This is a genomic window from Paenibacillus sp. PastM-3, assembly GCF_029893965.1.
In the GTDB taxonomy this organism is placed as follows: domain Bacteria; phylum Bacillota; class Bacilli; order Paenibacillales; family Paenibacillaceae; genus Paenibacillus_AQ.
This window is the reverse complement of the sequence record NZ_JARXXP010000027.1, coordinates 1-55,695: the sequence shown is the minus strand read 5'-3', so window position 1 is coordinate 55,695 and position 55,695 is coordinate 1. Positions and strand designations below refer to the sequence as shown.

69 protein-coding genes, 1 rRNA gene and 1 other annotated feature (1 of these 71 only partly in view) are annotated in these 55,695 nt (G+C 49.5%); of the genes, 3 read left to right on the top strand and 67 right to left on the bottom strand.

Features of this window, described 5'->3' with window-relative positions; genetic code table 11:
* The 33 genes from rplQ to M2108_RS26000 form a co-directional block, all read right to left on the bottom strand.
* On the bottom strand, positions 1–84 hold the start of the coding sequence (rplQ, locus tag M2108_RS26160; protein WP_019908254.1) for a 50S ribosomal protein L17. Its footprint begins 282 nt before the window's first position; the window shows 84 of its 366 coding nt (coding positions 1–84); the start codon lies at positions 82–84; its stop codon lies off the left edge, out of view.
* Positions 85–126: 42 nt separating this feature from the next.
* Complete coding sequence (locus tag M2108_RS26155) at positions 127–1,071, bottom strand: DNA-directed RNA polymerase subunit alpha (protein ID WP_068727647.1); 945 nt, start codon at positions 1,069–1,071, stop codon at positions 127–129.
* A 131-nt stretch (positions 1,072–1,202) separates the two neighbouring features.
* Positions 1,203–1,598, bottom strand: coding sequence for a 30S ribosomal protein S11 (gene rpsK, locus M2108_RS26150; RefSeq protein ID WP_062520357.1), 396 nt, complete (start codon positions 1,596–1,598; stop codon positions 1,203–1,205).
* A 19-nt stretch (positions 1,599–1,617) separates the two neighbouring features.
* Positions 1,618–1,986: a 30S ribosomal protein S13 gene (rpsM, locus tag M2108_RS26145; RefSeq protein WP_042181056.1), complete on the bottom strand. Its 369-nt coding sequence runs from the start codon at positions 1,984–1,986 to the stop codon at positions 1,618–1,620.
* A gap of 19 nt (positions 1,987–2,005) precedes the next feature.
* Positions 2,006–2,119: a 50S ribosomal protein L36 gene (gene rpmJ / locus M2108_RS26140; protein ID WP_003322638.1), complete on the bottom strand. Its 114-nt coding sequence runs from the start codon at positions 2,117–2,119 to the stop codon at positions 2,006–2,008.
* 53 nt (positions 2,120–2,172) lie between these two features.
* Positions 2,173–2,388 carry a translation initiation factor IF-1 gene (gene infA, locus M2108_RS26135; RefSeq protein WP_018753971.1) on the bottom strand — a complete coding sequence of 72 codons (216 nt, stop codon included), beginning with the start codon at positions 2,386–2,388 and terminating at the stop codon, positions 2,173–2,175.
* Between the two features lie 2 nt (positions 2,389–2,390).
* A complete protein-coding gene (locus M2108_RS26130; RefSeq protein WP_277472295.1) occupies positions 2,391–2,699 on the bottom strand; it encodes a KOW domain-containing RNA-binding protein in 309 nt (102 codons plus the stop codon).
* 11 nt (positions 2,700–2,710) lie between these two features.
* The gene (gene map / locus M2108_RS26125; RefSeq protein ID WP_277472294.1) at positions 2,711–3,463 is read right to left on the bottom strand and encodes a type I methionyl aminopeptidase; all 753 of its coding nucleotides are present in this window, start codon (positions 3,461–3,463) and stop codon (positions 2,711–2,713) included.
* Between the two features lie 4 nt (positions 3,464–3,467).
* A complete protein-coding gene (locus tag M2108_RS26120) occupies positions 3,468–4,112 on the bottom strand; it encodes an adenylate kinase (RefSeq protein ID WP_277472293.1) in 645 nt (214 codons plus the stop codon).
* 97 nt (positions 4,113–4,209) lie between these two features.
* The gene (secY, locus tag M2108_RS26115) at positions 4,210–5,508 is read right to left on the bottom strand and encodes a preprotein translocase subunit SecY (protein WP_068727653.1); all 1,299 of its coding nucleotides are present in this window, start codon (positions 5,506–5,508) and stop codon (positions 4,210–4,212) included.
* Complete coding sequence (rplO, locus tag M2108_RS26110) at positions 5,508–5,948, bottom strand: 50S ribosomal protein L15 (protein ID WP_020427058.1); 441 nt, start codon at positions 5,946–5,948, stop codon at positions 5,508–5,510. Before rplO ends, secY begins: the two co-directional genes overlap by 1 nt.
* 41 nt (positions 5,949–5,989) lie before the next feature.
* Positions 5,990–6,175, bottom strand: a complete 186-nt coding sequence (gene rpmD / locus M2108_RS26105) for a 50S ribosomal protein L30 (protein WP_068727655.1) — start codon at positions 6,173–6,175, stop codon at positions 5,990–5,992.
* A gap of 14 nt (positions 6,176–6,189) precedes the next feature.
* Positions 6,190–6,687, bottom strand: coding sequence for a 30S ribosomal protein S5 (gene rpsE / locus M2108_RS26100; RefSeq protein WP_019908242.1), 498 nt, complete (start codon positions 6,685–6,687; stop codon positions 6,190–6,192).
* A gap of 26 nt (positions 6,688–6,713) precedes the next feature.
* Complete coding sequence (gene rplR, locus M2108_RS26095) at positions 6,714–7,082, bottom strand: 50S ribosomal protein L18 (protein WP_082708088.1); 369 nt, start codon at positions 7,080–7,082, stop codon at positions 6,714–6,716.
* Between the two features lie 88 nt (positions 7,083–7,170).
* Complete coding sequence (rplF, locus tag M2108_RS26090) at positions 7,171–7,713, bottom strand: 50S ribosomal protein L6 (RefSeq protein WP_019908240.1); 543 nt, start codon at positions 7,711–7,713, stop codon at positions 7,171–7,173.
* 30 nt (positions 7,714–7,743) lie between these two features.
* Positions 7,744–8,142 carry a 30S ribosomal protein S8 gene (gene rpsH / locus M2108_RS26085; protein ID WP_039877390.1) on the bottom strand — a complete coding sequence of 133 codons (399 nt, stop codon included), beginning with the start codon at positions 8,140–8,142 and terminating at the stop codon, positions 7,744–7,746.
* A 32-nt stretch (positions 8,143–8,174) separates the two neighbouring features.
* Entirely contained in the window at positions 8,175–8,360 is a 186-nt protein-coding gene (locus M2108_RS26080; protein ID WP_036589425.1) for a type Z 30S ribosomal protein S14, read from the bottom strand.
* A gap of 44 nt (positions 8,361–8,404) precedes the next feature.
* Positions 8,405–8,947: a 50S ribosomal protein L5 gene (rplE, locus tag M2108_RS26075; RefSeq protein ID WP_277472290.1), complete on the bottom strand. Its 543-nt coding sequence runs from the start codon at positions 8,945–8,947 to the stop codon at positions 8,405–8,407.
* A 29-nt stretch (positions 8,948–8,976) separates the two neighbouring features.
* Positions 8,977–9,330 carry a 50S ribosomal protein L24 gene (rplX, locus tag M2108_RS26070; protein ID WP_019908235.1) on the bottom strand — a complete coding sequence of 118 codons (354 nt, stop codon included), beginning with the start codon at positions 9,328–9,330 and terminating at the stop codon, positions 8,977–8,979.
* Positions 9,331–9,388: 58 nt separating this feature from the next.
* Positions 9,389–9,757, bottom strand: coding sequence for a 50S ribosomal protein L14 (rplN, locus tag M2108_RS26065; RefSeq protein WP_066367616.1), 369 nt, complete (start codon positions 9,755–9,757; stop codon positions 9,389–9,391).
* A 38-nt stretch (positions 9,758–9,795) separates the two neighbouring features.
* Positions 9,796–10,062 (bottom strand): 30S ribosomal protein S17, encoded by a 267-nt coding sequence (gene rpsQ / locus M2108_RS26060; RefSeq protein ID WP_068727659.1) that lies wholly within the window; start codon positions 10,060–10,062, stop codon positions 9,796–9,798.
* Between the two features lie 44 nt (positions 10,063–10,106).
* Positions 10,107–10,304: a 50S ribosomal protein L29 gene (gene rpmC, locus M2108_RS26055; protein WP_019908232.1), complete on the bottom strand. Its 198-nt coding sequence runs from the start codon at positions 10,302–10,304 to the stop codon at positions 10,107–10,109.
* Positions 10,294–10,728, bottom strand: a complete 435-nt coding sequence (gene rplP / locus M2108_RS26050) for a 50S ribosomal protein L16 (RefSeq protein WP_039877394.1) — start codon at positions 10,726–10,728, stop codon at positions 10,294–10,296. Before rplP ends, rpmC begins: the two co-directional genes overlap by 11 nt.
* Before the next feature lie 2 nt (positions 10,729–10,730).
* On the bottom strand, positions 10,731–11,396 hold the full coding sequence (gene rpsC / locus M2108_RS26045) for a 30S ribosomal protein S3 (RefSeq protein WP_074086529.1): 666 nt from the start codon (positions 11,394–11,396) through the stop codon (positions 10,731–10,733).
* Positions 11,397–11,409: 13 nt separating this feature from the next.
* Positions 11,410–11,742 carry a 50S ribosomal protein L22 gene (gene rplV / locus M2108_RS26040; RefSeq protein ID WP_019908228.1) on the bottom strand — a complete coding sequence of 111 codons (333 nt, stop codon included), beginning with the start codon at positions 11,740–11,742 and terminating at the stop codon, positions 11,410–11,412.
* Between the two features lie 33 nt (positions 11,743–11,775).
* The gene (gene rpsS, locus M2108_RS26035) at positions 11,776–12,054 is read right to left on the bottom strand and encodes a 30S ribosomal protein S19 (RefSeq protein ID WP_019908227.1); all 279 of its coding nucleotides are present in this window, start codon (positions 12,052–12,054) and stop codon (positions 11,776–11,778) included.
* Positions 12,055–12,132: 78 nt separating this feature from the next.
* A complete protein-coding gene (rplB, locus tag M2108_RS26030) occupies positions 12,133–12,963 on the bottom strand; it encodes a 50S ribosomal protein L2 (protein WP_068727662.1) in 831 nt (276 codons plus the stop codon).
* A gap of 27 nt (positions 12,964–12,990) precedes the next feature.
* Positions 12,991–13,284, bottom strand: coding sequence for a 50S ribosomal protein L23 (gene rplW / locus M2108_RS26025; protein ID WP_019908225.1), 294 nt, complete (start codon positions 13,282–13,284; stop codon positions 12,991–12,993).
* On the bottom strand, positions 13,284–13,907 hold the full coding sequence (gene rplD / locus M2108_RS26020; RefSeq protein WP_277472288.1) for a 50S ribosomal protein L4: 624 nt from the start codon (positions 13,905–13,907) through the stop codon (positions 13,284–13,286). Before rplD ends, rplW begins: the two co-directional genes overlap by 1 nt.
* 25 nt (positions 13,908–13,932) lie before the next feature.
* On the bottom strand, positions 13,933–14,556 hold the full coding sequence (gene rplC, locus M2108_RS26015; RefSeq protein ID WP_277472287.1) for a 50S ribosomal protein L3: 624 nt from the start codon (positions 14,554–14,556) through the stop codon (positions 13,933–13,935).
* Between the two features lie 41 nt (positions 14,557–14,597).
* Entirely contained in the window at positions 14,598–14,906 is a 309-nt protein-coding gene (gene rpsJ / locus M2108_RS26010) for a 30S ribosomal protein S10 (RefSeq protein WP_017692074.1), read from the bottom strand.
* A 234-nt stretch (positions 14,907–15,140) separates the two neighbouring features.
* On the bottom strand, positions 15,141–16,490 hold the full coding sequence (locus M2108_RS26005; protein WP_280777240.1) for a protoglobin domain-containing protein: 1,350 nt from the start codon (positions 16,488–16,490) through the stop codon (positions 15,141–15,143).
* Between the two features lie 222 nt (positions 16,491–16,712).
* Positions 16,713–17,420, bottom strand: coding sequence for a Crp/Fnr family transcriptional regulator (locus M2108_RS26000; RefSeq protein ID WP_280769009.1), 708 nt, complete (start codon positions 17,418–17,420; stop codon positions 16,713–16,715).
* A 166-nt stretch (positions 17,421–17,586) separates the two neighbouring features.
* Here M2108_RS26000 and M2108_RS25995 point away from each other — a divergent pair, with 166 nt between their 5' ends.
* Positions 17,587–18,036: a V4R domain-containing protein gene (locus M2108_RS25995; protein ID WP_277472284.1), complete on the top strand. Its 450-nt coding sequence runs from the start codon at positions 17,587–17,589 to the stop codon at positions 18,034–18,036.
* Between the two features lie 34 nt (positions 18,037–18,070).
* Positions 18,071–18,415, top strand: coding sequence for a cupin domain-containing protein (locus tag M2108_RS25990; protein WP_277472283.1), 345 nt, complete (start codon positions 18,071–18,073; stop codon positions 18,413–18,415).
* A gap of 136 nt (positions 18,416–18,551) precedes the next feature.
* Here M2108_RS25990 and tuf read toward each other — a convergent pair whose 3' ends face one another.
* The 25 genes from tuf to M2108_RS25865 all read right to left on the bottom strand — a co-directional run bounded on the left by tuf (position 18,552) and on the right by M2108_RS25865 (position 44,742).
* Positions 18,552–19,742, bottom strand: coding sequence for an elongation factor Tu (tuf, locus tag M2108_RS25985; protein WP_221800079.1), 1,191 nt, complete (start codon positions 19,740–19,742; stop codon positions 18,552–18,554).
* A 106-nt stretch (positions 19,743–19,848) separates the two neighbouring features.
* A complete protein-coding gene (gene fusA, locus M2108_RS25980) occupies positions 19,849–21,927 on the bottom strand; it encodes an elongation factor G (protein ID WP_277472280.1) in 2,079 nt (692 codons plus the stop codon).
* Between the two features lie 47 nt (positions 21,928–21,974).
* Positions 21,975–22,445, bottom strand: a complete 471-nt coding sequence (gene rpsG / locus M2108_RS25975) for a 30S ribosomal protein S7 (protein WP_019908219.1) — start codon at positions 22,443–22,445, stop codon at positions 21,975–21,977.
* Positions 22,446–22,491: 46 nt separating this feature from the next.
* Positions 22,492–22,911, bottom strand: coding sequence for a 30S ribosomal protein S12 (gene rpsL, locus M2108_RS25970; RefSeq protein WP_277472279.1), 420 nt, complete (start codon positions 22,909–22,911; stop codon positions 22,492–22,494).
* Positions 22,912–23,046: 135 nt separating this feature from the next.
* The gene (locus M2108_RS25965; protein WP_042131229.1) at positions 23,047–23,298 is read right to left on the bottom strand and encodes a ribosomal L7Ae/L30e/S12e/Gadd45 family protein; all 252 of its coding nucleotides are present in this window, start codon (positions 23,296–23,298) and stop codon (positions 23,047–23,049) included.
* A gap of 172 nt (positions 23,299–23,470) precedes the next feature.
* Positions 23,471–27,082, bottom strand: a complete 3,612-nt coding sequence (gene rpoC, locus M2108_RS25960) for a DNA-directed RNA polymerase subunit beta' (RefSeq protein WP_277472278.1) — start codon at positions 27,080–27,082, stop codon at positions 23,471–23,473.
* A 111-nt stretch (positions 27,083–27,193) separates the two neighbouring features.
* Positions 27,194–30,739: a DNA-directed RNA polymerase subunit beta gene (gene rpoB / locus M2108_RS25955; RefSeq protein WP_277472277.1), complete on the bottom strand. Its 3,546-nt coding sequence runs from the start codon at positions 30,737–30,739 to the stop codon at positions 27,194–27,196.
* A gap of 411 nt (positions 30,740–31,150) precedes the next feature.
* Positions 31,151–31,756 (bottom strand): class I SAM-dependent methyltransferase, encoded by a 606-nt coding sequence (locus M2108_RS25950; protein WP_277472276.1) that lies wholly within the window; start codon positions 31,754–31,756, stop codon positions 31,151–31,153.
* A gap of 127 nt (positions 31,757–31,883) precedes the next feature.
* A complete protein-coding gene (gene rplL / locus M2108_RS25945; RefSeq protein WP_277472275.1) occupies positions 31,884–32,246 on the bottom strand; it encodes a 50S ribosomal protein L7/L12 in 363 nt (120 codons plus the stop codon).
* A gap of 64 nt (positions 32,247–32,310) precedes the next feature.
* Complete coding sequence (gene rplJ, locus M2108_RS25940) at positions 32,311–32,814, bottom strand: 50S ribosomal protein L10 (protein ID WP_042202325.1); 504 nt, start codon at positions 32,812–32,814, stop codon at positions 32,311–32,313.
* A gap of 65 nt (positions 32,815–32,879) precedes the next feature.
* Positions 32,880–33,033 (bottom strand) — a sequence feature (ribosomal protein L10 leader region).
* A gap of 65 nt (positions 33,034–33,098) precedes the next feature.
* On the bottom strand, positions 33,099–33,791 hold the full coding sequence (gene rplA / locus M2108_RS25935; protein ID WP_068727692.1) for a 50S ribosomal protein L1: 693 nt from the start codon (positions 33,789–33,791) through the stop codon (positions 33,099–33,101).
* A gap of 81 nt (positions 33,792–33,872) precedes the next feature.
* Positions 33,873–34,298, bottom strand: coding sequence for a 50S ribosomal protein L11 (gene rplK / locus M2108_RS25930; protein WP_019908208.1), 426 nt, complete (start codon positions 34,296–34,298; stop codon positions 33,873–33,875).
* Between the two features lie 77 nt (positions 34,299–34,375).
* On the bottom strand, positions 34,376–34,909 hold the full coding sequence (gene nusG, locus M2108_RS25925; RefSeq protein WP_020427084.1) for a transcription termination/antitermination protein NusG: 534 nt from the start codon (positions 34,907–34,909) through the stop codon (positions 34,376–34,378).
* A gap of 21 nt (positions 34,910–34,930) precedes the next feature.
* The gene (gene secE, locus M2108_RS25920) at positions 34,931–35,122 is read right to left on the bottom strand and encodes a preprotein translocase subunit SecE (RefSeq protein ID WP_277472272.1); all 192 of its coding nucleotides are present in this window, start codon (positions 35,120–35,122) and stop codon (positions 34,931–34,933) included.
* Positions 35,123–35,142: 20 nt separating this feature from the next.
* Positions 35,143–35,292, bottom strand: coding sequence for a 50S ribosomal protein L33 (rpmG, locus tag M2108_RS25915; protein WP_074086515.1), 150 nt, complete (start codon positions 35,290–35,292; stop codon positions 35,143–35,145).
* Positions 35,293–35,653: 361 nt separating this feature from the next.
* Positions 35,654–36,298, bottom strand: coding sequence for an RNA polymerase sporulation sigma factor SigH (sigH, locus tag M2108_RS25910; RefSeq protein ID WP_068727698.1), 645 nt, complete (start codon positions 36,296–36,298; stop codon positions 35,654–35,656).
* Between the two features lie 160 nt (positions 36,299–36,458).
* Positions 36,459–36,980 (bottom strand): NYN domain-containing protein, encoded by a 522-nt coding sequence (locus M2108_RS25905; protein ID WP_277472271.1) that lies wholly within the window; start codon positions 36,978–36,980, stop codon positions 36,459–36,461.
* 2 nt (positions 36,981–36,982) lie between these two features.
* Complete coding sequence (gene rlmB / locus M2108_RS25900; RefSeq protein ID WP_277472270.1) at positions 36,983–37,744, bottom strand: 23S rRNA (guanosine(2251)-2'-O)-methyltransferase RlmB; 762 nt, start codon at positions 37,742–37,744, stop codon at positions 36,983–36,985.
* Positions 37,745–37,777: 33 nt separating this feature from the next.
* Positions 37,778–38,215, bottom strand: a complete 438-nt coding sequence (locus M2108_RS25895; RefSeq protein ID WP_277472269.1) for a Mini-ribonuclease 3 — start codon at positions 38,213–38,215, stop codon at positions 37,778–37,780.
* A complete protein-coding gene (gene cysS / locus M2108_RS25890) occupies positions 38,212–39,618 on the bottom strand; it encodes a cysteine--tRNA ligase (protein ID WP_277472268.1) in 1,407 nt (468 codons plus the stop codon). Before cysS ends, M2108_RS25895 begins: the two co-directional genes overlap by 4 nt.
* Before the next feature lie 54 nt (positions 39,619–39,672).
* Positions 39,673–40,365, bottom strand: coding sequence for a serine O-acetyltransferase (gene cysE, locus M2108_RS25885; protein ID WP_277472267.1), 693 nt, complete (start codon positions 40,363–40,365; stop codon positions 39,673–39,675).
* A gap of 491 nt (positions 40,366–40,856) precedes the next feature.
* Positions 40,857–42,320 carry a glutamate--tRNA ligase gene (gltX, locus tag M2108_RS25880; RefSeq protein ID WP_277472266.1) on the bottom strand — a complete coding sequence of 488 codons (1,464 nt, stop codon included), beginning with the start codon at positions 42,318–42,320 and terminating at the stop codon, positions 40,857–40,859.
* Positions 42,321–42,371: 51 nt separating this feature from the next.
* A complete protein-coding gene (gene ispF, locus M2108_RS25875) occupies positions 42,372–42,860 on the bottom strand; it encodes a 2-C-methyl-D-erythritol 2,4-cyclodiphosphate synthase (protein ID WP_068727711.1) in 489 nt (162 codons plus the stop codon).
* A 3-nt stretch (positions 42,861–42,863) separates the two neighbouring features.
* Positions 42,864–43,556: a 2-C-methyl-D-erythritol 4-phosphate cytidylyltransferase gene (gene ispD / locus M2108_RS25870; RefSeq protein WP_277472265.1), complete on the bottom strand. Its 693-nt coding sequence runs from the start codon at positions 43,554–43,556 to the stop codon at positions 42,864–42,866.
* A gap of 97 nt (positions 43,557–43,653) precedes the next feature.
* Positions 43,654–44,742, bottom strand: a complete 1,089-nt coding sequence (locus M2108_RS25865) for a PIN/TRAM domain-containing protein (protein WP_277472264.1) — start codon at positions 44,740–44,742, stop codon at positions 43,654–43,656.
* Between the two features lie 211 nt (positions 44,743–44,953).
* On the opposite strand from M2108_RS25865, the gene M2108_RS25860 reads away from it, so the two are divergent.
* Positions 44,954–45,349: a nucleoside triphosphate pyrophosphohydrolase family protein gene (locus M2108_RS25860; RefSeq protein ID WP_277472263.1), complete on the top strand. Its 396-nt coding sequence runs from the start codon at positions 44,954–44,956 to the stop codon at positions 45,347–45,349.
* 62 nt (positions 45,350–45,411) lie between these two features.
* Here the strand turns inward: M2108_RS25860 and pssA are convergent, their stop codons facing one another.
* The 9 genes from pssA to rrf form a co-directional block, all read right to left on the bottom strand.
* Positions 45,412–46,149 (bottom strand): CDP-diacylglycerol--serine O-phosphatidyltransferase, encoded by a 738-nt coding sequence (gene pssA, locus M2108_RS25855; protein WP_090719478.1) that lies wholly within the window; start codon positions 46,147–46,149, stop codon positions 45,412–45,414.
* Between the two features lie 65 nt (positions 46,150–46,214).
* Positions 46,215–47,291: a DNA integrity scanning diadenylate cyclase DisA gene (gene disA / locus M2108_RS25850; protein WP_068727717.1), complete on the bottom strand. Its 1,077-nt coding sequence runs from the start codon at positions 47,289–47,291 to the stop codon at positions 46,215–46,217.
* Between the two features lie 15 nt (positions 47,292–47,306).
* The gene (radA, locus tag M2108_RS25845; protein WP_277472262.1) at positions 47,307–48,674 is read right to left on the bottom strand and encodes a DNA repair protein RadA; all 1,368 of its coding nucleotides are present in this window, start codon (positions 48,672–48,674) and stop codon (positions 47,307–47,309) included.
* Positions 48,675–48,912: 238 nt separating this feature from the next.
* Positions 48,913–51,384 (bottom strand): ATP-dependent protease ATP-binding subunit ClpC, encoded by a 2,472-nt coding sequence (gene clpC, locus M2108_RS25840; RefSeq protein ID WP_039877432.1) that lies wholly within the window; start codon positions 51,382–51,384, stop codon positions 48,913–48,915.
* Between the two features lie 36 nt (positions 51,385–51,420).
* Positions 51,421–52,485 carry a protein-arginine kinase McsB gene (gene mcsB, locus M2108_RS25835; RefSeq protein WP_277472261.1) on the bottom strand — a complete coding sequence of 355 codons (1,065 nt, stop codon included), beginning with the start codon at positions 52,483–52,485 and terminating at the stop codon, positions 51,421–51,423.
* A 28-nt stretch (positions 52,486–52,513) separates the two neighbouring features.
* Entirely contained in the window at positions 52,514–53,038 is a 525-nt protein-coding gene (gene mcsA, locus M2108_RS25830) for a protein-arginine kinase activator protein McsA (RefSeq protein WP_090719484.1), read from the bottom strand.
* Between the two features lie 27 nt (positions 53,039–53,065).
* The gene (locus M2108_RS25825; protein WP_068727723.1) at positions 53,066–53,527 is read right to left on the bottom strand and encodes a CtsR family transcriptional regulator; all 462 of its coding nucleotides are present in this window, start codon (positions 53,525–53,527) and stop codon (positions 53,066–53,068) included.
* Between the two features lie 407 nt (positions 53,528–53,934).
* Positions 53,935–55,107 carry a GNAT family N-acetyltransferase gene (locus tag M2108_RS25820; RefSeq protein ID WP_277472260.1) on the bottom strand — a complete coding sequence of 391 codons (1,173 nt, stop codon included), beginning with the start codon at positions 55,105–55,107 and terminating at the stop codon, positions 53,935–53,937.
* Between the two features lie 432 nt (positions 55,108–55,539).
* Positions 55,540–55,656 (bottom strand): 5S ribosomal RNA (gene rrf / locus M2108_RS25815).
* Positions 55,657–55,695 lie beyond the last annotated feature (39 nt).

Genomic DNA, 55,695 nt, shown 5'->3' with positions numbered 1-55,695 from the left:
CTCGTATAGGAACAGATCCGTTACCATGTCACGGAACAACGCTTTGCGCGCACTGGAATCACGGCCCAATTTTTGGTATGCCATTTGTTTTCCCTCCTTCACTCAAGTACTCAAGCAATCTGTGAACTATTCTTCTGTGCGAAGACCCAAACCAAGCTCTTCAAGCTTCTCTTGAACTTCTTCCAAAGATTTGCGGCCCAGGTTACGGACCTTCATCATATCTTCTTCAGTTTTCGTAGTCAGCTCTTGTACGGTATTGATACCGGCACGTTTGAGGCAGTTGTAGGAACGGACAGAAAGATCAAGCTCTTCGATTGTCATCTCAAGCACTTTTTCTTTTTTGTCTTCTTCTTTTTCCACCATAATTTCGGCGTCTTTCGCTTCATCCGTAAGACCTACGAATAAGACGAGGTGCTCGTTCAAAATTTTGGCTCCGAGGCTTACAGCCTCTTCCGGTCTGATACTGCCATCAGTCCAAACTTCCAGCGTCAGCTTGTCATAGTTAGTCACTTGTCCGACACGAGTGTTATCAATGACATAGTTTACGCGGGAAATCGGCGTGTAGATGGAGTCAACCGGAATTACACCGATTGGCTGATCGTCGCGTTTGTTCCGGTCTGCTTGGACATAGCCGCGACCACGGCCTGCAAAAATACGCATGTGAAGTCTCGCGCCAGGTCCCAGCGTTGCAATATGAAGATCCGGATTGAGGATTTCAACATCGCTGTCCGCACGGATATCACCTGCGGTAACGATGCCTTCACCCTCAGCATCAATCTCGAACACCTTCTCTTCGTCTGAATGGATCTTCAGCGAAAGAGCTTTGAGGTTCAGAATGATTTCCGTCACATCTTCCATTACGCCAGGAACGGTCGAGAACTCATGCAGAACGCCGTCAATTTGGACCGAAGTCACAGCGGCTCCCGGCAGGGAGGACAGCAGAATCCGGCGAAGCGAGTTCCCCAGAGTCGTGCCATATCCACGTTCCAGCGGTTCAACTACGAATTTCCCATAGGTTCCTTCATCATTGGCTTCTACGGTCTCAATTTTCGGCTTTTCGATTTCTATCACGAGTGTACCCCTCCTTCAAACGTCGCTCCTATATGAAACTGTCACCCCATCAGGTGCATCATGTAGTATGCCTAAACACCTATTATTAGCAGATGCGTCAGAATTATACCACAATCACAATTCTGATTTCACTATACGCGGCGACGTTTCGGCGGACGGCATCCATTGTGAGGAACCGGAGTTACGTCTTTAATGAGGTTTACTTCAAGACCAGCGGCCTGAAGGGAACGGATGGCAGCTTCGCGGCCCGCACCCGGTCCTTTAACCATAACTTCAACGGACTTCATGCCGTGTTCCATAGCTGCCTTAGCAGCAGTTTCGGCTGCCATTTGCGCTGCAAATGGAGTCGATTTACGGGAACCTCTGAATCCTTGACCACCGGAGCTAGCCCAGGAAATTGCATTTCCGTGAGGATCCGTGATCGTAACGATAGTGTTGTTGAACGTGGAACGGATGTGTGCCACGCCAGACTCGATATTTTTCCGGTCGCGACGTTTTGTACGTACGACTTTTTTCGGTTTAGCCATTGTCTCTTATCACCCCTTCTTATTTCTTTTTGTTTGCTACCGTACGGCGCGGGCCTTTACGGGTACGAGCATTGGTTTTAGTGCGTTGACCGCGAACAGGCAATCCACGACGGTGGCGAACACCGCGGTAACAGCCGATCTCAGTAAGACGCTTAATATTCAAGGAAATTTCACGACGCAGGTCACCTTCAACCTTGACCGATTTGTCGATCGTTTCACGCAGTTTGCTGACTTCATCTTCCGTCAAATCACGGACACGTGTGTTAACGTTAATGCCTGTTTCATTAAGAATTTTCTGGGAAGTCGTTTTACCGATTCCGAAAATATAAGTCAAGGCGATCTCAACGCGTTTGTCACGTGGCAAATCCACACCAGCTATACGAGCCATTTTACGCTACACCCCCTTCTTAACCTTGTTTTTGTTTGTGTTTCGGATTTTCGCAAATTACCATAACAGTCCCTTTGCGGCGGATGACTTTGCATTTTTCGCAAATGGGCTTCACAGAAGGTCTTACCTTCATGTTCATTACCTCCTCAAAGTTTTGCGAAGCAAAACTTTTGTTGTAGTTCCCATCTATTTACGGTAAGTTATACGGCCTTTTGATAAATCATAAGGCGATAACTGCACGACCACTTTGTCTCCGGTTAGGATACGGATAAAGTGCATCCGCAATTTCCCGGACACATGGGCAAGTATTTGATGACCGTTCTCAAGCTCAACCTTAAACGTTGCATTCGGCAACGGCTCAATGACCGTTCCTTCCACTTCAATGACATCTTCTTTAGCCACAGTTAGTCTCCTTTCTCATCAGCACTTTTTCCAGCTGGATTTCCATACTTCATTACTGCGAACCGCAGCTTTCCGTTGGTTACCCGGCCGGTTTCTTCCAAACTGTTCACAACCTCACTGCTTATGAAGGGTATGAGCTCCAGATGATGAATATTCTTCTTCTTCGGCCCGTCAAACTTTCGTTTGTCTCCGTCAGCAATGTATACAAACCTGCTATCAACAACTGCGATAACAACGGCAGCCTCTCCGGCATCTTTGCCTTTGAGAATTCTCACGATCTGACCAACCTGCGGGCTGCTCCCAGTATTCACGTGAAGATCACCTACGCATTCAGTTTTGTGAAAATTTCCATGCCGTCTGGTGTAACAGCTACTGTATGCTCGAAGTGAGCACAGAGTGAGCCGTCTACCGTGACGACCGTCCAGTTATCTTCCAGAGTTCTGACATATCTGTCCCCGGCGTTTACCATCGGCTCAATCGCGAGTACCATACCCGGCTTCAGACGTGGTCCGCGGTCCGCTATGCCATAGTTCGGAATTTGCGGTTCTTCATGCAGTTCTGCCCCGATGCCATGGCCAACATACTCGCGCACGACGGAAAAACCGGCGTCCTCGATATACTGCTGGATCGCATGGGAGATTGTAAACAAGCGCACATCCGGTTTGACTAACGCCAATCCTGCGTACAAGGAGCCTTCCGTGACGTCCAGCAGACGCTGAGCTTCTTCGGAAATGCTGCCCACTCCGTAGGTCCAGGCGGAATCACCGTGATAACCGCGGTACTCGGCACCAATATCCAGCGTCACAATGTCACCTTCGATCAGCTTGCGTTTACCCGGAAATCCATGCACCAATTGTTCGTTGACTGAAGCGCAAATGCTGGCAGGAAAACCGTTGTAACCTTTGAAAGACGGCACAGCACCTTGACTGCGAATATATTGATCGGCGATTCTGTCGAGCTCTCCGGTGGTGATCCCAGGCTCAATGGCCTTGGCAATCAGCCGGTGACTCTCGGCAACAATACGACCAGCTTCCCTCATAAAGGCAAGTTCCTGCTCGGATTTACAAATGATCATTACATTAACCCCGCAGTAAAGATACGATTTCGGAAGTAACGACGTCAATTTCGTTCTCTCCGTTTACCTGCCGCAAAAGATCTTTATTCTCATAGAATGCAAGCAGCGGCGCTGTCTTGTTATCATACTCATCCAGACGCTTGCCTACGCTCTCTTCGTTGTCATCCGGACGTTGATACAGTTCACCGCCATCAATGTCGCAAATGCCTTCTTGCTTCGGCGGGTTGAAAATTAAATGGTAGGATGCACCGCATACCTTGCAGATCCGGCGTCCGGTAAGACGCGCCATCAGCAGTCCGCGGTCCACATTCAAGTTGATTACATGATCCAGTGAAGTGCCGGCACGGCTCAAAAGATCTTCCAGCGCTTCCGCTTGCGAAAGGGTTCTTGGAAAACCATCCAATAAGAAACCTTTTTCGCAATCGGACTGCTGGAGCCGTTCCTCAACGATTCCAATGGTCACATCATCAGGTACAAGCAAACCTTGATCGATATAAGATTTGGCTTTCAGCCCGACCGGTGTCTGTTCCTTTATCGCTAAACGGAAGGCGTCACCTGTCGAAATATGCGGAATACCAAGTTCTTTTACAATTACAGCTGCCTGCGTTCCCTTGCCTGCCCCAGGAGGGCCCATGAATAAAATGTTCACGTTTCTCTCTTCTCCCCCCAAAAGTTCGCCACCAAGCAAGAAACAGCACAATAGGTGCCGGGAAGTAGGTAGACCTTAGCTTCACGGAACCTATCGCCTATTTGTTGATGAAGCCTTTGTAATGGCGTTTGATCAATTGGCTCTCGATCTGCTTCATCGTATCCAGTGCTACACCGACCACGATCAACAGCGCGGTACCGCCAATCTGCACCTGCCGCGGCAAGCCGGACAGGGAACCGAAGAGTACAGGCAAGACAGAAATAACAGCCAGGAAAAGGGCACCGGACATGGTCAGGCGCGACATTACTCTGGTCAAATACTTCTCAGTTGCTTTACCCGGACGGATACCAGGAATGTAACCACCGTTCTTCTTCATGTTGTCAGCCATCTGCTGCGGGTTCATCTGGACAAACGTGTAGAAGAACGTAAATCCGATGATCATGATTACATACAGTACCATCCCTAGCGGCTTATCATGAGCAAGATTGTTGGTGATCCATTTAGCCCATTCATGCGTTGACCAAAAGCTCGAGATTACAATTGGAAATTGAAGCAGTGAAACGGCAAAGATTACCGGAATTACACCTGCCGCATTGATTTTAAGCGGAATGTGTGTATTCTGTCCACCGTACATTTTGTTACCGACCACGCGTTTGGCATATTGTACAGGGATCTTACGGATACCTTGTTGAACAAAGATAACCCCTGTAATAATACCCACAATCACGATCAGTATAATAACGACTTTAAGAATATTCAGGAACACCTGATCCGGCTGAATAAAGCTTGATTGCGCCGTAGTCGTGATATATCCCGGGATGGCGGCGACGATTCCCGCAAAAATCAGGATCGAAATCCCGTTTCCTATTCCCTTTTCAGTGATCTGTTCACCAAGCCACATCAGGAACGATGTACCTGCAGTCAGTATGATCGCGATCAGCAGGTAATCCGCAAAGGTTGCATTCGGAATCATCTCAGTGCCGTAGATCCGGTTAAACCCGATTGAGGTCGCAAACGCTTGAATCAGACCGAGTACGACTGTACCGTAACGGGTGATTTGCGCCAGTTGCTTTTTCCCGTGCTCCCCTTGCTTAGCCCATTCGGCAAACTTAGGAATAACATCCATCGAGAGCAATTGCACTATGATGGATGCTGTGATGTACGGGTAAATACTAATCGCAAAAATCGAGAAGTTTTTGAGCGCTCCGCCCGAGAAGGTGTTCAAAAGACCCATCAAAGCTTCGCCGCTCTGATTTGTTGATTCCAGCACTTCTTTGTTCACACCGGGAACCGGTACAAACGAACCGATGCGGTAGATGATCAGAACGAACAGGGTAAACAGGATCTTTTTGCGCAAATCTTCAACATGCCATATATTCTTAAGCGTCTTGAACATTAGATCACCTCGGTTTTACCGCCGGCAGCCTCGATTTTCTCTACCGCAGATTGAGAGAACTTATTTGCTTGTACAGTCAATTTAACGGCCAGTTCGCCATTACCGAGGATCTTGATGCCGCTCTTGGAATTCTTGACAACACCAGTTTCAATCAGCAACTGTGGAGTCACTTCAGTTCCTTCAGCAAAGCTATTCAGATCTTCCAGGTTCACAATCGCATACTCTTTACGGGTAGGATTGATGAAACCACGTTTAGGCAGACGACGATAGAGCGGGTTTTGACCACCCTCGAAGCCAGGACGAACACCACCGCCGGAACGGGAGTTCTGACCTTTATGACCACGTCCGGACGTTTTACCGTTACCGCTACTTGGTCCGCGACCAACGCGGTTGCGTTCTTTGCGGGATCCAGGAGCTGGAGCAAGTTCATGTAACTTCATCGTTTGCACCTCCTTATGTTTTGTTAATTTATGCGAGGCATTTAGCCTTCAATTTCTGTTACGGACAGCAAATGGCTCACTTTGTTGATCATTCCGCGAATTGCAGGAGTGTCATTGTGAACCACGGTCGAGTTGGTTTTGCCCAGGCCGAGCGTCTTAACAGTAACACGTTGTGTCTGTGGACGACCGATTACACTGCGAACGAGGGTAATTTGCAATTTAGCCATTGACGTTCCCCTCCTTAACCGCGTAATTCTTCGACAGATTTGCCGCGAAGTTTCGCGACTTCTTCAATGCGCTTCAGGCGGGAAAGACCCTCTAAAGTTGCATTGACCATGTTCATGGAATTCGAAGAACCCAAAGATTTTGTCAAGATGTCGCCAACGCCTGCCAATTCCAGTACCGCACGAACAGGACCGCCGGCGATAACGCCAGTACCTTCGGAAGCTGGTTTCAGCAGCACGCGTCCTGCGCCGAAATGTCCAGTAACGAGGTGAGGAATCGAAGTTCCTACGATTGGAATGTGAATCAGGTTTTTCTTGGCGTCTTCAATGCCTTTACGGATGGCATCCGGAACTTCACCGGCTTTACCAATACCCGCACCGACATAGCCGTTGCCGTCGCCCACAACTACAAGTGCACTAAAGCTGAAACGGCGTCCGCCTTTTACAACTTTTGCTACACGGTTGATGTGTACAACTCTTTCAGTCAGCTCTAAACTGTTCGGATCTATACGCAAGTCGTTAACCTCCTTTTAGAAATATTCTAGAATTCAAGACCAGCTTCGCGAGCTGCATCAGCCAAAGCCTGAATCCGTCCATGGTACAGGTATCCGCCGCGGTCAAATACAACCACTGCATAACCTTTTGCTTTAGCGCGCTCAGCGATCAGTTGACCTACTTTGCTTGCAGCTTCAACGCTGCCGCCATTGCCGATTGTTGCGCTCAGTTCTTTATCCAGAGTGGAGGCAGATACCAGAGTAACACCAGCCACGTCATCGATCAATTGAGCATAGATGTGTTTCGCAGAACGGAACACGTTTAAACGTGGACGCTCAACAGTTCCCTGGATCTTCTTACGAACACGCAGGTGTCTTTTGAGACGAGCCTTGTTTTTGTCCTCTTTTGTAATCATGACTTCCATTTCACTCCCTTCAGTTTGCTGCAGAGCAGCTTCACTTTACGATGCACGGGGTATCTTATTGTGAAGAAGAGTAAGCCGATTATTTCTTCTTACCGGCTTTACCTTCCTTACGGATAATACGCTCGCCTTCGTACTTAATACCTTTACCTTTATACGGTTCTGGTTCACGAACGGAACGGATCTTGGCAGCATAAGCGCCAACGCGTTCTTTGTCGATACCTTTAACGATGATCTTCGTGTTCGCAGGAACTTCGAACTCGATGCCCGCTTCCGGTGTGATTTCAACCGGGTGGGAGTAACCAACGTTCAGAACGATTTTATCTCCGGATTTGCTTGCACGATATCCGACCCCAACCAGCTCCAGAGATTTCGAGAAACCTTCAGTCACACCGCTTACCATGTTGCTGACAACGGAGCGGGTTGTGCCGTGAAGTGAACGATGCAATTTGTTATCCGACGGGCGAACAACGGTAATTTCGTTATTTTCAACTGTAACCTTCATGTCTTTATGAAGTTCACGAGTCAAAGTGCCTTTAGGACCTTTTACTGTAATAACGGTGTTGTCAAGAGTGACATCTACACCGCTAGGTACTGCGATTGGTTTGCGACCAATACGAGACATGTGTTGCACCTCCTTATCTTGTGACGTTTATTACCATACGTAGCAGACAACTTCTCCGCCGGATTTGGATTGACGAGCTTCTTTGTCGGTCATAACTCCCTTAGATGTGGAGATAATCGCGATTCCAAGGCCACCGAGTACACGTGGTACTTCGTTGCTCTTCGTGTAAACACGAAGACCTGGCTTACTGATTCTTTTCAGACCAGAGATAACACGCTCTTGGTTAGGGCCGTATTTCAAGAAGATACGGATAATCCCTTGTTTGCTATCTTCAACGAATTCAGCATCACGAATGAAGCCTTCACGCTTCAGAATGTCCGCGATTTGTTTTTTCATAGTAGAAGCAGGCATTTCTACTGTCTCGTGACGCACAATGTTAGCGTTACGAATACGAGTAAGCATATCTGCAATAGGATCAGACATAGTCATGTGTGTAAACCTCCTTCCCGGTTATAGATCTCTTACCAACTTGCTTTTTTCACGCCAGGGATCTGGCCTTTATAAGCTAACTCACGGAAACAAATTCTGCAAATTTTGAACTTCTGCAGTACCGAATGTGGACGGCCGCAACGCTCGCAACGTGTGTATGCACGTACTTTGAACTTAGGTTCGCGTTGTTGTTTAACTTTCATCGAAGTTTTTGCCACTTTAGCCTGACACCTCCTAAACAGTTTCGGAGAAATATTGATTCTTATTTAGAGAAAGGCATTCCCAGCTGGCCCAGCAGCTCACGGGATTCCTCATCCGTCTTTGCAGTAGTTACGATAACGATGTCCATACCGCGGACCTTATCAACTTTATCATACTCGATTTCCGGGAAGATCAGTTGTTCTTTAAGACCAAGTGTGTAGTTACCACGGCCGTCAAAGGCTTTGGTGGATACACCGCGGAAGTCACGTACACGTGGAAGCGTTACGTTGAACAATTTGTCCAGGAAGTAGTACATACGCTCGCCGCGCAGTGTTACTTTTACCCCGATCGGCATGTTTTCGCGCAGTTTGAAACCGGCGATGGATTTCTTTGCTTTAGTGATAACAGGCTTTTGACCAGAGATCAATTGCATGTCGTTAACTGCAGCATCAAGTACTTTGGAGTTCTGAACAGCGTCACCCACACCCATGTTGATGACAACCTTCTCGATCTTAGGTACTTGCATAACAGTTGTATAGTTGAACTTCTGCATCAGAGCAGGTGTAATTTCATTCAAATAACGTTCTTTCATTCTTGCTGCCATGAAGATTTACCTCCTTTCTTTAGGACTAATTAGTCGATAATCTCTCCGGATCTCTTAGCTACCCGAACCTTCTTACCGTTATCGAGCACTTTGTAACCGATACGTGTTACTTTACCGCTCTTCGGATCGATGTGCATTACGTTGGACACATGGATCGAAGCTTCCTGCTCGATGATTCCGCCTTGCGGATTCAGTTGGTTAGGCTTCTGGTGTTTTTTCACCATGTTTACGCCTTCTACCAGTACGCGGTTTTCGCGAGGATAAGCAGCGATGACACGGCCTTTTTTACCTTTGTCCTTCCCGCTGATCACAAGCACCACATCATCTTTTTTAACGTGCAGTTTATTGTTATGGGATTCCAGAACTTTTTTCACTCTAGGCATTGATTACACCTCCTATGACTAACCTTCTCAGTACTTCACGTTACTCTGTGGTAACTTATTAGATTACTTCCGGTGCCAAGGAAACGATCTTCATGTAGTCTTTATCGCGGAGTTCGCGAGCAACTGGTCCGAAAATACGTGTTCCGCGCGGGCTTCTGTCGTCTTTAACAACAACAGCTGCGTTTTCGTCGAATGAAATGTAAGATCCGTCTTTACGGCGTACCGAACGCTTTGTACGAACTACTACCGCTCTAACAACATCACCTTTTTTGACAACGCCGCCTGGTGTTGCTTGTTTAACGGAACAAACGATCAGATCACCGATTGCTGCTGTACGGCGTCCAGTACCACCCAGTACGCGGATACACATCAGTTCCTTCGCACCAGAGTTGTCAGCCACATGCAAACGTGTAAATGGTTGAATCATTATTAATTTCCTCCTTCCGGAAAAACTGTCTGATTATCTTAGATGATAACCGCTTTTTCAACCACTTCAACCAGTCTCCAGCGTTTGTCTTTGGAGAGCGGACGAGTTTCCATGATTTTCACGGTGTCACCGATTTTTGCTACGTTCTCTTCATCATGTGCCTTGAATTTCTTCGTGGACTTGATGCGTTTGTGGTACAGGTCATGCTTTTTATAAGTTTCAACAGCAATTACGATGGTTTTATCCATTTTGTCGCTGACTACTTTACCGATCTGCACTTTACGTGCGTTACGTTCTTCGCTCATAGTTAGCCTCCTTCCTGATTACGGATCTATTGATCCGCCCTCGCTTAACTAATCCCAAGTACTCTTTGATGGATAACGGTTTTAGCACGAGCTATTTCCTTGCGCACATCACGAATCCGAGTCGGGTTATCCAGCTGGCCAGTAGCCAATTGGAAACGGAGATTGAAGAGCTCTTCCTTGAAACCAGCGATCTTCTGTTCAATCTCAGCAGTGGTTAAGTTGCGAAGTTCATTAGCTTTCATTTGCTTCACCACCCACTTCTTCACGTTTCACAAACTTAGTCTTAACAGGCAGCTTGTGAGCGGCAAGACGCATCGCTTCACGAGCGATTTCTTCCGACACGCCTCCGAGTTCGAACATAATCTTGCCCGGTTTAACTACGGCTACCCATTTCTCAACGTTACCTTTACCACTACCCATACGAACCTCAAGAGGCTTCTGAGTAATTGGCTTATCTGGGAAAATCTTAATCCAAACCTGACCACCACGTTTGATGTAACGTGTCATCGCAATACGGGCAGCTTCGATCTGACGGTTAGTGATCCAAGATGGCTCCAGAGCTTGCAGACCGAATTCACCGAAGTTGAGCTCAGTGCCGCCTTTTGCCATACCTTTCATGTGACCGCGTTGTTGCTTGCGGTGTTTAACGCGCTTTGGTACCAACATGATTAGTTGCCTCCTTCCTGAGCAGCTTGTTTCTTAGCTGGGGGAAGAACTTCTCCACGGTAGATCCATACTTTCACACCGATACGGCCGTAAGTAGTATGTGCTTCAGCCGTTCCGTAGTCGATATCGGCACGAAGCGTATGAAGTGGAACTGTTCCTTCGCTGTAACCTTCTGAACGGGCAATCTCAGCGCCGCCAAGACGTCCGCCAACTTGAGTCTTGATTCCTTTTGCGCCGGAACGCATAGTTCTTTGAATTGCTTGTTTCAGAGCACGACGGAACGATACACGACGTTCCAATTGTTGTGCAATGCTTTCAGCTACGAGAATAGCATCCAGTTCAGGGTGCTTAATTTCGTTGATGTTGATGTGTACTTTTTTGCCACCGGCGATAGCTGTAACTGCGCTGCGAAGTACTTCTACTTCTGCTCCGCCTTTACCAATTACCATACCTGGCTTAGCAGTGTGAATTGTAACGTTTACCCGGCTTGCCGCTCTTTCGATCTCGATGCGGGAAACAGAGGAATCCTTCAACTTGCCTTTAAGGTATTCCCGGATTTTGACGTCTTCCATTAAAAGAGTACCGAAATCTTTGCCTGCATACCATTTAGATTCCCAATCGCGAATGATACCGATTCGGAGTCCGACTGGATTTACCTTTTGACCCACGTGCTATCCCTCCTTATTTCTCAGATACCACCAAAGTAATGTGGCTGGTACGTTTATTGATCCGGCTTGCACGGCCCATGGCGCGCGGACGGAAACGTTTCATTGTAGGACCCTGGTTAACGAATACTTCGCTAACGAACAGACTGTTCACGTCCATGGAGTAGTTGTGCTCAGCATTGGCAATAGCCGAGTTAAGCAGCTTTTCTACTACTGGAGAAGCGGACTTTGGAGTGTGGCGAAGAATTGCAATAGCTTCCCCCACTTGCTTGCCGCGAATCAAGTCAACAACCAGTTTCGCTTTGCGAGCAGAAATCCGCACCGATCTAGCATGTGCTTTTGCTTCCATTTATTTTCCCTCCTCTCGAACGAAGACCTGTAATTATCTTCTTGTTTTCTTATCGTCACCCGCGTGGCCTTTGTAAGTACGTGTTGGCGCGAACTCGCCCAATTTGTGACCTACCATATCTTCCGTTACGTATACTGGCACGTGTTTGCGGCCGTCATATACACCAAACGTATGTCCGATAAACTGAGGGAAAATAGTTGAGCGACGGGACCAGGTTTTTACTACGACTTTCTTGTCTGCCGCGTTCAGTTCCTCAACTTTTTTCAGCAGGTAGCCATCAATGAACGGCCCCTTTTTTAAACTGCGACCCATGTATGAATCCTCCCTTCATCCGGTTCTTCAAACCGCGAATTCGACGCTTCGCGTTAAGCTGACTTATAGAGAAGCGTCTTATTTCGTGCGGCGGCGAACGATATATTTATCAGATGCCTTGTTTTTCTTACGCGTTTTGTAGCCAAGGGTTGGTTTGCCCCAAGGAGACATAGGCGATTTCCGTCCGATTGGAGCGCGGCCTTCACCACCACCGTGTGGGTGATCGTTAGGGTTCATTACTACCCCGCGAACTTCAGGACGTTGGCCGAGCCAGCGACTGCGTCCGGCTTTACCGATTTTGATCAGCTCGTGATCTTCGTTACCTACGGATCCGATAGTTGCACGGCATACGCTGAGAATTCTGCGAACCTCACCGGATGTCAGGCGAACGGATACGTATTTTTCTTCTTTACCCAGCAATTGAGCTTCAGTACCGGCAGCGCGAACCAACTGTCCGCCTTTACCTGGTTTCAACTCAATGTTGTGGATAACTGTACCAACCGGAATGTTTTCCAGTGGAAGTGCGTTACCAATTTTGATGTCGGCTGCAGGGCCGGACTCAACTTTATCCCCAACTTTAAGTCCTTTAGGAGCGAGGATATAACGTTTCTCTCCATCGGCATAGTGGATCAAAGCAATATTGGAAGTACGGTTCGGGTCATACTCGATTGTAGCAACGCTACCTGGTATGCCGTCTTTAGTCCGTTTGAAGTCAATGATACGGTATTTACGCTTGTGTCCGCCGCCGTGGTGACGAACCGTAATTTTACCTTGGTTGTTACGTCCCGCTTTTTTGCTCAGCGGCGCAAGCAACGATTTCTCAGGCTGGTTTGTTGTGATTTCTTCAAACGTAGACACGGACATTCCGCGTCTTGCCGGAGAGGTCGGTTTGTACTTTTTGATTGGCACTATAGTTCCCTCCTTACTTTAAGAGTATTATTCTACCGCTTCAAAGAACTCAAGCGGCTTGCTGTCCGGGCTAAGCTTCACGATGGCTTTTTTCCACTCAGGAGTGTAACCGGAGTATTTGCCGTAACGTTTCAGTTTGCCAGGTACGCGCATTGTGTTCACACTAACGACTTTCACTTTAAAAATAGCCTCAACAGCTTTTTTGATTTCGGTCTTGTTAGCACGGATATCCACTTCAAAAGCGTATTTCAATTCGCTCATGTATTCGGATGTGCGTTCCGTAATCACCGGACGTTTGATAATATCACGCGGATCTTTCATTACGCGAACACCTCCTCTACCTTCAGAACTGCTTCCTTAGTGATGATCAGTTTGTCGTACGTCAGTACGTCAAGAACATTAATGCCGTCAGCCGCTACGAATTTCACCCCAGGGATGTTACGTGCGGAAAGTGCAACGTTGTCGTCATAGCTAGGAGCTACGATCAGAGCTTTGCTGTCCACTTTCAGGTTGTTCAGAATCGCTGCGAATTCTTTCGTTTTCGGAGCATTCAGTGTCAGGCTATCCAATACAATAATGTCATTCGCGATAACTTTCGAAGACAGTGCGGATTTGATGGCCAGACGGCGAACCTTCTTAGGCAGTTTCCAGGAATAGCTGCGTGGTGTTGGTCCGAAGACTACGCCGCCGCCTTTCCATTGTGGAGAACGAATGGAGCCTTGACGAGCACGACCTGTACCTTTTTGTTTCCAAGGCTTACGTCCGCCGCCACGCACTTCAGAACGTCCTTTAACTTTGTGGGTTCCGCGACGAAGGGAAGCTCTCTGCATAAGCGCAGCTTCGTGCAGGACATGCACGTTCGGTTCGATACCGAATACTGTTTCGCTCAGTTCAACTTCGCCAACTTCGTTACCACTGATATTAAAAAGTGTTACTTTTGGCATTTCATGTTCCTCCTTTCTTCAGTAGTTATTTCTTAACGGATTCTTTAATTTTCAAGAAGCTGTTCTTAGGACCTGGGATAGCGCCTTTAACCAGCAATACGTTGCGTTCAACGTCTACTTTGATGATTTCAAGTCTTTGAACCGTTACGGTCGTGTGACCCATATGTCCTGGAAGGCGTTTGCCCTTAGGAACACGGTTAGCTTGAATGGAACCCATCGAGCCCGGTCTTCTGTGATAACGGGAACCGTGAGCCATTGGTCCGCGGCTTTGACCCCAACGTTTGATAACACCTTGGAATCCTTTACCTTTAGAAGTACCAGTTACGTCAACAAATTCGCCTTCTGTGAAGACGTCAGCCTTCAGCTCTTGTCCAACCTCGAGTGCCCCGAGGTCAACACCGCGAATTTCGCGAACGTAGCGCTTAGGTGTTGCATTTGCCTTTTTGGCGTGACCCTGTTCAGGCTTATTGGAACGACTTTCCTTTTTATCGGAAAAGCCCAACTGCACTGCTTCATATCCGTCGATATTCAGGTCTTTCTTTTGCAGTACCACACAAGGTCCAGCTTCGATAACCGATACAGCGATCACGTTACCTTCTGGAGTAAACACTTGAGTCATACCGAGTTTTTTTCCTAAGATACCTTTCATGTTGACACCTCTTTTCTTTTCCTAATTGCTTATTGATGGAATTACAATTTGATTTCGATATCTACACCGGACGGTAGATCCAAGCGCATCAAGGCATCCACAGTTTGTGGTGTTGGATTCACAATATCGATCAAACGTTTGTGAGTCCGCTGTTCAAACTGTTCACGGGAATCCTTGTACTTGTGTACCGCACGGAGAATGGTAATGATTTGCTTCTCAGTTGGCAGCGGGATCGGCCCGGATACACCAGCACCCGAACGTTTTGCTGTTTCAACGATTTTCTCTGCGGATTGATCAAGAATTCTGTGGTCGTATGCTTTCAAGCGGATACGAATTTTTTGCTTTGCCATTTTAGTCCCTCCTTCTATCGCCCAATTTATTATCGGACATACTCCGTGAAAATTTTCTGACGTCGACCTCATGGCAAAGGGGCCGGGTGTGTCAGTAACCTCTCACATCATCGCAACGTCTCAGAACAACATTTATTATTATATATAATAGGCGGACACTTTGCAAGCAAAAATAAAAAACAGCTCATGTTTTTTTCATAAACTGTTTTCTTCTATATAAATAGTACTCCAGGATTAAAGATTATCCGTCGCTGATCTAAAATACTCTGCTGAAGCCGCACTTTGTGCTGTTGTTGTACCGATTCCTTCTATTGTCTGAATGAGCACCCTGATCTCTTCCTCCACAACTACGATCTCCTGTGTACTGGATTGCATAGAATCAACGATTTCACTGAACAGCCTGCTCGTCTCTACTGACTGCTCCTTGCCGCTCTTTGTCAGCTCCTGCACCTTACGGATCTCATTGACCACCTGATTCGTCAACGCAACCGATTTATGGGTTAAGTCACCGATTCTTATAACCGTACTCTTCGTATCCTCAGCGAGCCGGCTGACCTCACTGGCAACTACACTGAAGCCCTTCCCGTGCTCTCCTGCACGCGCTGCTTCTATTGTAGCATTGAGAGACAAGATTTTGGTCTGATCGGCAATATCCTGTACGGCGGCGACAATCCGTTGAATCTGCTGAGAAGAGCTGCTGAGCTCATTAACCGAGCGCTCCATCTCGTTAGCGCTCTCATAAATCAGGTTAATCTGTCCGCTAAGGCTGCCCAGCTGTTCCTGTCCATCCTTAGCCATCTCCCGTGACTCTACAGCGGTGGAAGCTGTGCGCCGGAAGGTATTGTTTACCTCGTTGCTGCTGGCCACCAGCTGTTCTATAGCCGCATTAGTGTCCATACTCAGATCCACCAGCTCACCGCTGAACTCAGCGATTTTCTGCTTCAGTTCATTTTTGACGACCAGGTACTGTTCTTCCTTCTCTCTGATATTCTCCTTCTCATAGGCTTCCAGCACCAGCTGCTGTTCCAGATTCAGAAGCTTGGTCAGGGTCTGTACAATCTTTAACCGTTCGTTATCTTTAAGAGTTTCACCATAGACTACCGTAATAAAAACATTCTGCAGATTCTGGAAAGCGGATAAATACCACTTGGGCTCCAGTCCTACCTTTTTATGAATTTTAGCAATCGTCAGCCGCTTGGCTATATATTGTTCATCCACGTTACCGTCAAAAATTTCAATAATATGCTCCTTCAGCGTTCTTTTGAGGCGTTCGATACTGCTATGCTCCAGAATGATGGCTTCCAGCTTGTTAACACCGAGAATGGTATTGTAAAACTGGTCGGTAATATAATCGATTTCACGTTCTACCGTAGGCTTCATCTGGCGTAACAGACTTAAATCCTCTTCTGTGAGGTCAATCATCCGCATCTGTTCATTCAGCTCGTCATGTCCGCTAAGGGTGTGAAAAGCTGCTGTGGCAATGGGTGCAAAAGGCTCGCTGTCCATGTGGGGCGTGTCGGGAGAACCCTCATTAGGCTTACGTAACTGGATGCCATGCATAAAAGAAAAAGGACACTTCCCCATACTACCACTCTCCCTGAATTTCTAAATATTAGCATTGTAAATATAGCAATATTCTAACCTACCTGAGAGTGGATTGCAAAGAATTTTAAGTAGTATTTTGTAGAAAAATGTTGTATATAACGCTGTTTAGCATAGTTTTGTGTCGTTTCGTGTCGAATCTAAGGATTATATACATTTTTCATCCGCTACTAGTTATAGAAATGATAAATGCGAACAATTGTTCTATACTGTGATTTCTGCAATCTGGGACAGTGACAGCATATCCAGTATAGTTACTATCCTGTTATTCATCCGGATGATCTTCATTTGCTCCAGCTTCTTCAGCTTGCGGCTGAGTGTTTCGGGCGTTGTCCCAATCATTGCTGCGAACTCTTTTTTTGCAGCCGGCAGATGAAGGCTATACTCCTCCCCGCCGCTCAGAAGGGACTGCTTGGAGTAGAGATGAAGCAGCAGCCTCGCTAGTCTTTTCTCCGCTTCAAAAATATGCAATGCTCCCGCAAGCTCATCTGCCTGCTGCAACTGCTCACTTACAGACATCAGAAAGCTGAAGGCAAGGTCGGCATTACTCGCTAGCAGCGGCATAAAATCCTCACGCCGCATCCGGCAAATGGATCCGCTCTCCACCACCTCAGCTGTAGCATAGTGATGTTTGTTATGAAGAAGGGCAAATTGCCCAAAGTAATCCCCCGGAAAAAGAAAGCGGAGAATGTGCTGTTTTCCCTCTTTACTGGTCTGCGTCAGTTTGATTAACCCGTTGTTTACAACAAACAGGGAGTCCGATTGCTCCCCTTCCCTGAATACTAAGCTGCCTTTGGTGTAAAATCTAGATTCTATGATAGATTCCACCTTGTGCAGCTCATGATCCGGCAAAGCCAGAAATACGGGCACCTGACGGACACAGGAATTCTTATGACAGGCATTACATTTCATTTCACATCGTTCCTTCCTAATCATCTGAAGCCAACATAGCAGGAATCTGCTGACTCTCCGGTGACCCCGCGCACAATATTTCAGAAAAACTTGATCTGAATCAAGGATTACCGTCTTCCCTTCCCCCACAATAGAGACAGAGAGATTATAGAGGAGATGGACATCTATGCAGCAGTATACTTTTGAGGATATGCAAAAGATGGACAGAGGCAGGCTTGGCAACTTGGTGCCGCTGGAGTTGTTCCGCACAATCAGACTGATCGGCATGAACCAGGGTCTGCCGATGGGCGGGAAAGGCACAACCCTTACTGTAGGACGAAAGATAGGCGAAAGTCTTCCTGTCAGTAGTGTCGATGACCTTTTGGCACTTTTTGAAGAGCTTAAAATCGGTATTCCGCAAGTCGTTTATTCCGATGATCACCGGTTGAATATTGCTGTTGAGGACTGCTTCTGCAAGGGTCTGCCGACTCTGGAAGAAGAGAAAATGATCTGTGATCTGGAAGGTGCCATTCTGGAGGGAGCCCTGAGCAAGCTGCTGGGACGCAGGGTCAGTGTCAGAGAAATCAAATGTAACGCTACAGGTCATGAGTACTGTGAGTATGAAGTAAAGCTATAACCCTTCGGGGAAAACAACAGGAAAGCGGGAGATAATGATGGAAAAGAAACATATTAACGAGGCTATTCAACATCTGGAGGAGCGTTTCACAAAAAAGATACTGTTTCAAAAAGGGGACAGTGTTGTTTTTGTGCTTAACTTCATGCCTGGCCAGAAGCTTCCGGCACATACGCATCCCGGGGCAGATGTGTATATTTTTGCCCTCAAGGGAAACGGAACGATTACTGTGAATGAAGCTGATTCCGAATTTACTGAAGGCGAAGTTATCCACATTGCTGAAAATGAAGTTTTTGCTTACCGTAACAGCGGCAACGCCCCAGCTAGTCTTCATGTCGTAATATCCAAGCTGCCGGGACCTGCGTACGCAAAAGAAATCTAATTTTCAGTCACCTGCAAACTCTATCCACAGGGGATATCCTCGGAGGGTGGAGTTTTTATTATGCAAAAAAACAGGAGTTCTTCCGAAGAAGAACCCCTGCTCTTATACTCGTTCTATCCTAATGGATAGAGCCGAATTATTTCTGGATGGATGCTACGGAACCTGCACCAACTGTACGTCCGCCTTCACGAATGGAGAATTTAGTACCTTCTTCAATCGCGATTGGGGAGATCAGTTGTACGGTTACAGTGATGTTATCACCAGGCATAACCATTTCAGTACCTTCTGGCAGGTTGATGATACCTGTTACGTCAGTTGTACGGAAGTAGAACTGTGGACGGTAACCAGTGAAGAATGGTTTGTGACGTCCGCCTTCTTCTTTAGTCAGAACGTAGATCTGAGCAGTGAACTCAGTGTGCGGGTTAACGGAGTTTGGCTTAGCCAATACTTGACCGCGCTCGATGTTGTTACGGTCTACACCGCGAAGCAGTGCGCCGATGTTGTCGCCCGCTTGAGCGGAATCGAGCAATTTACGGAACATTTCAACGCCGGTAACAACGGATTTTTTCTTCTCTTCGTGGATACCCACGATTTCAACTTCTTCCCCAACTTTAACTGTTCCGCGTTCTACGCGACCAGTTGCCACAGTACCGCGGCCAGTGATGGAGAATACGTCTTCGACTGGCATCAAGAAAGGCTTGTCAGTTTGACGCTCAGGCAGTGGGATGTAAGTGTCGATAGTTTCGAACATTTCAACGATCTTAGCAGCCCATTCGCCGTCTGGGTTCTGCAGCGCTTCACGAGCGGAACCACGAACGATTGGAGTGTCATCGCCTGGGAAGTCGTATTCGCTCAGCAGATCGCGAACTTCCATTTCAACCAGTTCAAGCAACTCTTCGTCTTCAACCATGTCGCATTTGTTCAGGAATACAACGATGTAAGGAACGCCTACCTGACGGGAGAGCAGGATGTGCTCGCGAGTCTGTGGCATTGGGCCGTCAGCTGCGGATACAACCAGGATCGCTCCGTCCATCTGCGCTGCGCCAGTGATCATGTTTTTAACATAGTCGGCGTGTCCAGGGCAGTCTACGTGTGCGTAGTGACGGTTAGGAGTTTCATATTCAACGTGAGCTGTGGAGATAGTGATACCACGTTCGCGCTCTTCTGGAGCTTTATCGATTTGGTCGAATGCTACAGCAGCACCGCCGTATTTTTTGGACAATACAGTTGTGATTGCAGCAGTCAGAGTCGTTTTACCATGGTCGACGTGACCGATAGTACCGATGTTAACGTGCGGTTTGTTACGTTCAAACTTTGCCTTTGCCATTTGAACAGTTCCTCCTTTAATGTGGGGTTCCTTATATTTGAGCCGCCCGTTTACAAGCAATTCTTAGATGACTGGGATAGCAGCGGACGGCAAGTTAAAAACGTGATTACTCAGCGCCCTTGTTCTTGGATACGATTTCTTCTGCAATAGTCTTAGGCACTTCTTCGTAGTGCGAAAGTTCCATCGAGAATACGCCGCGTCCTTGAGTACCGGAACGGAGAGTTGTGGAGTATCCGAACATTTCGGAAAGAGGCACCTTGGCACGGATAATCTGCGCACCACCACGGGAATCCATACCTTCGATTCTACCGCGACGGGAGTTCAGCATACCCATAACATCGCCCATATATTCCTCAGGAACAGTTACTTCCACTTTCATGATTGGCTCAAGCAGGACAGGCTTACACTTGTCTTTAGCTGCTTTGAGTGCCATCGAGCCGGCGATTTTGAACGCCATTTCGTTGGAGTCAACATCATGGTAAGAACCATCAACGATGGTTGCCTTAACGTCTACAAGCGGGAAGCCTGCAAGAACGCCGTTTTTCATTTGTTCTTCAATACCGGCAAGTGCAGGAGCGATGTATTCTCTTGGTACAGAACCACCGACAACTTTACTTTCGAACTGGCTGCCAGTACCTGGCTCGAGAGGTTCGAATTCAACCCATACGTGACCGTACTGACCGCGACCGCCGGATTGGCGAACGAATTTACCTTCGACGCGTGCTGGAGCCTTGAATGTTTCGCGGTAAGCAACCTGTGGTTTACCCACGTTGGTTTCTACTTTGAATTCACGGCGCATACGGTCGATGATAATGTCAAGGTGAAGCTCACCCATACCTGCCAGGATCGTTTGGCCAGTTTCTTCATCAGTATGCGCACGAAGAGTTGGATCCTCTTCAGTCAGCTTACCGAGAGCAACGCCCATTTTATCTTGGTCGGCTTTGGTTTTTGGTTCAACTGCGATTTCGATAACCGGATCAGGGAAGTTCATTGACTCCAGGATAACCGGGTGTTTCTCATCGCAAAGGGTATCGCCCGTACTTGTGTCCTTCAGACCAACAGCTGCCGCGATATCACCGGCGTAAACGACGGAGATTTCTTGACGGCTGTTCGCATGCATCTGCAGGATACGGCCGATACGCTCACGTTTGCCCTTAGTAGCGTTAACTACGTAAGAACCGGATTCCAGGATACCAGAGTATACACGGAAGAACGTGAGTTTACCAACATAAGGGTCAGTCATGATTTTAAATGCCAGTGCAGAGAATGGCTCTTCATCAGAAGAATGACGAATCGCTTCTGTACCATCTTCCAAGTGACCTTGGATCGAAGGTACATCTACTGGAGAAGGCAGGTAATCAACAACTGCGTCCAGCATCAGCTGAACCCCTTTGTTGCGGTAGGAGGATCCGACAATTACAGGGAAGATCTTAACTTCTACAACGCCTTTGCGCAGAGCAGCTTTGATTTCTTCAACAGTAATCTCTTCGCCTTCCAGGTACTTCATAGTCAGGTCCTCGTCGAGTTCAGCTACCTTCTCGATCAGCTCGAGACGCAGTTCCTCAACTTGTTCCAGGAATGATTCCGGAATGTCAGTAACTTCGATGTTTTGTCCCAGGTCATCTTTGAACATGTGAGCTTTTTGCTCAACCAGGTCAATGATACCAGTGAAATCATTTTCTGCACCGATTGGCAGCTGGATTGCAACTGCATTCGCCTGCAGACGGTCACGCATATCCTTAACAACGTTAAGGAAGTCGGCACCAATGATATCCATCTTGTTTACATAAGCGATCCGGGGAACCCCGTAACGGTCAGCCTGTCTCCAAACGGTTTCAGACTGAGGCTCAACGCCCTCTTTCGCACTGAAAACGCCTACTGCCCCATCCAATACACGAAGGGAACGTTCAACTTCAACAGTGAAGTCAACGTGTCCCGGGGTATCAATGATATTGATGCGGTGACCCTTCCAAGCAGCGGTTGTAGCAGCGGATGTAATGGTGATTCCGCGCTCTTGTTCTTGCTCCATCCAGTCCATTGTAGCAGCACCCTCGTGAACTTCACCGATTTTGTGCGTACGGCCTGTATAGAAAAGAATCCGCTCAGTTGTAGTAGTCTTACCAGCATCAATATGCGCCATGATCCCGATATTACGTGTATTTTTTAAGGAGAACTCTCTTGCCATGAATTGGGTCTCCCTTCAAAATATAGAGTATTTGAACGGCCTTAATCCTACCAGCGGTAGTGAGCAAACGCTTTGTTCGCTTCAGCCATTTTGTGTGTATCTTCGCGTTTCTTAACGGAAGCGCCTGTGTTGTTGGAAGCGTCGATGATCTCAGCCGCCAAACGCTCTTCCATAGTCTTCTCACCGCGGTTGCGTGAGTAGTTTACGAGCCAACGTAATCCCAAAGCAGTACGTCTCTCAGGCTTAACCTCGATAGGCACCTGGTAGTTAGCACCACCGACACGACGAGCTTTTACTTCCAAGACCGGCATGATATTCTTGATGGCAGCTTCGAAAACTTCCATCGGTTCTTTACCTGTACGTTCTTGAATAAGCTTGAACGAGTTGTACAGAATGCTTTGAGCGACACCTCTTTTACCATCCAGCATAATGCGGTTGATCAAACGAGTAACCAACTTGCTATTATACAATGGATCCGGAAGTACGTCTCTCTTAGTAACTGGACCTTTGCGTGGCATGGATATCCCCCTTTCTTAAATGGTTATTACGGAATTTAGTTTAACCTTATTTCTTGGCTTTAGGACGTTTCGCACCGTACTTGGAGCGAGCCTGCATCCGGTTGTTCACGCCTGCTGTATCCAGCGCGCCGCGAACGATATGGTAACGTACCCCTGGAAGGTCTTTTACGCGTCCACCGCGGATCAGTACCACGCTGTGCTCTTGCAGGTTGTGTCCGATACCCGGGATGTAAGCAGTAACCTCGACCTTGTTCGTCAAACGCACACGAGCGTATTTACGAAGCGCGGAGTTCGGTTTCTTCGGAGTCATTGTGCCTACACGAGTGCACACACCGCGTTTTTGCGGGGCGCTCAAATTTGTAGCCTCACGCTTCAGGGCGTTGAAACCTTTTTGAAGAGCTGGCGATTTGGATTTCTCGATTTTGGCTTGACGGCCTTTACGAACCAGTTGATTAATAGTTGGCATTTGTTGTGCCACCCCCTTCCTGAAATGATAATCGTTTCATGAACTTTAAGTCCACAGACCCAGGTGGTTCATAAAAAGACAAATGAAAAGTTTTTGCCGCCGAAGTGTACCCCCGGTACAAAAACAGATCTAATGCTATTGTTTTAAGACGGCTGCCATAGCAGCACCAACTTCTATACCACAGGCTTTGCCCAAATTCAGCATTGTGTCCACATATGTGATCTTCACACCTTGTTTGTTACAAAGCATAACAATTCTGGAAGTAAGCCGTTGATCTCCGTCCTCTGCCACATAGACTTCTGCGGCCTGGCCCAATTCAACCGCCTTGACGGTTTGCTTGGTACCGATCTTGACCTGAGCATCTTGTAATCCTCTATCATCAGTCATAATAAACATTACCTCCAATGAACAAGAATAACAAGGCCACTCACGCACCTTAGACATATTAGCATTATCAGAAGATGATGTCAAGCAATTAAGAAATAAATATTTACAGCAGTCAGCCGCGCCGCGGGATACTGCCCCCGCGGCGCGGAATCTGTCTGCAATAATTAATATATTACTCGGCCGTCACCGTTTCTAGAGCCTCTTGCTCGCTCTCTTCATTCGGATCGCTCAGCTTCACATTACGGTACCGGTTCATACCGGTTCCCGCAGGGATCAGCTTACCAATGATAACATTTTCTTTAAGTCCAAGCAGTTTGTCGACTTTACCCTTAATTGCTGCATCTGTAAGGACGCGGGTAGTCTCCTGGAAGGATGCTGCAGACAGGAAGGAATCTGTCTCCAGGGAAGCCTTGGTAATACCAAGCAGTACCGGCTTGGCAACTGCAGGCTCCTTGCCGGAAAGAATAGCTTCCTTGTTGGCCGCTTCAAATTCCTGAATATCCGCAAATGCGCCTGGCAGAAGATTGGTATCTCCGGCATCGATAATACGGATCTTGCGCAGCATCTGCTTGATCATAACTTCGATGTGCTTATCGTTAATTTCTACACCCTGGTTACGGTATACGCGCTGTACTTCCTGCAGAATGTAGTTCTGTACCCCACGGATACCCTTAATGCGCAGCATTTCCTTAGGGTCGATCGAACCGTCTGTCAGCTCATCCCCGGCTTCAATCTCCTGGCCTTCGCTGACACGCAGACGTGAACCGTAAGTGATAGAGTAGGTCTTGGATTCAGCTTCCCCTTGAACCTCGATTTCGCGGCGGTCCTTGGTTTCACGGATTTCCTTGATTACCCCGTCAATCTCACTGATTGTTGCCTGACCTTTAGGGTTACGGGCTTCGAACAACTCCTGGATACGCGGCAAACCTTGCGTGATATCATCACCGGCAACCCCCCCGGTATGGAACGTACGCATGGTAAGCTGGGTTCCCGGCTCACCGATGGATTGTGCGGCAATAATGCCGACAGCTTCCCCGATTTCCACGAACTTACCTGTTGCCAGGTTGCGTCCGTAGCATTTTTTGCAGACCCCGTGACGGGCACGGCAGCTCAGAACAGAGCGGATTTGCAGCTTGGTTACACCAGCATTAACAATCTCTTCAGCCTTGTCGGAGTCAATCAGGTCGTTACGGTGAACGATGATTTCCTTTGTTTCCGGATGACGGACTGTTTCGAAGGAGTAACGGCCTTCAATACGGTCATACAGATCCTCGATAACTTCTTTACCATCCTGGATACGGCTTACAGTGAAGCCCTTATCCGTACCGCAATCCTCTTCACGGACGATTACGTCCTGCGCAACGTCTACGAGACGACGAGTCAGGTAACCGGAATCCGCTGTACGCAGCGCTGTATCGGCCAGACCTTTACGCGCTCCGTGCGTCGAGATGAAGTACTCGAGGACGGTCAGACCTTCACGGAAATTCGCCTTGATCGGTAATTCAAAGATACGTCCGGAAGGTGTCGCCATCAGACCACGCATACCGCCCAGCTGGGTGATCTGCGATTTGTTACCGCGCGCCTTGGAATCTACCATGAGCATGATCGAGTTAAAGCGGTCCATCGATTTCAGCAGGATGTTAGTAAGCTCATCCTTCGTCTTCGACCAGATTTCAATAACACGGTCATAGCGCTCATCATTGGTGATCAGACCACGGCGGTACTGGTTGGCAACCACGTTGACCTTAGCATCCGATTCTTCCAGAATCTTAGTCTTTTCTTCAGGTACTACTACGTCAGATACGGCAACTGTTACACCGGAACGCGTAGAATACGTGAAGCCAAGCTGTTTGATTTTATCCAGAATTACAGAAGTTTTGGTTGTATGGTAAGTCTCGAAGCAGCGGGCGATAATCAGACCGAGATATTCCTTACCTACAGCACTGGCGTCCTCAGCATCCATAATGCGTTCGCGGATATCGGCACCTTTTTCGTAGATAAAGTATTTCTCAGGAGTACCCTGAAGCAGGTTCGCTTTGGTAGCTTCGTTGATATACGGGAAGCTGCTTGGATAGATTTCGTTAAAGATAATTTTACCGATCGTTGTGATCAGCATTGCACCCTGCTGCTCATCCGTAAAGCTGGTTTTACCCAGGGCTTTAACAGGAATAGCTACACGTGCATGCAGTCCTGCAGTACCGCGCTGATAAGCTGATACAGCCTCATTCACATTGCGCAGGATCATACCTGTGCCCTTCTCTTCCTTGTTGTCCATGGTCAGGTAGAATGTACCGAGGACCATATCCTGGGAAGGGGTAACAACCGGCTTACCGTCCTTAGGGTTAAGGATGTTGCCGGATGCCAGCATCAGGAGACGCGCTTCCGCTTGAGCTTCAGCAGACAGTGGAACGTGCACCGCCATCTGGTCACCGTCAAAGTCGGCGTTGTAAGCCGTACATACGAGCGGGTGAAGACGGATAGCATGGCCTTCAACCAGGATCGGCTCAAATGCCTGGATCCCCAGTCTGTGCAGCGTAGGGGCACGGTTCAGCAGAACCGGGTGCTCTCTGATTACTTCTTCAAGAACATCCCATACTTCAGGGCTGACGCGCTCTACTTTGCGCTTCGCACTCTTGATGTTGTGGGCAAGGCCTTTGTTAACCAGCTCTTTCATAACAAACGGCTTGAAGAGTTCCAGAGCCATTTTCTTAGGAAGACCGCATTGGTACATCTTCAGATATGGTCCTACAACGATAACGGAACGTCCGGAGTAGTCAACACGTTTACCGAGCAAGTTCTGGCGGAAACGTCCCTGTTTACCCTTCAGCATATGGCTGAGGGATTTGAGCGGACGGTTACCAGGGCCTGTTACAGGACGGCCGCGGCGGCCGTTGTCAATCAGAGCATCAACAGCTTCCTGAAGCATACGTTTTTCGTTCTGCACGATGATGTCAGGAGCACCCAGATCCAACAGTCTCTTAAGACGGTTATTACGGTTGATTACACGGCGGTACAGGTCATTAAGGTCAGACGTAGCAAAACGGCCGCCATCCAGCTGAACCATCGGACGAAGCTCCGGCGGAATTACCGGGAGTACATCCATGATCATCCAGTCAGGTTTGTTGCCGGAGTTACGGAAGGCTTCAATAACTTCAAGACGTTTGATCGCCCGGTTACGGCGCTGGCCCTGAGCCGTGCGCAGCTCTTCCTTGAGGAATTCCAATTCCTTCTCGATGTCGATATCCTGGAGCAGTTTTTTGACTGCTTCAGCACCCATGCCTGCCTGGAATCCGTAGCCGTATTTTTCACGATAGCTGCGGTATTCTTTTTCGGACAGGAGCTGCTTCTTCTCCAGCGGTGTTTCGCCTGGATCTGTTACAACATAGGATGCGAAATAGATGATCTCTTCAAGCGATCTTGGGGACATATCCAGAGCCAGACCCATACGGCTTGGAATGCCTTTGAAATACCAGATATGAGATACCGGAGCTGCCAGCTCGATATGGCCCATACGTTCGCGGCGGACTTTGGCGCGGGTAACTTCAACGCCGCAGCGGTCGCAGACAACGCCCTTATAACGGACACGTTTGTATTTACCACAGTGACATTCCCAGTCTTTTTGCGGTCCAAAGATACGTTCGCAGAACAAACCTTCTTTTTCCGGTTTCAGCGTACGGTAGTTAATGGTTTCCGGTTTTTTTACTTCTCCGCGGGACCAAGAACGAATTTTTTCCGGAGAAGCAAGCCCGATTTTCATAAATTCAAAATTGTTAACGTCCAACAAGGAGCAACCCTCCTTAACCTATATCCTGATTTAGTACCGGAGGCCCTCCCTTGACGGTGAAATCAAAAGAGGGCGCGGTCCTTTTAGATGAAATTATTATCCTGCTACAGCTTAATCGATGCCGACTTCTGCACCCTCAAGATTGAGGCTCAGCTTGTCGCCTGACGTCTCGTCTTCATCATCCAGTTCCTTCATCTCGATTTCCTGCTCGTCGCCGCTGAGGATTTTAACGTCCATACCAAGCGACTGCAGCTCCTTGATGAGTACCTTGAACGATTCCGGAACACCCGGTTCCGGCACATTCTCGCCTTTGACGATGGATTCGTATGTTTTCACACGGCCGACCACGTCATCGGATTTTACGGTCAAAATCTCTTGCAGTGTATATGCGGCACCGTAGGCTTCAAGCGCCCATACTTCCATTTCCCCGAAGCGCTGTCCGCCGAACTGCGCCTTACCGCCGAGCGGCTGCTGCGTTACGAGGGAGTAAGGACCGGTGGAACGGGCATGAATCTTATCATCAACCATGTGCGCCAGCTTGATCATGTGCATGACACCGACAGTAACTTCGCGCTCGAAGCGTTCGCCTGTACGTCCGTCATAAAGCACTGTCTTACCGTTGCGCTGCATGCCTGCTTCTTCCATAGTGTCGAATACGTCGTTCTCACGGGCTCCGTCGAATACCGGCGTAGCAATGTGAATACCGAGCTGCAGCGCAGCCATACCGATATGGACCTCCAGCACCTGACCGATGTTCATACGGGAAGGTACGCCCAGAGGGTTCAGCACTACCTGTACAGGTGTACCGTCCGGAAGGAACGGCATATCCTCTTCAGGCAGGATACGGGCAACGACACCCTTGTTACCGTGACGTCCCGCCATCTTATCACCCTCAGAAATCTTACGTTTCTGGGCGATGTAGACGCGGACCAGCTGATTCACACCAGGAGGCAGCTCATCGCCGTTCTCGCGGGTGAAGACCTTAACATCCACGATAATGCCGTCACTGCCGTGAGGAACGCGCAGCGAGGTGTCACGCACTTCACGCGCCTTCTCACCGAAGATCGCGTGCAGCAGGCGCTCTTCAGCAGTCAGTTCTGTTACGCCCTTAGGAGTTACTTTACCAACGAGAATGTCGCCGGCGTTGATTTCAGCACCGATGCGGATAATGCCGCGCTCGTCAAGATTGCGCAGAGCCTCTTCACCCACGTTAGGAATATCGCGGGTAATTTCTTCAGGTCCCAGCTTCGTATCACGGGCTTCGGATTCGTATTCCTCGATGTGAATCGAAGTGTATACATCTTCCTTAACCAGCTTTTCACTCAGCAGGATCGCATCCTCGTAGTTGTAACCCTCCCAAGTCATGAACGCAACGACTACGTTGCGGCCCAGGGCCAATTCGCCCATTTCAGTGGAAGGACCATCTGCCAGGATATCGCCCTTCTTAACAATGTCCCCTCTTTTGGCAAGAGGACGCTGGTTAATACAGGTACCTTGGTTCGAACGCATAAATTTGTGTAATTTATATTTAACGATATCGCCTTTAACTTCCTTGCCGTCGACAGCCTCTACGCGGCGCAGCCAAATTTCGTTGGCTGAGGAGCGTTCGATGATACCGTCATACTTGGAAACAATACATACGCCCGAATCCTTAGCGGATTTATGCTCCATCCCTGTGCCGACAAGCGGTGCCTTCGGAATCAGAAGCGGAACGGCCTGACGCTGCATGTTCGATCCCATCAGTGCGCGGTTGGAGTCATCGTTCTCAAGGAACGGAATGAGCGCCGTAGCGACCGATACAACCTGTTTTGGCGAAACGTCCATGTAGTCAACGCGATTACTAGGCATTGTAGTAATGTTGTCGGAATCTTTGTTGTAACGGACGATAACCATATCTTCCTTGAACGTACCATCTTCCTCGATCTGTACGTTCGCCTGAGCGACTACATAGTTATCCTCTTCATCGGCAGTCAGATAATCAATCTGCTCGGTAACCTTACCTGTCTTAGGATCCACCCAACGGTACGGAGCTTCAATAAAGCCATACTCATTGATGCGGGCAAAGGTCGACAAGGAGTTGATCAGACCGATATTCGGACCTTCCGGTGTTTCAATTGGACACATACGGCCGTAGTGACTGTGATGAACGTCGCGGACTTCAAAGCCTGCGCGTTCACGTGTCAGACCACCGGGTCCGAGTGCCGACAGACGGCGCTTGTGCGTAAGCTCGGCAAGCGGGTTCGTCTGGTCCATAAACTGGGACAGCTGCGAGCTTCCGAAGAACTCTTTAATGGACGCAATCACGGGACGGATGTTGATCAGAGCCTGCGGTGTGATCGCATTGGCATCCTGAATCGACATTCTCTCACGCACTACGCGCTCCATACGGGAAAGACCGATACGGAACTGGTTCTGCAGCAGCTCACCAACGGAACGCAAACGTCGGTTACCCAAGTGGTCGATATCGTCAGTATTGCCGATACCGTGCAGCAGATTAATAAAGTAGCTGATCGAGGAGATAATATCAGCCTGGGTAATATGCTTGACCGACTTGTCGATGTTGCCGTTGGCAATCAGCTTGATAACCCGGCCTTCTTCAATCGGCGAGAATACGTCGATCGTCTGCAGTGGAATATCTTCACTGTCCATAACTCCGCCGGTTACGCGGTAGTTTTTGGCAGCCACGTTCTTTTCAAAATAAGGGATCAGCTCATCAAGCAGACGGCGGTCAACCATTTGACCGGATTCCGCCAGAATCTCCCCTGTCGCTTCATCAACGAGCGGCTGGGCCAGACGCTGATTGAACAGACGGTTCTTGATGTGCAGCTTTTTATTGATTTTGTAGCGGCCGACATTCGCCAGATCATAGCGCTTAGGATCAAAGAAACGTGCGACCAAAAGGCTCTTGGCATTGTCAAGTGTCGGCGGCTCGCCCGGACGCAGACGCTCGTAAATTTCAATAAGCGCTTTTTCCGTGGAATCCGTGTTGTCTTTATCCAGCGTATTGCGAATATATTCATCATTACCAAGCAGTTCCAGAATCTCGGCATCACTACCGAAACCAAGAGCACGCAGAAGCACAGTAACCGGGATTTTACGTGTACGGTCGATCCGGACATACATGATGTCCTTTGCATCCGTTTCAAGCTCCAGCCAGGCCCCGCGGTTAGGAATTACTGTGGCGGTGTAGGTTTTTTTGCCGTTCTTATCCACTTTTGTGCTGAAATAGACGCTAGGAGAGCGAACCAACTGGCTGACAATAACCCGTTCCGCACCATTGATAATAAAAGTGCCGGTCTCCGTCATCAGCGGGAAATCTCCCATGAACACTTCCTGCTCTTTGACCTCACCGGTCTCCTTATTAATGAGCCGTACCTTAACCCGCAGAGGAGCCGCATATGTTACGTCCCGCTCTTTAGCGTCGTCAACCGTATATTTCGGTTCACCCAGGCTGTAATCAATGAACTCAAGCACCAAATTACCCGTGAAATCCTGGATCGGCGAGATGTCCTGGAACATTTCCCGCAATCCTTCCTCCAAAAACCAATCGTAAGATTTTTGTTGGATCTCGATCAGGTTCGGGACCTCGAGTACCTCGTTAATTCTCGCATAGCTCCGCCGAGTGCGTCGACCATACTGAACAAGATGTCCTGCCAACTTTACTCACCCCTCATGTCTACTCACTTAAAAATTGATTGCGAACCCTTGTTTGGAACCGTATAATGGAACCATAACACAAGGATTCGACCATAAATAAAGAAAAGCCCTTATCGAAATCTTTCGAAAAAAGAGCGCATCTATCCATGGCCAAAATACTCCTTATCCAGTAGATTTGCCTAAAACGTACATATTATACGTCAACAAGCAACAGTTTATGCGCTATTAACTATTATCCCGGCGGACTTCGCCGCGACAGTAACATAGAGAACGGAATTCGCACAAACTTCCCAAACGGCTTGCGCTTGCCGGCGATAATATCACTTGACATTTCAGCAAACTAAAGACATGGAGCCTAGGTTAATACTGACATTTTATAATAATACCACTATCAAAAGCACATGTCAATAATCATTCAACTATTTTTTGTGCTTTAATAATGCGGTATCCCTTATCCTTTGTTACTTCCTCTACAACCGGGAACAGACTTTCCAGCTTGGCCACTGCTGAAGGTGCCCCCTGCTTCTTCTGAATGACAATCCACAGCGCTCCGCCCTCATTCAAATGTTCATATGCCTGTTCAAAAATCTGATGCACCACAGCTTTACCTGCCCGGATCGGCGGGTTGGTGAGAATCACATCGAACATCTGCCCCTGTACTGCAGACAGCACATCACTTTCTTTCACCGTAATGTTCTTCACACCGTTATTCCCGGCATTCTCACGGGCAAGCTCTACCGCACGGCTGTTGATATCGATCATTGTTACATGGCCTTCCGGAGCAAGCAGCGCCGCACTGATTCCAATAGGTCCGTACCCGCACCCAACATCAAGAACTGCCGCATTACGCGGTACCTCGATTGATTCAATCAGCACCCTGCTTCCGTAATCGATATCCCCCTTGGAAAAAACGCCGGCATCACTTATAAATTTTAGGCTTTTACCTCTCAGTACTGTGTTTAGCGTCCGTCTGTCATGGCGCGCATCCGGTTGCTGGGAGTAATAATGCTGCGACATTCATTGCCCTCCCTTCTTATCAAAGTAACAACTTCTTTATAAAGCAACCCCCTTGAACAAGTTCAAGGGGGTTGCAAGAACCGGAGAGAATTACCTCTATCCGGGGTAATGCTTTATGGAAGCGAAATTACTTCACTTCTACAGCTGCGCCTGCTTCTTCCAATTTAGCTTTGGTAGCATCAGCATCTTCTTTGCTTACTTTTTCTTTGATTGGCTTAGGAGCGTTGTCTACCAGGTCTTTAGCTTCTTTCAAGCCCAGACCAGTGATTTCGCGAACGATTTTGATAACGTTGATCTTGGAAGCGCCAGCGCCTGTCAGGATTACGTCAAATTCAGTTTGCTCTTCAACAGCTGCTGCTGCTGCGCCGCCGCCTACTGCAACTGGAGCTGCAGCAGTTACGCCGAATTCTTCTTCGATTGCTTTAACCAGGTCGTTCAGTTCCAGTACGCTCATGCCTTTAATTGCTTCCAAGATTGCTTCTTTACTCATGGTTGAACCTCCATTTTATAATTAAATTTGTTTGTGTTCGTGTTACGAAACCCGAGACAAAGGCTTACGCGCTTTGTTCTTCTTTTTCAGCGACAGCTTTAACTGCAAGCGCGAAGTTGCGCATTGGAGCTTGAAGCACGCTAAGCAGCATGGAGAGCAAACCTTCGCGGGAAGGAAGTTCTGCCAGTGCCTTGATTTGCGCCTCATCTACAACTTTGCCTTCTACTACGCCACCCTTAAGTTTCAGAGCGTCGTTCTTCTTAGCGAAGTCGTTCAAAATTTTGGCAGCAATTACTGCGTCCGTTTCACTGAAGGCGATGGCTGTAGGACCAGTCAGTACTGCATCCAGATCAGTCAGTTCAGCCGCTGCAGTCGCACGACGAAGCAATGTGTTCTTCAGGACCTGGAACTCAACGCCAGCTTCACGAAGCTGCTTACGCAGTTCGGTTACTTGCGAAACGTTCAGACCGCGGTAGTCCGCAACAACAGTAGAGATACTGTTCTGCAGTTTGCCGGTAACAACATCAACCGCATCCTGTTTAGCTTGGATTACTTTTGCATTTGCCAATTGTATACACCTCCTGAAAATTTATGTGACGGCGTTCTCTTCCAAAGAATCTCCGCCGTTCCTACGCAGGCATTAGAAAAGCCTCCGCAGAATCACGAAGGCTTGATAAAAGGAAAGTCTCAAGGCAGATGCCCTGTACTTTATATTTCTATCACAACACCTCGGTAGGAAATTAAGCCTTGAGGCACCTACTGTCTACGGTAAGCATATTCATGTTTAAGAATGATCACCTTAAGTACAACTGTTATAGATTATCAGAGATAACTCCAGGAGTCAACCCTTAATTATCTGTATGCAGCTGTGCTCACGCGAGCGCTTGGTCCCATCGTGGAAGAAATAGCGATGCCTTTAAGGTATACACCTTTAGCAGCAGCCGGTTTCGCCCGGTTCAAAGCGTCGATAAGAGCTTTAAGATTCTCGTTCAATTGTTCAGGAGCAAAGGACACTTTGCCGATAGGCGCGTGAATTTGACCTGCTTTATCGAGACGGTATTCGATTTTACCGGCTTTGATTTCTTGCACAGCCTTGGTAACATCGAAAGTAACAGTGCCGGCTTTAGGGTTAGGCATAAGGCCTTTACCACCAAGCAGACGACCCAGTTTACCGACTTCACTCATCATATCAGGTGTAGCTACGCAGACATCGAATTCAAACCAGCCCTGTTGGATTTTGTTGATCATATCCTGATCGCCAACATAATCCGCGCCGGCAGCTTCTGCTTCCTTCGCTTTTTCACCCTTTGCAAATACAAGCACGCGTTGTGTTTTACCAGTGCCGTGTGGCAGGACAACAACACCACGAACTGCTTGGTCTTGTTTACGCGGGTCTACACCCAGACGAACTGCTGCTTCAACGGTTTCGTCGAATTTGGCAGTTGCCGCCTTTTTCACAAGCTCTACAGCTTCTGAAGGCTCGTAAGTTGCTTCGCTGTTAATCAGCTTAGCAGATTCCAGGTATTTCTTACCATGTTTAGCCATGAAAATGTTCCTCCTTTGTGGTGTTAGCGGAAATTCCTCCCACATATTGCGGTCATGAATGACCGGTTCATCGAATACATATTAGTCTTCGATTGTGATACCCATAGAACGGGCAGTACCTTCAACCATACGCATTGCAGCTTCAACAGATGCAGCGTTAAGGTCAGGCATTTTGGTTTCGGCGATTTCACGAACCGCTGCGCGGCCGAGCTTCGCTACTTTTTTCTTGTTTGGTTCACCGGATCCTTTTTCTACTTTAGCAGCGATGCGAAGCAGAACGGCAGCCGGAGGAGTTTTAGTGATGAAAGTAAAGGAACGGTCTTCAAACACTGTAATTTCAACCGGGATGATCAGACCAGCCTGGTCAGCAGTACGGGCGTTGAATTCCTTACAGAATGCCATGATGTTGACACCTGCTTGACCCAACGCAGGACCTACTGGAGGCGCTGGATTCGCTTTCCCTGCAGGAATCTGCAGTTTCACCATTTTAATAACTTTTTTAGCCATGAGTGACACCTCCTTGCAAAAATAGTGGTATTCGAATGCTTAATGCATTCTCCCACAAGAAACCCTTGACACTGTTATTATATTTTTTCCACTTGAGTGAAATCCAACTCCAGCGGGGTTTCCCGTCCAAACATGTTGACATGCACTTTGATCTTACTCTTGTCGGCCAAAATTTCTTCCACGGAGCCCACGAAATTCGCAAAAGGCCCAACCATAATACGTACGGATTCCTTAATTTCGAAATCAATCTTCGCTTTAGGTTCAACCATGCCCATATGCTTCAGAATTTGTTCAACTTCTTCCGGAAGCAAAGCGGTAGGCTTGGAGCCGGAACCTGTCGAACCGACAAATCCGGTAACGCCCGGCGTATTGCGGACAACATACCATGAATCATCAGTCTGAACCATTTCAACCAAAACATAACCGGGGTAAACTTTACGCATGACAGTCTTTTTCTTACCGTCCTTGTTTACCAGCTCTTCTTCCATAGGAACAAGAACGCGGAATATTTTGTCCTCCATGCCCATGGACTCAACGCGTTTTTCCAAATTGGCCTTAACCTTATTCTCATACCCGGAATAGGTATGAACAACATACCATCTTTTTTCCATACCAAGCCACCTTGGACCTCTCTAAATAATCGCTTCGATTACAGCGGAAATAACGATGTCCAGAACCCAGAAGTAAACAGCGATAACTACAATTGTACCGAGAACGATCATTGTATAGTTCTTCAGCTCTTTACGGCTAGGCCAGCGAACTTTTTTGAGTTCACTCCAGCTCTCAGTGAAAAAGGAAAACAAAGACTTGAAACTACGTTTCACGCCGACTACACCTCCAAAGACTATCTGGTTTCGCGATGAGGAGTTTGCTCGTTACAGAACTTGCAAAATTTCTTCATCTCCAAGCGGTCGGGGTGATTTCGCTTGTTTTTGGTTGTCGCATAGTTTCTTTGTTTGCAACTTGTACAAGCCAAAGTGATAATTACCCGCATGATGTGCACCTCCCGAAGACGTACTTCTAATTTAAATTAGAAGACGCAAATATTGATCCTAAAAAAAACCCGCGAATTTAGGCCTACCTAAAACACTTTAGCATAATGTCAACGTCTGTGTCAACGAAAGAATTGCCCTATCGCGCTGGGTAATTCCGGGTTTGTAGTCGTGTGCCGCATATCGTCCTGGTTCTGCCTTTTCCCCGCTGAACGCGGTTATTCCCTATCATTATGGAGCATTCCGACTTTGTGTAAACCTGTTCCAACCGCAAGCGTCCAAATTCTCATCTGTTCCTGATACAGAAGCCAGCAAAACACTAAAAAAGACTCGATGTCCGAGCCTTTCATTAACATTATATCATTAATTGTCACGCACTTCCAGATATCTTTCCAATTTCCGTTTGACCCGCTGCAAAGCATTGTCGATAGACTTTACATGCCGCTTCAGATCCTCGGCAATCTCCTGATAAGAGCGTCCGTCCAGATAAAGCATCAGCACCTTGCGTTCCAAATCGCTCAGGATCTCAGCCATCTTATCTTCCAGTCCGATGAATTCCTCCTGGTTGATAATCAGCTCTTCCGGATCCAGCACCTGGGTGCCGCAGATCACATCCATCAGCGTCCGGTCGGAGTCCTCATCATAGATGGGCTTGTCCAAAGATACATAGGAATTAAGCGGAATATGCTTCTGGCGGGTAGCCGTCTTAATCGCGGTAATGATCTGACGGGTAATGCAAAGCTCGGCAAACGCCTTGAATGAAGAAAGCTTGTCGCCCTTGAAGTCACGGATTGCCTTATACAGGCCAATCATGCCTTCCTGCACGATATCCTCCCGGTCAGCCCCGATTAAAAAATAGGAACGGGCCTTGGCGCGTACGAAATTACGGTACTTGTTAATTAAGTGTTCCAATGCGCCGCTGTCGCCACTACGGAAGATCTCGACAATCTCTTCATCACTTATGAAATCATACTCGGAAAGCATTATTTCCTTGAGGTCGACACTCACCAAGAATCCCCCCGGCTGCAACGCAAGACACATCGTTACTTCGCTAAAATATAGGAACAGTATATATTATGTTACCTTACAACGTCAACCGGATATTGTCCAAAAACAATCTTCAATAACATTTAATGGCATTTTGTTAGGGGGGGGTACGTCAGCCAATTCATTGCCGGCGCCAGTCTTCAAGACGTTTGCGCATATCCGGCGGCAGCTTTTCTTCCAGCGAGTGCCGTTTGGAGCTGATGCTTTCCGGTTCTATCGCCTTTTTGACAAGCTTCTGATTGTCTTCAATTTCTACCTTCAGCTCTCGGGCGGAGACACGCAAAGCCCCTTGGGCAAAAATGACATGCTGTTCCACAAAATCGCTGGTTGCCACATATATCTGCCGGCGCCGGTGGGTGTATTCCCCCACCAGTCGCTCGATGCATTCGTCCGCTGTCTCTTTTTCCTTAGTGAAGACCACCTGTACCTTCCCCTGTACAAAAGAACGCCCGAGTCCCGGGACACGGTAAGCATCGAACACGGCGATAACGCGCCGCCCTGTGAATGCCTGATAATCGGCCAGCATATCCAGCAGCCGGTCACGCGCCTCCTGCATGCCGGTCAGCGAGAGTGCCGCGAGTTCCGGCCAGCCGCCTATCATGTTGTATCCATCCACCAGCAGCACATCGCGCCAGTCAGCCATAGCTATCCCTGCTGATGCCGGCGGCGCAGCACCTCATACATAATTACTCCGGCAGCAACGGAAGCGTTAAGGGAATTGATTTTGCCCGCCATTGGAAGCTTAAGCAGCACGTCACATTTCTCACGGATCAGCCGGCCCATGCCTTTATTTTCATTGCCAATTACGACAGCAACCGGTCCGGTAAAAATATCTGATTCATACAGATTCTGATCCGTAGCGACATCCGTGCCTACTACCCAGACGCCCAGCTCCTTCAGCCGGTCAATAGTCTGTCCGAGATTGGTAACCCGGGCTACCGGGACGTACTCTACTGCACCCGCTGATGTTTTGGAGACTGTCGCTGTAATCTGAGCCGACCGCCGCTTCGGAACAATTACGCCATGCACTCCGGTGCAGTCCGCCGTACGCAGGATAGAGCCCAGATTATGCGGATCTTCAATTTCATCGAGCAGAATCAGAAACGGCGGTTCTCCCTTAGCTTCGGCCGCTGCCAGAATATCAGACACCTCCGTGTAGGCAAAAGGTGCCCCTTGTGCAACTACCCCCTGATGCTGCACTCCGGGTGCAAGCTGATCCAGCTTTCTTTTGTCAACATGCTGGATCACGATACCCGCCTTGCGCGCTTCGGCGATAATAGGCGCCGTCAAATGCTTCTGTGCCGTTTCAGCGACCCAGATTTTGTTCAGTGTACGGCCGGCGCGGAGCGCTTCAAGCACTGAGTGCTTGCCAGCCAGTATTTCCTCTTCCGTCTTTAGTTCTTCCATGATCACGCCTCCTGTTCTATAGCTTTAACGGCCTCACTTGGACCGGTTCATCATATACTGAATACTGCTGTGGACCAGCTCCTGAATTCTCGCCTGCTGCCCCGTGTAATACAGATGTCCGATCAGACACTCAAATGCCGTGGCATGACGGTATTCGAGCACATCGGCATTTTTGGGAATCGTGCCTGATTTCGCGTTGCGTCCCTGGCGGGCCACATCCTTCTCCTCATCGGTCAGCTGAGGCTCCAGATAGGCAAGAATAGTGCTCTGCGCTTTGGCAGAGACGAGTCCGGTGGCCGTCCGGTGCAGATGATTAGGCCGCAGATTCGGCAGTGAGATCAGATACTGCCTTACCGCAACCTCATAGATGGCATCCCCGGCATAGGCCAGCACGATTGGCGAGAGCAGCCGTGCCGGCTGCGAAGGCTCGTACGGGAACCAGGCCTGATCTAGATTAAACCCGCCGCTCATTTGCGCCGCCACCGCATTCCCTGCGGAGTATCCTCCAGCAGAATGCCGAGGCTGTTCAGCTCATCACGGATTTCATCGGACCGGCTCCAGTTCTTGTTCTTACGCGCTTCAGCCCGTTCAGCAATCAGGCGTTCAACCTCTTCACTTGCCACCTCAGCCTCAAGCTCAGGAGTTAGGTTTAACACAGCATTCATTTCAGCGTAAGTCTTCAGCAGTGCTGCGAGATCTGCCGCCGCAGCATCCGTCTTGGCCAGGGTTTGATTCGCCAGGCTCACCCACTCAAACACGGCGGTGATGGCATCCGGCGTATTGAAATCATCCTGCATTTTCGCATGAAAACTGCCGGTTATGGCCGCCAGCCGCTCGGTAACCGGAGCGCTTGCTTCACCCTCAGCCCCTTCAGGAGCCAGTTCAAGCCGGTGCTTCACATTGCTCTCAGCAAGCGCAATCCGTTCCACGCTCTTCTCGGCGGACAGCAATGCTTCCTCCGTAAAGTTCAATTGATTGCGGTAATGGCTGGAGAGCATGAAATACCGGATAGTCCCTGCCTTAAAGCGGGCGCGGATATCCTTTACCAGCAGGCCGTTACCCAGAGACTTCGACATTTTCTCGTCGCCGATGTTCAAAAACGCGTTGTGCATCCAATAATTCGACAGCGGCTCACCCGTCAGCGCTTCGGTCTGTGCGCATTCGCATTCATGGTGCGGGAATTTCAGATCCTCTCCGCCGCCATGGATGTCGATAGTCTTGCCTAAATATTCGCGGACCATCGCCGAGCACTCAATGTGCCAGCCGGGACGTCCTTCTCCCCATGGACTTGCCCAGTGCACCTCGCCCGGTTTGGCCGCCTTCCAGAGCACAAAATCCTCCTGGTTTTCCTTGCGGGGATCTACCTCGACACGGATACCGAAGCGCAGCTCCTCCAGGTTCTGGCGGGACAGCTTGCCGTAATCAGCAAATTTGCCGGTACGGTAATACACATCCCCGCCGTTCTCATAGGCGTAGCCCTTCTCTTCAAGCTCCTTGATAAACTCAATAATCTTATCCATGCTCTCCGTAACCCGCGGATTCATGGTCGCCGGCTTCACACCGAGTCCGGCCAGATCCTCCTGATAAGCCGCAATGAACATGTCCGCAACCTCAGCCACAGTGATGTTCATCTCTTCCGCTTTGCGGATCATTTTGTCATCCACATCAGTGAAGTTGGTCAGATAACGCACTTCGTTGCCGAGTGATTCCAGATAGTTACGCACCATATCAAAAACGATAACCGGTCTGGCATTCCCGATGTGCATATAGCCGTAGACTGTAGGTCCGCATACATACATCTTCACTTTTCCCGGCTCCTGCGGTACAAACTCTTCTTTACTGCGTGTCATAGTGTTGTAGATTTGCAAAGCCATTTCTGTTCCCAATCCTTTCTGTTGTTCCGGGATTCGCTTAAACTCCGGCAATCTTTAAATTTCATAATCCCCGATATACTGCTGGCTTTCCAGCCTCCGCTGCTCTGCCTTCTGTTTATCCTCATTACCCAGCTGCTCACGCAGCTCCTCAATTTCCTTCTGCAGAAACCGCAGGGAATCAATGAGCGGATCGGGCATTTTGGTATGATCCAGGCGGTCGGATACCCGTTCCCCGTTGCGCTTGACTACACGTCCAGGGTTCCCCACGACTGTACTGTTGTTCGGGACTTCCCGCAGAACGACCGCGTTGGAGCCTATATTTGAATTATCGCCGATCCGGAAGGATCCCAGTACTTTTGCCCCTGAACCGATAACTACATTGTTGCCGACCGTCGGATGACGTTTGCCCTTTTCCTTACCCGTACCGCCAAGGGTTACCCCCTGATAGATGATGACGTCATCGCCAATTTCACAGGTTTCACCAATGACGATCCCCATGCCGTGGTCAATGAACAGCCGGTTACCAATCCGCGCGCCGGGGTGGATCTCCACACCGGTCATGAACCGGCTGAACTGCGAGACAATCCGTGCCAGTGTAAACCACCGGCGGGTATACAGGGAGTGGGCAATCCTGTGCGCCCATATAGCGTGAAGTCCGGCATAAGTAAAAACAACCTCGAATTTGCTCCGCGCCGCGGGATCGTTGTCGAATACAGCCCGGATATCCGACTTTATATGCTTAAACATCACGTTTCCCCTCTTCTTGGCTTCGCCGCCTCCTGTTAACAGGTACGCCTGGCGAAGGTAGTATCAACCCGCTTTGTAACCATCACTGCAAGGCACCGAACGCTCCTTATATTCCGACAAAAAACGCCTCTGCAGCTCAAAGCTGCAGAGGCGTTAAACCGCGGTTCCACTCTGCTTGGATCATGTATCAGCGCTTATAGCCGTTCCCGGCCTGCAGCTGATGCTATCCCTCTTGCGTTAATAACGGCAACGTTCCCGGCACAGCCTAACGCTCCTCTCACGGAACCGCTCAGCCGCACAGCTCACAGGCGCATATTCTGCGGAAGACAAATGAATAACTCCCAGCCACGAAGGATACAAATCCTCTGCCGTTATTCTCTCTGGTAATTGTCATTAAACGCATACTTCTCCTGATCACAGCTATTACAATATGTCTCTATCTTAGCGAAAAGAACCTGGACTGACAAGGGTTATAGGCAGCCTTCTGCAGCCTAGTTCCCTTTAATTTGTGATTTCAGGCGTTCAATTACCCGGTTGCGTCCAAGCAGGGCAATTGTCACATTCAGATCACGGCCATGTGTCTGGCCGGTCAGGGCGACACGGATCGGCATAAACAGCCCTTTACCCTTATGGCCGGTTTCTTTCTGCACTTCTTTAATCAGCACTGCCATATTCGCAGCAGTGAAGTCCTCAGTAGCCTCCACCTTACCCAGGAATGCGGACAAAACCTCCGGCACCTGCGGCTCGGCAAGCACCTGGGCTGCTTCAGTCTCCAGCTCCAGATGGCTGCGGAAGAACAGCTCGGACAACGCAACGATGTCTGATGCCGCCGTCATCTGCTCCTGGTACAGCGCTACAAGGCTTTCGGCCCAAGTCTGCTGCTCTTCATTCAGCTCTGCCGGCAGCCGGCCTGCCTTTTGAAGATGCGGGATAGCAAGGCGTGCGATCCGCTGAGGATCTGCATGCTTGATATAGTGGTTATTAAGATGCGCCAGCTTGTTCTTGTCGAACACTGCCGGGCTCTTCGACAGGCGGTCAGCCGTAAAGATAGAGATCAGCTCTTCCTGGCTGAAGATCTCCTCTTCCCCTTCCGGCGACCAGCCTAGCAGGGAAATGTAATTGAACAGCGCCTCGGGCAGGTAGCCCAGCTGGTCGTACTGCTCGATAAATTGAATAATGGATTCGTTGCGCTTGCTCAGCTTCTTGTGGTCATCGCCGACAATCAGCGTCATATGGCCGAACAGCGGAGCTTCCCAGCCCAGTGCTTCGTAAATCATCAGCTGGCGCGGCGTATTGGAGATATGATCTTCCCCGCGCAGCACATGGGAGATTTCCATCAGGTGATCATCAACGGCAACCGCGAAGTTATAGGTTGGAATCCCGTCCTTCTTCACGATGACAAAGTCACCCATTTCCTTGGTATTAAAGGAAATGCTGCCTTTAACGATATCGTCAAAGGTATAGGTACGGTCTTCCGGCACCCGGAAGCGGATGCTGGCAATACGTCCCTCTGCCTCAAAGGCAAGACGCTGCTCTTCGGTCAGATTGCGGTGCTTGCCGGAATAGCGCGGGGTTTCGCCGCGTGCGGTCTGTTCCTCACGCTCTGCTTCCAGCTCTTCTTCCGTGCAGTAGCAGCGGTAAGCAAGACCGCGGTCGATCAGATCCTGCCAGTATACGCGGTACAGATCCAGACGTTCCGTCTGGCGGTACGGACCGTATTCCCCGCCTACATCTACGCTCTCATCCCAGTTGATACCCAGCCATTTCAAATACTTCAGCTGGCTTTCTTCACCGCCGGCAACGTTGCGCTTTACGTCCGTATCTTCGATCCGGATAATGAATTTTCCGCCCTGATTCCGGGCAAACAGATAGTTAAACAATGCCGTTCTGGCATTTCCGATATGTAAATGTCCCGTAGGGCTCGGTGCATAACGCACCCGGACTTGATCCGCCACTGTAATTCCCTCCGCTTCATAATGGGTAAAATTAGGCCTTGCATAGCCATCTCAAGATGATATCACATCTTGGAGCAGGCAGACAATAGATTGTGCCGCAATTCCTTCGCCGCGTCCGGTGAAGCCGAGCTGTTCCGTCGTTGTTGCCTTTACATTAACCTTGGAAACCTCAGCACCCAGCGCTTTGGCAATAATCTCTGTCATTTGCGGGATATAAGGAGCCATCTTGGGCTTCTGTGCAATTATAGTAGAATCAATATTTCCAAGCTTGTAGCCGCGCTCACGGGCAAGCCCCCATACATGCTCCAGCAGCTTCAGGCTGTCTGCATCCTTGAACGCCGGGTCCGTATCGGGAAAATGCCGGCCGATATCGCCAAGCCCTAGTGCCCCCAGAATGGCATCGCTGACTGCGTGCAGCAGCACATCCGCATCGGAGTGGCCCAGCAGCCCCTTTTCATAAGGAATCGTTACACCGCCAATAATGCACGGTCTTCCCTCTACCAGCTGGTGTACATCAAATCCTTGTCCTACAGCTATCATCTGTTAACCCTCTCCCCTGATTCTTTGTGTAAACTCTGCAAAATCCAGATCCTCCGGTGTCGTCAGCTTGATATTGCTGTAGCTTCCCTCCACCACAGAGACCGTAATACCGCTGCGTTCCGCGAGGCTGGAATCATCGGTGCCGAGGAATCCGTCCCGCTCCGCCGCTTCGTAGGACGCCATCAGCTCAGACAGACGAAAAGTCTGCGGGGTCTGAATCGCCCACAGACTTCGCCGGTCAGGTGTAGACACTACTTGGCCTGCACTATCTACCTGCTTAATAGTATCCTTAACCGGTACAGCAAGTACTGACGCCCCGGTCTGGGCAGCCTTGCTGTAACAGGCGCTGATCTCTGTTGCCTGTACAAACGGGCGTACGCCGTCATGAACCATGACCCAGTCTGTCTCCAGCGCCTGCAGTCCCTTGTACACGGAATGCTGCCGCTCGGCTCCGCCGGCAATAACAGCCTTCACTTTATCCAGCCTGTAGGCCTCCACCCATTCCCGGCAGCGGAGGATATCCGCTTCACCGGTCACCAGCACAATTTCGGAGATAAGCTCATGCCGCTGGAACACCTCAAGCGTATGAATGATTACCGGTTTATCCTGCAGAAGCAGATACTGCTTGCTCTCGGCTGTCCCCATCCTTGTCCCTTTGCCTGCCGCCACAATTACGGCGCCCACACTGTTTGACATGTTCTTTAGGCTCCTGTCTTTCACGTATATCCCCATCATAACGTGTTTGACGGGCATTTCCAACCCGTAAGACATATTAGAGCCTGTGTCAAGGCGCTTACTGCGCTTTTTCCAGCAGCTTCGGCTTGGCAAAAATCATTCTGCCCGCAGAGGTCTGCAGCACACTCGTCACCAGCACTTCCATCGTAGTGCCGATATACTCACGCCCGCCTTCAACGACAATCATCGTGCCGTCATCCAGATAGGCTACCCCCTGGCCGTGCTCCTTGCCGTCCTTGATGACCTGCACGATAATTTCCTCTCCGGGCAGCACAACCGGTTTAACCGCATTGGCCAGATCGTTGATGTTCAGCACTGACACACCCTGCAGCTCACAAACCTTATTCAGGTTAAAATCATTCGTGACCACCTTGCCGCGTAGCACCTTCGCCAGCTTGACCAGCTTGCTGTCCACCTCGGAGATCTCTTCGAAATCCCCTTCGTAGATGAGGACCTTCACATCCAGCTCTTTCTGGATTTTGTTGAGAATGTCCAGGCCGCGCCGTCCGCGGTTACGCTTCAAGAGATCCGAAGAATCGGCAATATGCTGCAGCTCCTCAAGCACGAATTCAGGTATAACAATCGTCCCTTCGATAAAGCCCGTCTTGCAGATATCCGCGATCCGCCCGTCGATGATGACGCTCGTATCCAGAATTTTATGCTCCTCTAGCCCCCGGCCTTCCGGCTCTTCCGTCTGCCCCCAGCGTCCGGTTGCCCAGAGTGAAGCCAGCTCTTCTTTCTTTTCCAGACCGATCCGCAGCCCCATATAACCGAGCCCCAGTGTAGCCGCCACCTGCAGCAGATCCCCCGCTTTACCGAGCCAGTCCATGGCCGGATACAGCAGCAGGGATAGCAGAAGCCCTCCGGTCAGCCCTGCGGCGCCTGCAGCCATTTCATTCATCGGTATACGCGAACAGTACGTTACCGCCTCCCGCAGCTTCGAACCGCCCCAATCCGCGCATAAAGTCCCCGCAATCAAAAAAATAATGGCTCCCAGCACCGTAAACAAAATGCTCCCATCCACAGGAAGATCCCCTGCCAATCTGTCCATCCCCTGCGGGAATCCTTTTTCTGCCGTATGGTATAGCGAATAGCCGGACCAGGCACCAAGCAACCCGGCAAGTGTCAAAACGATTTTTTTCCACATAACCCTACGCACCTCCTTTTATTCATCCTGAAATGATCTATACCTCTCCAGTATGTTCCAATTATCAGGTTGGTAATCGCAGGCACGCTTATTTTCTGCAGAAAAAAGTTACCGGTAATGTAAAGCTTGTCAGGAACTCCTATTCCCGTTGAAAACAGGGGGGGTACTGGCATATAATGAACTCAATTAAGAACCCAGGGGTGAATGGAAAATGAGCGCACCAAGTTTACAGGCCTTTCAGGATCAAGTCTCCGAACTGCTGCTCCGTCACCGTAGTCTGCTGGATGTCATGTCCAAAAACGGCCAGAGCAGCGCATCCGTCAACCGTGCTGTCGTCAAAGCCATAACGGAATGCGGTTGCATCCAGCTGCACGCCACCAAGCAGGTATTCGAACCGGCGCTTGGACTCGAACAAGCCAAGGAGCTGGCAGGCACTCATCTGGAAGGTGAGCTGTGCGAGAACTGCCGCGAGGTGGTCGCCTCCGAACTGGGGCGTGAGCTGTTCTATATGTCCGCCCTCTGCAATCTGCTTAACATCAATATGGACCAGGTGGTCGCCAAGGAATCGCAGAAGTGCGCCACACTCGGATTGTTTAATCTCTCCTGAACCCTATCAACAGCAAAGGCTTTGCCGTTCACTGTCATCAGTGAGGGCAAAGCCTTTTTGGGTTAACCGTTCTTTGATTGATATACCTTGTCTTCAGAACGTCTTCTGCGGCGGTGCCGGCGGCGCGCTGTCAGCCGGTCGATGTTCTGCTTGAAGCCGTACAGGGCGTACAGCGCCAGCAGCGCAAAGATCATTTTGGCAATCTGCTCAGGGAAAACAACAGCCACGGCCACAGCCACTACAATGACTACCGGTGCGATAAGCACTGCTTTTTTGGGCAGACCGACTTTCTTGAAGTTAGGATATTTTACAGTGCTGACCATGAGATAGGATAAGAGCAGCGACGCAACAATCATGAATGGAGCGGACACATCTTTATTGAAAAGAGCCAGTGTGGCCAGTACGCCACCCGCTGCAGGAATCGGCAATCCGACAAAATATCCGGGAATTCCCGGACGGACATTAAAGCGTGCGAGACGGAGCGCCCCGAATACCGGGAAAATCGCCGTTACCGTCCAGCCTAGTGCAGAATTCAAATCCTGCAGGCTGGTCACATACATAATTAAAGCAGGGGCTACCCCAAAGGAGACTACATCGGATAAAGAATCCAGCTCCTTGCCAAACTCACTTTCACATTTAAGTGCACGCGCAACCCGGCCGTCCAGTCCGTCTAAAAGCATAGCAATAATCACCATGATAGCGGCCATGCTGAGCTTGCCGTCTAACGCCATCATGATACCAAACATTCCAAGCATCAGGTTACCAATGGTAAAAAGACTTGGAATTGATTTTTGTATCATTTCTTCACCTCTGTCTGCTTACTTTAAATCCATGCGGCCATCAATATTACGTGATTGTATGTTATTTACATTTGCCTGTCAATAAGAACTTGCTTTTGCAGCCGTTTAAGCCCATCCTGAATATTGCGCGCCCTCATCTCGCCAATCCCGTCCACTTCATCCAGCTCAGCTATGCTTGCCGTCATCAGATTAGGCAGCATTTCAAAGCGCTCCACCAGATTGTGAATGATTACATTCGGCAGCCGCGGAATCTTGTTCAGCAGGCGGTAGCCGCGCGGTGTGACCGCTTCTTCCGAGGCGATTGCCGTCGAAGAATAGCCCAGCAGGCGGGCTATATGATTGTCATCCATCAGCTCATCATCACTGCTGCGTTTAAGCCCGGCGATAATTTCACGGATTTTGTCCTCCTGCTCTTCTCTTGCATAGTCTCTGTATAAGAGCCAGGCTTCTTCCTCTGTATTTCCCACCAGTTCTTCCATCTGCATGCTGATCAGGCGGCCTTCGTTGCCAAGTTCGTTGATGTAGCGTTTGATCTCCATCTTAATCCGCAGCACCATCTCTACACGCTGGATGACCCCCACGACCTCCGGAACAGTAACAATCCCCTCATATTCGGAGGCGGAGAGGTTGGTCAGCCCCTGGGTAAGCACTGCTTTATACTTCTCCAGCGTTTGGATCGCCTGGTTGGCTTTGGCCAGTATGGACCCGATTTCTTTGAGCGCATAGCGGATAGAGCCCTGATACAGCGTAATGATATTCCGCCGCTGCGAGATGGAAACAACCAGCTTGCCGGTCTGTTTGGCAACACGCTCCGCCGTCCGGTGACGGATTCCGGTCTCAATCGAAGAGATGGACGAATCGGGAATCAGCTGGGTGTTGGCATAAAGAATCCGTTTGAGGTCCTCGCTTAATATAATGGCGCCGTCCATTTTGGCCAGCTCATACAAATAATTGGGAGAGAAATCACAGTTGATGGAAAAGCCGCCATCCACAACCTCCATCACTTCAGGACTGTATCCGACTACGATGAGTGCACCCGTCTTGGCCCGGAGCACATTCTCCAGACCTTCCCGGAAGGGTGTGCCCGGCGCTGCCATCCTCAGCAGGTCATTCATGTTCTCTAATTGAGTATATTCTTTCATCTTCCTATTAGCCCCCTAATCTAACGCGACCTTTAATGCATCTGCTACGGTGCTGACGCCGATAATCTGGATATCCTGCGGATGCTTCCAGCCTTTCATGCTCTTTTCAGGCATAATCACCCTCCGGAAGCCCAGCTTAGCCGCCTCTTTGACCCGCGTTTCGGCACGCGAGACACCTCTGACCTCGCCGGTAAGACCGACTTCGCCAAAGAAGACATCATAGGGCTTGGTGGAAATATCACGGAAGCTTGAGGCGATGCTGACTGCAACTGCCAGATCAATAGCCGGCTCATCCAGCTTCACGCCTCCTGCCACATTGAGGTAGGCATCCTGGTTCTGCAGAAACATGCCCATCCGCTTCTCAAGCACTGCAATAATAAGCGCCATGCGCTGATGATCCATCCCGGTGCACATCCGCCGCGGCGAGGGAAAATGGGTGGCGGCAACCAGCGCCTGCAGCTCAACGAGCACCGGTCTGGTTCCTTCCATACTGGCCACGACGGCTGAGCCGGCCACACCCAGCGGACGTTCCGACAGGAACAGCTCCGAGGGATTCTCTACTTCGGTGAGGCCGATCTCGCCCATTTCAAAAATTCCGATCTCGTTGGTTGAACCGAAACGGTTCTTTACTGCACGCAGCAGCCGGTAGGTATGGTGACGTTCCCCCTCGAAATACAGTACACAATCTACCATATGCTCGAGCATCCGGGGTCCGGCAATGGCCCCCTCTTTGGTAACATGACCAACCAGCACTGTCGCAATTCCACGGATTTTGGCAATGCGCATAAAGCGTGTCGTACACTCCCTGACCTGTGTCACACTGCCGGGCGCACTCGTCACCTCAGGCATAAATACGGTCTGAATGGAGTCAATCACGAGGAATTGCGGCTGGATCTGCTCAATCGCCTCTTCAATACTCTCCATATTGGTTTCACACAGCACGTACAGCTCCCCTGACAACGCCCCGAGGCGGTCGGCCCGGAGCTTAGTCTGGCGTACCGATTCTTCCCCGGAAATGTAGAGCACACGAAGCCCCTGGGTGGTCAAGGCATGAGAGGTCTGCAGCAGAAGGGTAGACTTACCGATTCCGGGGTCTCCTCCGACAAGCACCAGCGAGCCGGGGACAATGCCTCCGCCAAGCACACGGTTAAGCTCACCGATACCTGTCAGGATGCGCGGTTCTTTGTCACTTTCTATATTTATGATCGACTGCGCCTTTTCTTTACTGTGAAAAATAGGTGCATTCATTCCTTGTGTTTTGACTACGCTTTCCGTTTCCTCCACCATGGTGTTCCATGCCTGGCAGCCCGGGCATTTGCCGAACCATTTTGGCGACTCGTAGCCGCAGTCGGTACAGAAAAATTTTGTTTTTGCTTTTGCCATGTGGTCTCCTTACGGTACGAAGTTGCTAAAATTGCATATAATCAGTCCTTATTCAAAGTTTACCATTTCTCCATCCCGAACGAAAGGTTACTTAGGCTCTAGTTTTGGACTGTCTCTATAACCTGCCTGATTTTAAGCCGGTTTAGTCAATTTCTGTGCAATCGAACAACCGGTCAACAAAAAAAAAAGCCCCGCTCCTCTATACGGAGGAGCGGCAGCTTTGTTTCAACGGTCTTTCTTACTTATTGTCTGCTTCGGCTTCTTTTTCAAGTGCGGCTGCCGGTGCATCTACAGTGGTTACCACAAGCTCACCATTCACTTCATCGATCTTAAGTGAATCGCCTTTCTTAATGTTGCCTTTCAGCAGCTCTTCGGAGAGGCGATCTTCAATATGCTTCTGAATCGCGCGGCGCAAAGGACGGGCACCAAACGCCGGATCGTAGCCTTCTTTGGCCAGGAAGGCTTTACCGCCATCCGTAAGCTCGAAGTCCACATCGTATTCACGTAGCCGCTTGCGCAGCTCGTCGGACATGAGTGTAACAATTTCGGCGATATGCTTCTCTTCCAGCGAGTGGAAGACAATGATTTCGTCGATACGGTTCAGGAACTCAGGACGGAAGCTCTTCTTCAGCTCTTCCATTACTTTGCCCTTCATGTTGCTGTAATCCGCTCCGGCATCCTGCACAGCAGTGAAGCCGAGGGTTGAATTTCTCTTGATAGCCTGTGCCCCTACGTTAGAGGTAAGGATAATCAGCGTGTTGCGGAAATCAACTACGCGGCCTTTGGAATCGGTCAGGCGACCGTCTTCCAGCACCTGCAGCAGGATGTTGAATACTTCAGGGTGAGCCTTCTCGATCTCATCCAGCAATACTACGGAATATGGCTTGCGGCGTACCTTCTCGGTCAGCTGTCCGCCTTCTTCATACCCTACATACCCTGGAGGCGCCCCTACGAGGCGGGACGTGGAGTGTTTCTCCATGTATTCCGACATGTCGATGCGGATTACGGCATTCTCGTCACCGAACATCGCTTCGGCAAGTGCACGAGCCAGCTCGGTTTTACCTACCCCGGTTGGTCCGAGGAAGATGAAGGAGCCCATTGGACGCTTAGGATCTTTGAGACCCGCACGTGCCCGGCGCAGCGCCCGGCTGACAGCCTTAACAGCCTCATCCTGGCCGATTACGCGTTCATGGAGCAGAGCTTCCATATTGAGCAGACGGTCCGTCTCCTCTTCCTTCAGCTTGCTTACCGGAATACCGGTCCAGCTGGCTACAACCTGAGCGATATCCTCAGGTGTAACCTGGGAGTCGGTACGGCCCTGTTTTTCTTTCCACTGGTTCTTGGTTGTGTCGAGCTCTTCACGGATCTTCTGCTCGGTATCACGCAGCGCAGCAGCCTTCTCAAACTCTTGGCTCTGTACCGCAGAATCCTTCTCCTTGCGGATATCGTCAAGGCGCATTTCCAGTTCCTTGAGATTCGGCGGGATGGTGTAGGAGTTCAGCCTAACCTTGGAACCCGCTTCATCGATCAGGTCAATCGCTTTGTCCGGCAGGAACCGGTCAGGAATGTAGCGGTCGGACAGCTTCACAGCCTCCACAATCGCTTCGTCGGTGATCTTCACCCGATGATGGGCTTCGTAACGGTCACGCAGTCCGTAGAGGATCTGAACGGCTTCCTCAGGAGAAGGCTGATCCACCGTGATCGGCTGGAAGCGGCGCTCCAGGGCTGCGTCTTTTTCAATATATTTGCGGTATTCGTCAAGTGTTGTGGCACCGATGCACTGCAGCTCTCCGCGGGCCAGGGCCGGCTTCAGGATGTTGGAGGCATCAATGGCACCTTCCGCGCCGCCTGCCCCGATCAGGGTGTGCAACTCATCGATAAAGAGTACAATGTTACCAGCCTGACGGATTTCATCCATAATCTTTTTGAGGCGGTCTTCAAACTCACCGCGGTATTTGGTTCCGGCCACCACTGAACCCATATCGAGGGTCATAACGCGCTTGTCACGCAGCGTTTCCGGAATTTCATTGTTGATGATTTTCTGGGCCAGACCTTCGGCGATTGCGGTTTTACCTACCCCGGGTTCGCCAATCAGTACCGGATTGTTTTTGGTCCGGCGGCTGAGCACCTGAATTACACGTTCGATTTCCTTGCTGCGCCCGATAACCGGGTCAAGGTTGCCGTCCTTCGCATAGGCAGTTAGGTCACGGGCCAGGCCGTCCAGCGTTGGCGTGCTGACATTCGCAGGCGTTCCGCTGTGGCTTGAAGTAGCTTCACTGCTGCCAAGCAGCTGCAGTACCTGCTGGCGTGCTTTGTTCAGGCTGATTCCCAGGTTGTTAAGTACACGGGCAGCTACGCCCTCACCTTCACGGATTAGGCCGAGCAGGATATGCTCTGTGCCGACGTAAGTATGGCCCAGCTTGCGTGCTTCGTCCATCGACAGCTCGATAACTTTTTTGGCACGTGGAGTGTACGCGATGTTGGTAGGCTGTTCCTGTCCTCTGCCGATCAGCGTTTCCACTTCGTCCTGGATTTTCTCCAGTCCCAGACCCAGTCCAATCAGTGCCTTGGCGGCAATGCCGTCTCCCTCACGAATCAGTCCGAGCAAAATATGTTCTGTACCAATGTTGTTATGTCCCAGCCGTACAGCTTCTTCTTGCGCCAGCGCCAGCACTTTTTGTGCGCGTTCCGTAAATCTTCCAAACATCATATCTCATGCACCTCCACGGATAATAAATATCTATAATTAATGTTGTGATCCCAGTGTTTCCCGGAGCAGCTTCGCCCGGTACATATCGCGTTCGGTAGCTGACAGCTCGTCACCGAACATTTTTTGCAGGAACCCCGGCTGTGTCTTCACATTCAGCTCATTCAGCACGGAGATCGAGGGACCTTCCAGAATGCCCAGATCCACACCCAGCCGCAGATCGGAGAGCCGCTGTGCGGATTCCTTAAGCTCCATGACAGCTGCGTATGCCAGAATCCCGTAGGAGCGTTTAATCCGGTCGGTGATCCGCAGCGCTGAATCAGTCAGCAGCCGCTCGCGGGCATTACGTTCGTGCTCAATAATCTGTGTAACTACACTGTGAAGATTCTCGATGATTTCACTTTCGGTCTGTCCCAGTGTAATCTGGTTGGAAATCTGAAAAATGTTACCTACTGCTTCGCTGCCTTCACCGTAAATTCCTCTTACAGTCAGGCCAACCTGGTTAACAGCCGATAAAATACGGTTGATCTGGTGGGTCATCACCAGCGCCGGCAGATGCAACATAACCGAAGCGCGGAGCCCAGTGCCTACATTGGTAGGACAACTTGTCAGATACCCTCTCCTGTCATCAAAGGCATAATTGACGGAGGCTTCAAAAATATCATCTATGGCCGTTGCCCGCTCCCAGGCCTCCTTGACCTGCAATCCGGGAAACAGGCACTGGATTCGGAGATGATCCTCCTCGTTGATCATAATGCTGACCGACTCATCCTCGTTCAGGATAACCGCTCCGCCGCGGGAATCATTGGCCAGATTTGGGCTGATCAGATGCTTCTCCACCAGCACTTTTTTGTCCAGCTCTGTAATCTCATCCAGCCGCAGCAGTTCAAAGGTTCCGAGGTTACCAGCGGCTTCTCCCTGAAATACAGGGGCAAGCTGTTCCAGTGCTTCTTCCGCCTGCTCTGCCGAGGCCAGCAGCGGAAACGGCAGATGCTCCAGATTGCGGGCGATACGCATACGGCTGCTGATCACAATTTCAGAGTGGCTGCCGCCGCAGCGCATCCAGTTGCTAAGCGCTTGTTCGGTAAAACGGAGACTTGACATGTCGTATCCCCCCTATATATGAAAGACTTTACTCTTGTGCCATTTCTTTTTCAAGTTTGCGGATTTTGTCCCGCAGCTCGGCTGCAGTTTCAAATTCTTCCTGGATGATGCTCTCCTGCAGTTCATGCTTCAATTCATTGATCTGACGCTTGCACATGATCTGTGCACCGGCGCGTTTGGGCAGTTTGCCTACATGTGCGGTGCTGCCGTGAACTCTTCTGAACAGCGGGTCCAGTGTGCTGTCAAAATATTTATAGCAGGAGCTGCAGCCAAACCGTCCAAGCTTGCTGAACTGGGAATAGGTCATGCCGCAGCTCTCGCAGTGCAGACCCTGTACATTTTTGGTCGCTGCTGACTTCTCCTTGCCGGCCCCTTCAAGATCGAGCAGACCGGATAACAGGCTGTGGATCGAGAAGCCCCCTGCGGTTCCGGGAATCATCTCCCCTTTTTCACGGGCACAGCTTTCACAAATATGAAATTCCGTCTTCTCTCCACTTACGATCTTGGTAAAGTGCAGAGTAGCCGGTTTGACGCCGCATTCCTGACACAGCATAGCGGAGTCCCTCCCTTATGATGACCATTATTTGCCCAACAAAGAGATTAGCATCGCCTTCATAATCTTGGCACGAATCTCATCCCGGTACGGCAGATTAACCGTCAGGCATTCCCGGGAAACAGCGGCGCGCATAAGACACGCTTCACGTTTGCTTAGGAAACGAGCTTCCTCGAGCTGATAAATCAGCCCTTCGGCAGAATTCTGATCAATATCATTTCCTATTGTAGATTTGAGATGAGCGTACAGCGCCACATTCTGGGGCAGCTCAAAACGCTGAATCCGTATGTAGCCTCCGCCGCCGCGCTTGCTCTCCACCACATAGCCCTTCTCCAAGGTAAAACGTGTACTGATGACATAATTAATCTGTGACGGCACGCATGAGAACTGGTCCGCCAGGTCATTGCGCTGGATTTCCACCGTACCCTCGGGACTTTCATGCAAAATATTCTTCAGATATTGTTCGATAATATCAGAGATATTACGCATCACTCATCCTCCAGTGCTTAATGCAATAGTGTACGTCTGTGCTGCGAATCCGCCCGGAGTAACCTCTAAAGAACTTAACCCAAGAGTGAAAGCACGAATCCCGGCTTGGCTGCCGCATAAACAGTGACAGCGTCGTCCTTTAGGGTATATATTTTGAGCCCGGCAGATCCACTGCTATAAATAACTAAAAAGCAGAGGTAACAGAAAAGCTCAGGTGAGCCTTCGTTGACTTTGACTTTCTTTGACTTTTTTCATATTATAACATATTCTCACTGAATTCCAAGGGGTTACTCTTATTTTTTACTTAATGCCGCCAATGTATTCGGGATATTCTTACGGTCCGGTGATTTTATATGTACAAAAAGAAGCTCTCCCTGCTGCAAAACAGCGGCAGAGCTTCGGCGACATCAGAAAAAATCAACCAAGGCGGTCTCGGCATGCGGTACAATCTCTTCCAGCCATTTCAGCGCTTCCGGATCGCCCGTCAGGCTGCCGTATCTGGCCAGCTCCTGCGGACGCTTATATCCCATCAGCAGTACTGTCAGCGTTCCAATACTGCAGCTCAGGTCTGCCTGCCCGTCTGCAGCCTCGGAGCGGACCAGCGAAGCTGTTCCATCTGTATTCACAGTCAGTCCCCAGCGTCCGTCGTTCCACGGAGCGTGCTCATCTCTAATGTACAAAGTATATTTCCGGACTTCCGGCTGTTTATTGAAAATAAACGATTCTATGAAGCCCTGTGCATTAACAATCCGCGCCATAAAGTAGGGATAATTCTCCTGGGAAATCCGCGGGTCCGGCAGCAAAAACGGCAGGATATCATCCGACGGCACCAGCTTCAGCGAAGCACCTGTGACCATGGAATCGTGATTGGCAAGGAACGTCCAGAGCGCGCGGCGCGCTTTTTCATTCAGATAGACAAATTCATCAATAACGAGCTCCCTGTTCTCCAGCTTATACAGTACATAACCCTCTGGTTCGCCTGCATCCGAGACAAACAGGCCGTGATGCATGTCCTGATCCAGGACACTCTCCTTCCACCATTCCATACTGCGCTTCAGCGTTCCGTTATAACGGGCTGCAAACCGGCTATACAGCTGGTCCAGCGTTTCTAGATCAGCAGCATCACGCCGCACACTGCCTTCGATCTCGGTTTTCAACGGAAACTTCCCTACAGGAATAGTGTATTTTTTGTATTCGCAATAAACCTCCCAGCCGAACCGGCGGTAAAAGGGAATCAGGAACGGATGCAGCATTGACAGTGACTGACCATTCTCATTCATCACCTGCAGGATATGCTTTAATAGAGTCGCGACGTAGCCCTGTCTGCGGTTCTCCGGCCATGTGGCTACCCCGGCAATTCCTCCCATGGAGACAATTCTGCCCTGTATATGTACTTCCAAAGGAAGAAGCGTGAGTCCGGCCTTCAGCTCTCCCTCCTCAAAAACGCCCCATACTTTTTCCGGCTTGAACTTTTCTTTATTGGTTATGCGGTTCTCAGCGGATACTTTGTACTGAAACGCATATTCAGAAAGGGTCAAGTTTGCTTCAAATTCTTCTGCCTTCAGCTGCCTTATTTCCACATCTGTTCACCTCATCAACTTGTATTTATAAATGCTTATAGAGAGTATAACAAGCCAGATAGCTGTATGCTAATTTTATGCAGACTTTCTGCAGACTAATAGAAAAACCACATGAGTTATCCACAAATTAAAAACAGCAACACAAAAAGCCGGGGCAAAGGGCCTCCGGCTGAAAAACTTATCCACGGTTATGCGACCGTTATCCACAAATTCCACATATTATCCACAAAAACGGTGTATTATACGGAATTATTCTTGACTAAATCACATTTTCCTGCTTTTTCTCGCCCTTAATAGGGATAAATCGTTAAGTGAAAAAACTATCCACATGTGTGTATTTTTTCAGCAGCAATCTGAATTATCCACAAGTTTTCCACAATTATTCACAGACGCAAAAAGTCCACTGTCGATTACTCAACAGTGGACTCACGCGCTTGGCGGCGTCCTACTCTCCCAGGACCCTTCGGTCCAAGTACCATCGGCGCTGGAAGGCTTAACGGTCGTGTTCGGGATGGGTACGCGTGGAACCCTTCCGCTATCGCCACCAAACATGCGTCTGTGAAACAGACGCTGCCGCTAGACATTTGG

Bases quoted from the DNA above. Each gene is read 5' to 3' on its own strand.
- rpmD (WP_068727655.1), bottom strand. From the start codon at position 6,175: ATGGCTAAATTGCAAATTACCCTCGTTCGCAGTGTAATCGGTCGTCCA.
- M2108_RS25895 (WP_277472269.1), bottom strand. From the start codon at position 38,215: ATGAGCGGCGGGTTTAATCTAGATCAGGCCTGGTTCCCGTACGAGCCT.
- clpC (WP_039877432.1), bottom strand. From the start codon at position 51,384: ATGATGTTTGGAAGATTTACGGAACGCGCACAAAAAGTGCTGGCGCTG.
- rplW (WP_019908225.1), bottom strand. From the start codon at position 13,284: ATGAAAGATCCGCGTGATATTATCAAACGTCCGGTGATTACGGAACGC.
- radA (WP_277472262.1), bottom strand. From the start codon at position 48,674: ATGGCAAAAGCAAAAACAAAATTTTTCTGTACCGACTGCGGCTACGAG.
- tuf (WP_221800079.1), bottom strand. From the start codon at position 19,742: ATGGCAAAGGCAAAGTTTGAACGTAACAAACCGCACGTTAACATCGGT.
- rlmB (WP_277472270.1), bottom strand. From the start codon at position 37,744: ATGGAAGAACTAAAGACGGAAGAGGAAATACTGGCTGGCAAGCACTCA.
- rpsK (WP_062520357.1), bottom strand. From the start codon at position 1,598: ATGGCTAAACCGAAAAAAGTCGTACGTACAAAACGTCGCGACCGGAAA.
- cysE (WP_277472267.1), bottom strand. From the start codon at position 40,365: ATGTTTAAGCATATAAAGTCGGATATCCGGGCTGTATTCGACAACGAT.
- rpsL (WP_277472279.1), bottom strand. From the start codon at position 22,911: ATGCCAACTATTAATCAACTGGTTCGTAAAGGCCGTCAAGCCAAAATC.
- rpmG (WP_074086515.1), bottom strand. From the start codon at position 35,292: ATGCGGGTAATTATCACTTTGGCTTGTACAAGTTGCAAACAAAGAAAC.
- mcsB (WP_277472261.1), bottom strand. From the start codon at position 52,485: ATGTCAAGTCTCCGTTTTACCGAACAAGCGCTTAGCAACTGGATGCGC.
- M2108_RS26005 (WP_280777240.1), bottom strand. From the start codon at position 16,490: ATGGGGAAGTGTCCTTTTTCTTTTATGCATGGCATCCAGTTACGTAAG.
- M2108_RS25860 (WP_277472263.1), top strand. From the start codon at position 44,954: ATGAGCGCACCAAGTTTACAGGCCTTTCAGGATCAAGTCTCCGAACTG.
- rplF (WP_019908240.1), bottom strand. From the start codon at position 7,713: ATGTCTCGTATTGGTCGCAAACCAATCGCAGTACCTAGCGGTGTAGAT.
- rpsM (WP_042181056.1), bottom strand. From the start codon at position 1,986: ATGGCTCGTATAGCTGGTGTGGATTTGCCACGTGACAAACGCGTTGAG.
- ispF (WP_068727711.1), bottom strand. From the start codon at position 42,860: ATGATAGCTGTAGGACAAGGATTTGATGTACACCAGCTGGTAGAGGGA.
- rplA (WP_068727692.1), bottom strand. From the start codon at position 33,791: ATGGCTAAACATGGTAAGAAATACCTGGAATCTGCTAAGCTGATTAAC.
- rplV (WP_019908228.1), bottom strand. From the start codon at position 11,742: ATGGAAGCAAAAGCACATGCTAGATCGGTGCGGATTTCTGCTCGCAAA.
- rplP (WP_039877394.1), bottom strand. From the start codon at position 10,728: ATGTTGGTACCAAAGCGCGTTAAACACCGCAAGCAACAACGCGGTCAC.
- rpsS (WP_019908227.1), bottom strand. From the start codon at position 12,054: ATGGGTCGCAGTTTAAAAAAGGGGCCGTTCATTGATGGCTACCTGCTG.
- M2108_RS25865 (WP_277472264.1), bottom strand. From the start codon at position 44,742: ATGTGGAAAAAAATCGTTTTGACACTTGCCGGGTTGCTTGGTGCCTGG.
- secY (WP_068727653.1), bottom strand. From the start codon at position 5,508: ATGTTCAAGACGCTTAAGAATATATGGCATGTTGAAGATTTGCGCAAA.
- rpmC (WP_019908232.1), bottom strand. From the start codon at position 10,304: ATGAAAGCTAATGAACTTCGCAACTTAACCACTGCTGAGATTGAACAG.
- M2108_RS25990 (WP_277472283.1), top strand. From the start codon at position 18,071: ATGATGGAAAAGAAACATATTAACGAGGCTATTCAACATCTGGAGGAG.
- rplK (WP_019908208.1), bottom strand. From the start codon at position 34,298: ATGGCTAAAAAAGTTATTAAAATGGTGAAACTGCAGATTCCTGCAGGG.
- M2108_RS25965 (WP_042131229.1), bottom strand. From the start codon at position 23,298: ATGACTGATGATAGAGGATTACAAGATGCTCAGGTCAAGATCGGTACC.
- rplC (WP_277472287.1), bottom strand. From the start codon at position 14,556: ATGAAAGGTATCTTAGGAAAAAAACTCGGTATGACTCAAGTGTTTACT.
- M2108_RS25995 (WP_277472284.1), top strand. From the start codon at position 17,587: ATGCAGCAGTATACTTTTGAGGATATGCAAAAGATGGACAGAGGCAGG.
- disA (WP_068727717.1), bottom strand. From the start codon at position 47,291: ATGAAAGAATATACTCAATTAGAGAACATGAATGACCTGCTGAGGATG.
- rpsH (WP_039877390.1), bottom strand. From the start codon at position 8,142: ATGACTATGTCTGATCCTATTGCAGATATGCTTACTCGTATTCGTAAC.
- rpsJ (WP_017692074.1), bottom strand. From the start codon at position 14,906: ATGGCAAAGCAAAAAATTCGTATCCGCTTGAAAGCATACGACCACAGA.
- rpmJ (WP_003322638.1), bottom strand. From the start codon at position 2,119: ATGAAGGTAAGACCTTCTGTGAAGCCCATTTGCGAAAAATGCAAAGTC.
- pssA (WP_090719478.1), bottom strand. From the start codon at position 46,149: ATGATACAAAAATCAATTCCAAGTCTTTTTACCATTGGTAACCTGATG.
- fusA (WP_277472280.1), bottom strand. From the start codon at position 21,927: ATGGCAAGAGAGTTCTCCTTAAAAAATACACGTAATATCGGGATCATG.
- M2108_RS25905 (WP_277472271.1), bottom strand. From the start codon at position 36,980: ATGGCTGACTGGCGCGATGTGCTGCTGGTGGATGGATACAACATGATA.
- rplR (WP_082708088.1), bottom strand. From the start codon at position 7,082: ATGATTACAAAAGAGGACAAAAACAAGGCTCGTCTCAAAAGACACCTG.
- rplE (WP_277472290.1), bottom strand. From the start codon at position 8,947: ATGGCAGCAAGAATGAAAGAACGTTATTTGAATGAAATTACACCTGCT.
- nusG (WP_020427084.1), bottom strand. From the start codon at position 34,909: ATGGAAAAAAGATGGTATGTTGTTCATACCTATTCCGGGTATGAGAAT.
- rplN (WP_066367616.1), bottom strand. From the start codon at position 9,757: ATGATTCAACCATTTACACGTTTGCATGTGGCTGACAACTCTGGTGCG.
- rplO (WP_020427058.1), bottom strand. From the start codon at position 5,948: ATGAAGTTACATGAACTTGCTCCAGCTCCTGGATCCCGCAAAGAACGC.
- M2108_RS25825 (WP_068727723.1), bottom strand. From the start codon at position 53,527: ATGCGTAATATCTCTGATATTATCGAACAATATCTGAAGAATATTTTG.
- rplX (WP_019908235.1), bottom strand. From the start codon at position 9,330: ATGCCTAGAGTGAAAAAAGTTCTGGAATCCCATAACAATAAACTGCAC.
- mcsA (WP_090719484.1), bottom strand. From the start codon at position 53,038: ATGCTGTGTCAGGAATGCGGCGTCAAACCGGCTACTCTGCACTTTACC.
- cysS (WP_277472268.1), bottom strand. From the start codon at position 39,618: ATGGCTTTGCAAATCTACAACACTATGACACGCAGTAAAGAAGAGTTT.
- M2108_RS26000 (WP_280769009.1), bottom strand. From the start codon at position 17,420: ATGAAATGTAATGCCTGTCATAAGAATTCCTGTGTCCGTCAGGTGCCC.
- rpsG (WP_019908219.1), bottom strand. From the start codon at position 22,445: ATGCCACGCAAAGGTCCAGTTACTAAGAGAGACGTACTTCCGGATCCA.
- map (WP_277472294.1), bottom strand. From the start codon at position 3,463: ATGATCATTTGTAAATCCGAGCAGGAACTTGCCTTTATGAGGGAAGCT.
- ispD (WP_277472265.1), bottom strand. From the start codon at position 43,556: ATGTCAAACAGTGTGGGCGCCGTAATTGTGGCGGCAGGCAAAGGGACA.
- rplD (WP_277472288.1), bottom strand. From the start codon at position 13,907: ATGCCAAAAGTAACACTTTTTAATATCAGTGGTAACGAAGTTGGCGAA.
- M2108_RS25950 (WP_277472276.1), bottom strand. From the start codon at position 31,756: ATGTCGCAGCATTATTACTCCCAGCAACCGGATGCGCGCCATGACAGA.
- rpsQ (WP_068727659.1), bottom strand. From the start codon at position 10,062: ATGAGCGAAGAACGTAACGCACGTAAAGTGCAGATCGGTAAAGTAGTC.
- rplL (WP_277472275.1), bottom strand. From the start codon at position 32,246: ATGAGTAAAGAAGCAATCTTGGAAGCAATTAAAGGCATGAGCGTACTG.